The organism is Streptomyces sp. NPDC046303 (assembly GCF_055588085.1).
This window is the reverse complement of the sequence record NZ_JBVJFA010000028.1, coordinates 1-57,227: the sequence shown is the minus strand read 5'-3', so window position 1 is coordinate 57,227 and position 57,227 is coordinate 1. Positions and strand designations below refer to the sequence as shown.

Genomic DNA, 57,227 nt, shown 5'->3' with positions numbered 1-57,227 from the left:
TGTCCTTCGGGCCAGTTGTCCGCCGCACCGCACCGGGGCTCGTCCTTCCGCGCCGGCCCGGCCTGAGAGGATGGGGCGTACCCGCCGATCCGCAGCGCACACCGAGGGGCGAACACCAGTGACAAGGGCTTCCCTGGACAAGCAGCCGCACGAAGTCGCCTCGATGTTCGACGGCGTCGCGGCCCACTACGACCTCACCAACGACGTGCTCTCGCTCGGCCAGGCGCGGCTGTGGCGCAAGGAGGTCGCGAAGGCGGTCGGCGCCCGCCCCGGGCACCTCGTCCTCGACCTGGCCGCCGGCACCGCGACCTCCTCGCTGCCGTTCGCCGCGACCGGCGCCTACGTCGTCCCCTGCGACTTCTCGCTCGGCATGCTGCGGGAAGGCAAGAAGAAGCACCCGTGGCTGCCGCTGACGGCGGGCGACGCGACGCGCCTGCCGTTCAAGGACGACTCCTTCGACACCGTGACGATCAGCTTCGGCCTGCGCAACGTGCAGGACACCGACGCCGCGCTGCGCGAGCTGTACCGGGTCACCAAGCCCGGCGGCCAGGTCGTCATCTGCGAGTTCTCGCAGCCCACCTGGGCCCCCTTCCGCACGGTGTACACCGAGTACCTGATGCGCGCCCTGCCGCCGGTGGCCCGGGCCGTCTCCTCCAACCCCGACGCGTACGTGTACCTCGCCGAGTCCATCCGCGACTGGCCCGACCAGCCCGCGCTGGCCGCCCTGCTGCAGAAGGCCGGCTGGTCCAAGGTCGCCTGGCGCAACCTGAGCGGCGGCATCGTGGCGCTGCACCGGGGCTCCAAGGCGTAAGGCGCAGTGGACTACCAGGCACTGCTGGAGCAGATCGCGGCCGACGTCGCCCCGCTGGTGGGCAGCGGCACCCCCGCCGAGTACATCCCGGCGCTCGCCGCCGTGGAACCGGCGCAGTTCGGCATGGCCCTCGCCGACCTCGAGGGCAACGTCTACGGGGCCGGGGACTGGCAGGTCCCCTTCTCCGCCCAGTCCATCACCAAGGTCTTCGCCCTGGCGCTGGCCCTGGCGGAGGGCGGGGACGGCCTGTGGGAGCGGGTCGGACGGGAGCCGTCCGGCAACCCGTTCAACTCGCTCGTGCAGCTGGAGTACGAGAACGGCATTCCGCGCAATCCGTTCATCAACGCGGGAGCGCTGGTGGTGACCGACCGCCTGCAGACCCTGACGGGCGACGCGAGCAGCGAACTCCTGGACTTCCTCCGCACCGAGAGCGGGAACCCCGCCCTGGCCTTCGACGCGGAGGTGGCCGCCTCCGAGCACGAACACGGCGACCGCAATGCGGCCGTGGCGCACTTCATGGCCTCGTACGGCAACATCGACAACCCCGTACCGGCGCTGCTGGACCACTACTTCTGGCAGTGCTCGATCGAGATGAGCTGCGCCGACCTGGCCCGGGCGGGGCTCTTCCTGGCCCGGCACGGCCTGCGCGCGGACGGCTCGCGCCTCCTCACGCGCAGCGAGGCGAAGCAGATCAACGCGGTGATGCTGACGTGCGGGACGTACGACGCGGCCGGCGAATTCGCCTACCGCGTCGGGCTGCCCGGCAAGAGCGGGGTCGGCGGCGGCATCGTGGCGGTCGTCCCCGGCCAGTGCGTCCTGGCCGCCTGGAGTCCGGGCCTGGACCCCCACGGGAACTCGGTCGCGGGTGTGGCCGCCCTCGACCGTTTCACGACGCTGACGGGCCTGTCGGTCTTCTGACGCGGCACGCCCCGCCCGGCCGGCCGGCCGCCCGGCCGGGGACGCGGCGCGCCGCACGGCGGCGGGTCAGGGCCGGGCGAGCTCCAGTGTGTAGCGGCGGCCGTGGCGGGTGCCGCTCGGCAGGAGGTACCGCTCCGCCAGGGTCATGCCCAGCCGCTCCGCCACCGCGATCGAGCGGGCGTTGGCATCGTCGATCATCGCCACCACGCGGGGCACACCGGCCTCCCGGACCCGGTCCAAGGTCGCCAGCGCGGCCGCGTACGCGTACCCCCGCCCCCACGCGGCGCGTCCCAGCCGCCAGCCGATCTCGATCTCCCCGACGGGCCCCCACTCCTTCTCCCGCGGCCAGGGCTGCGCGCCCGTGAAGCCGAGCACGCTGCCCTCCTCGTCCAGCAGCGTCCACAGGCAGTAGCCGAGCTGCGCGTCGTGCATGCGCTGGCGTGCGGTGAACTCCACGTACGAGGAGAGCTCGGCCGGTCCGCCGAGGAATTCCATGACGTCCGGGTCGTCGAACACCCCGTGCCAGGCGTGCGCGTCCTCATGGGTGGGCACGCGCAGCTGTACGGCGGGGAGCGGCCGGGTCGGCGAGGTGGTCACAGGAGGCAGCCCTTCGGTTCGCGATCTCTCTCGCTGCATAGACTGCACATGTCCGGTGCCGTTGGGCACCCTTTATCGAGCCTTCGGGAGACCCCGCCGTGACCGAGCCCCTCTCCGAACACTCCGCGGACGTGATCGTCGTCGGGGCCGGGCCCGCGGGCTCGACCACCGCCTACTACCTCGCCAAGGCCGGACTGGACGTCCTGCTGCTGGAGAAGACGGCGTTCCCGCGCGAGAAGGTGTGCGGCGACGGCCTGACGCCGCGCGCCACCAAGCAGCTGGTGGCGATGGGCATCGACGTCTCCGAAGAGGCCGGCTGGCTCCGCAACAAGGGCCTGCGGATCATCGGCGGCGGGCAGCGGCTCCAGCTGGACTGGCCGGAACTCGCCTCCTACCCGGACTACGGGCTGGTCCGCAAGCGCGACGACTTCGACGAGACCCTGGCCCGCCAGGCGCAGAAGGCCGGCGCCCGGCTGTACGAGCGCTGCAACGTCGGCGAGCCGGTCCGCGACCCCCGCACCGGGCACATCACCGGGGTGCAGGCCAAGCTGGGCGAGGAGAAGACCCCGGTCACCTTCCGCGCCCCGCTGGTCGTCGCCGCCGACGGCAACTCCTCGCGCCTCTCCCTCTCGATGGGCCTGCACCGGCGCGAGGACCGCCCCATGGGCGTCGCCGTGCGCACGTACTTCACCTCGCCCCGGCACGACGACGACTACCTGGAGTCGTGGCTGGAACTGTGGGACCGGCGCGGCCCGCAGGACCGCCTGCTGCCCGGCTACGGCTGGATCTTCGGCATGGGCGACGGCACGTCCAACGTCGGCCTCGGCATCCTCAACTCCTCCTCCGCCTTCAAGGAGCTGGACTGGCGCGAGGTCCTCAAGGCCTGGTGCGCGTCCATGCCGGAGGACTGGGGCTACACCCCGGAGAACATGACGCAGCCGATCCGCGGCGCGGCCCTGCCGATGGCCTTCAACCGGCAGCCGCACTACACCAAGGGCCTGCTGCTGGTCGGTGACGCGGGCGGCCTCGTCAACCCGTTCAACGGCGAGGGCATCGCCTACGCCATGGAGTCCGGCCAGATCGCGGCCGACGTCATCGTGCAGGCCCACGCCCGGTCCACCCCGGCCCAGCGCGAACTGGCGCTGCACAACTACCCGAAGGTGCTGAAGGAGACGTACGGCGGCTACTACACGCTGGGCCGCGCGTTCGTGAAGCTGATCGGCAACCCGAAGGTCATGAAGGTCGCCACGCAGCGCGGCCTGACGCACCCGGTGCTGATGAAGTTCACGCTGAAGATGCTCGCCAACCTCACCGACCCGACGGGCGGCGACGCGATGGACCGCATCATCAACGGTCTGTCGAAGGTGGCCCCGAAGGCCTGAGGCCGGTGTCCGGCGGGCCGGGCGGGGTGTCCCCGGGGCGGTCCGCCTGCGCCTGCGCCTGCGCCTCCGCGTGCACGGTGCGCACGCACCTGGCCAGCAGGACCAGCCCGCACAGCAGCATCGCGCCCGAGGCGGTCCAGCCCAGGGCCAGGGTGAGCGGGTGGCCGGGCTTGTGCCAGGGGCGGGCGGTGGCCAGCAGCCAGCCGCCTCCGGCGAGGAGGCCGAGACCGAGCGCGGCCCGGAGGGCGGTGGGGTCGCCGGTGCCGTGGTTCTCGTACGGCTTCAGGTTCACGCCGCCATCTTCGCAGGGCCCCGGTCGAGGGCAGCACGAAGGGCCGGTACTCCACCCCCGAGCGGGGGAGTACCGGCCCTTGCGGCCTCGTGGAGCGTCTCGGGCGTCTCAGAGGACGCGGACGGCGCCCGTCGGCTTGTCGTAGCTCAGGCTGCGCTCGACGATGCCCGTGCTGGGGTTCTGCGCGCCGACGAACTTGCCGCCGCCGACGTAGAGGGCGACGTGGTACGCGCTGCCCTTGGAGCCCCAGTACAGGATGTCGCCCGGCTGCAGGGCGCTGAGCGACACCGAGGTGCCGGCCGAGGACTGCGCCTGGGACATGCGCGGCAGGGAGATGCCGGCCTGGCGGTAGGCGGCCTGGACGAGGCCGGAGCAGTCGAACGAGGACGGGCCGGTGCCGCCCATGACGTACGCCTTGCCGACCTGCGCGCGGGCGAAGTTCACGATGGCGGCGGCGGAGCCGGTCGCCGGGGCGGCCACGGAGCCGTCGCTGGGCGTCGACTTGGCCGACAGGGTGGTGCGGGAGGTGCTGCGGTTGGCACGCTCGGCCTCGGCCTTGCGGTCCGCCTCTTCCTTGGCCTTCTTGGCCGCTGCCTCTTCGTCGGCCTTCTTCTGGGCCGCTTCCTTGGCCTGCTTCGCCTCGGCGGCGGCGCCGGTACGGGCGCTCTCCTCCTGGGCGGTCAGCTCACCCTCGACGGCGGCCGCGCGGGTGTTCTCGGCGGCTGCGGCGACGGCGGAGGAGACCTCGGCGGCCAGGTCCAGGTTCAGGACCGGCATTTCGAGCGTCGTCTCGGCCACGGGCTCGGCGGGGGACGCGCTCGCGGTGCCGGCCATGGCGAGGGTGCTGAGGACGCCACCGGCAACTCCGGCGCGGACCGCGAGCTTCGAGGCGCTGCGGCGGGGCTTCCGGTGGCTGGGTATGTGAGCGGTGATGGACATGAGGACAACCGCTATCAGGGCGCGCGGGGTCCCTTCAAGAAACGTGGCTTGCGCCACAGTTGCGCGCGAAAGGCGCTAACCGGGCGCGCCGCGCTTCTTATTGACGCCGTAACGGGCAGAACGGACACCCTTTCACAAGGCTGTGATCATGGGGTTTCCGCAATTAGTCCGGTTTGATCCGCGGCCTACCATCCCTCCGCACAGATGGCCAAGCCCTCTTTCCGCGTCACGAAACGGGAGTGGCGCAGGTCACAGGAGCATCACACTGTGCGGACACTGTGGGCCTCCCGTGACCTCGCCGTGAACTCCCCGCCCGGGTTCGTGAACGGATGCACGCGCCGGAGGGGTCCCGGGACCCGCGTATGCCCCGTGTCCACCTCCGTACACGCGGGCTCCCCCGGCCGGGCGACGCCGGTTCCCTTATCACTGCGGCGGATGCAGCGCCAATTTGCCTGCACAGACCATCATTTGATAGTGCGACAGCGCTTCCACCTGCGGTAACCGGCCCGGATGTCACCTTTGGTGATCATGTGGATGCTTCGCGTACGAAGATCACCACTCATCGGAGTTCATGATCGTTCGTCAGGTGGTGGAGATCACAAACTCGGTGTTGCAACCCGTGTCGCAGATCACAGACGAGCGGGCATAAGATGCGCACCAGTCCGGCTTGTGAACTGCCTCACATGCGAGCGAGGCGGGGCACTCGGCGCCGGCAGCGGTCCAACGGTCAAGGACGACTGGAAGGAGCGAGGAGCGTGAATGCGTACGCGCCCATCCTCGTGCTCGGCGCCCTCGGCGCAGGGTTTGCGATCTTCTCCGTGGTCATGGCCACGCTGATCGGCCCAAAACGGTACAACCGGGCGAAGCTCGAGGCGTACGAGTGCGGCATCGAGCCGACTCCGGTGCCGGCCGGCGGCGGCCGTTTCCCCATCAAGTACTACCTGACGGCGATGCTCTTCATCGTCTTCGACATCGAGGTTGTCTTCCTCTACCCCTGGGCCGTCACCTTCGACTCCCTGGGGATCTTCGGGCTCGTCGAGATGCTGCTCTTCGTGCTCACCGTCTTCGTGGCCTACGCCTACGTGTGGCGCCGCGGCGGCCTGGAATGGGACTGAGGGGCTGAATTTCCCATGGGACTGGAAGAGAAGCTGCCGAGCGGCTTTCTGCTGACCACCGTCGAACAAGCGGCGGGCTGGGTGCGCAAGTCGTCCGTCTTTCCCGCGACGTTCGGCCTGGCCTGCTGCGCCATCGAGATGATGACCACCGGCGCGGGCCGCTACGACCTGGCCCGCTTCGGCATGGAGGTCTTCCGGGGATCCCCCCGCCAGGCCGACCTGATGATCGTGGCCGGCCGGGTCAGCCAGAAGATGGCGCCGGTGCTGCGCCAGGTGTACGACCAGATGCCGGCTCCCAAATGGGTCATCTCCATGGGGGTTTGCGCATCTTCGGGCGGAATGTTCAACAACTACGCGATCGTCCAGGGCGTCGACCACATCGTCCCGGTGGACATCTACCTGCCCGGCTGCCCGCCGCGCCCCGAGATGCTGATCGACGCGATCCTCAAGCTCCACCAGAAGATCCAGGGCTCGAAGCTCGGCGTGAACCGGGAAGAAGCGGCACGTGAGGCGGAGGAGGCGGCCCTCAAGGCCCTCCCCACCATCGAGATGAAGGGGCTGCTCCGGTGAGCGAGACCCGAGAGCCGGAGAACGGCAACCAGGACAACGGCACCCAGAACAACGGCAACAACGTCCCCGCCCCGCGCGCGAGCGGCCCCGAGGTCATCGGCGTCCGCAAGGGCATGTTCGGAGCCACGGCCGGCGGCGACACCAGCGGCTACGGCGGCCTGGTGCGCACCGTGGCCCTGCCCGGCGCGACCAGCCGCCCGTACGGCTCCTACTTCGACGAGGTGGCCGACGAACTCGAAGGCGCCCTGGAGGAGCAGGACCTAGTCCCCGAGAACGCCATCGAGAAGACCGTGGTCGACCGGGGCGAGCTCACCTTCCACATCGCGCGCGAGCACCTCGTCCGCGTCGCGCGCACCCTGCGCGACGACCCGGCCCTGCGCTTCGAGCTGTGCACCGGGGTCTCCGGCGTGCACTACCCCGGGGACAAGGGCCGCGAGCTGCACGCCGTCTACCACCTGCGCTCGCTCACCCACGGCCGGATCCTGCGGCTGGAGGTGTCCGTCCCGGACAGCGACCCGCACGTCCCCTCGCTCGTCGCGGTCTACCCCACCAACGACTGGCACGAGCGCGAGACGTACGACTTCTTCGGCCTGATCTTCGACGGGCACCCGGCCCTCACCCGGATCATGATGCCGGACGACTGGCAGGGCTTCCCGCAGCGCAAGGACTACCCGCTCGGCGGCATCGCCGTCGAGTACAAGGGCGCCCAGATCCCGGCTCCCGACCAGCGGAGGTCGTACAGCTGATGTCCACCAACCACCACGCCTCCGCGCGCGAGACCACCGAGGGCACCGTCTACACGGTCACCGGCGGCGACTGGGACGAGATCGTCCAGTCCGCGGCCAAGGCCGACGACGAGCGGATCGTCGTCAACATGGGCCCGCAGCACCCCTCCACCCACGGAGTGCTGCGCCTGATCCTGGAGATCGACGGCGAGACGGTCACCGAAGCCCGCTGCGGCATCGGCTACCTGCACACCGGCATCGAGAAGAACCTCGAATTCCGGAACTGGACGCAGGGCACCACCTTCGTGACGCGCATGGACTACCTGACGCCCTTCTTCAACGAGACGGCGTACTGCCTCGGCGTCGAGAAGCTGCTCGGCATCACCGACCAGATCCCGGACCGCGCCACGGTCATCCGCGTCCTGCTGATGGAGCTCAACCGGCTCTCCTCCCACCTGGTGTGCATCGCCACCGGCGGTATGGAGCTGGGCGCGACCACGATCATGATCTACGGCTTCCGCGACCGCGAGCTGATCCTCGACGTCTTCGAGCTGATCACCGGACTGCGCATGAACCACGCGTTCGTCCGCCCCGGCGGCCTGGCGCAGGACCTGCCCCCGGGCGCCGTCGACCAGCTGCGCGAGTTCGTGAAGACCATGAAGAAGAACCTGCCGGAATACGACAAGCTCGCCACCGGCAACCCCATCTTCAAGGCCCGCATGCAGGACGTCGGCTACCTCGACCTCACGGGCGCCATGGCGCTGGGCGCCACCGGCCCGATCCTGCGCTCCGCCGGCCTGCCGCACGACCTGCGCAAGTCGGACCCGTACTGCGGCTACGAGAACTACGAGTTCGACGTGCCGACCACCGACACCTGCGACTCCTACGGGCGCTTCCTGATCCGCCTGGAGGAGATGCGCCAGTCGCTGCGGATCGTCGAGCAGTGCCTGGACCGGCTGGAGCCGGGCCCGGTGATGGTCGCCGACAAGAAGATCGCCTGGCCGGCGCAGCTGGCCATGGGCCCCGACGGGCTCGGCAACTCGCTCGACCACATCAAGAACATCATGGGCACCTCCATGGAGGCCCTCATCCACCACTTCAAGCTGGTGACCGAGGGCTTCCGGGTACCGGCCGGGCAGGCGTACGCGGCCGTCGAGTCGCCCAAGGGCGAACTCGGGGTGCACGTGGTCTCCGACGGCGGCACCCGCCCGTACCGGGTCCACTTCCGCGACCCGTCCTTCACCAACCTCCAGGCCATGGCAGCGATGTGCGAGGGCGGCCAGGTCGCCGACGTCATCGTCGCCGTCGCCTCCATCGACCCCGTGATGGGAGGCGTCGACCGATGACAGCCAATCCCGCCCGTCAAGAGGTGAGCCTGGGCATGCCCCAGCTGCCCGCCCCCGACTTCCCGGCGGAGGTACGCGAGCGCCTCGAAGCCGACGCCAAGGAGGTCATCGCCCGCTACCCCGACAGCCGCAGCGCGCTGCTGCCGCTGCTGCACCTGTGCCAGTCGCAGGAGGGCTACGTCTCGCGCACCGGCATCCGCTTCTGCGCCGAGGTGCTGGGCCTGACCACCGCCGAGGTCACGGCCGTGGCCACCTTCTACACGATGTACCGGCGCAAGCCCTCCGGCGACTACCAGGTCGGCGTCTGTACGAACACCCTGTGCGCGGTCATGGGCGGCGACGCCATCTTCGACGAGCTCAAGCAGCACCTCGGAGTCGGCAACAACGAGACCACCCCCGACGGCAAGGTCACCCTCGAGCACATCGAGTGCAACGCGGCCTGCGACTTCGCCCCCGTGGTGATGGTCAACTGGGAATTCTTCGACAACCAGACCCCCGAATCCGCCAAGGCCCTGGTGGACGACCTGCTGGCCGGCCGCGACGTCGTGCCGACCCGGGGCGCGCCGCTGTGCACCTACAAGGAGACCGCCCGGATCCTGGCGGGCTTCCCCGACGAGCGCGAGGGCGCGGTCGAGGCGAGCGGCGGCGCGGGCCCCGCCTCCCTGATCGGGCTGCGCATCGCGCGCGGCGAGAGCCCCCGCACCCCGATCGTGCACCCGCGCGGCGAGGCGCGCGGCGAGAACCGCGGCGAGACCACCACCGAGGGAGGGGAGTGATGTCCGTGTCTTCCAAGGAGAGTCACGGGAGCACGTCCCAGCCGGAGACCGGGGGAGGTGCGAGCCCGGAGAAGCTCCTCGCTCCCGTCCTGTCGGCGTTCTGGGACGAGCCCGCGTCGTGGACGCTGGAGACCTACCGGCGGCACGAGGGCTACGAGGGCCTGCGCAAAGCGCTGGCGATGACGCCGGATGAAGTGATCGCCTACGTGAAGGACTCGGGTCTGCGCGGACGCGGCGGCGCGGGCTTCCCCACCGGCATGAAGTGGCAGTTCATCCCGCAGGGCGACGGAAAGCCGCACTACCTCGTCGTGAACGCGGACGAGTCGGAGCCGGGGACCTGCAAGGACATCCCCCTCCTCTTCGCCAACCCGCACTCCCTCATCGAGGGAATGATCATCGCCTGCTACGCGATCCGCTCGCAGCACGCCTTCATCTACCTGCGCGGCGAGGTCGTACCGGTCCTGCGGCGCCTGCACGAGGCGGTGCGCGAGGCGTACGAGGCCGGATACCTCGGCAAGGACATCCTGGGCAGCGGCCTCGACCTCGACATCACGGTGCACGCGGGAGCGGGCGCGTACATCTGCGGCGAGGAGACGGCGCTGCTCGACTCCCTCGAAGGCCGGCGCGGCCAGCCCCGGCTGCGTCCCCCCTTCCCCGCCGTGGAGGGGCTCTACGCGTGCCCCACTGTCGTCAACAACGTGGAGTCCATCGCCTCGGTTCCCGCGATCCTGAACAGGGGCAAGGACTGGTTCAAGTCGATGGGGACCGAGAAGTCCCCCGGCTTCACCCTGTATTCGCTCTCCGGGCACGTCGCGGGCCCCGGCCAGTACGAGGCGCCGCTCGGCATCACCCTGCGCCAGCTGCTCGACATGAGCGGCGGGATGCGGCCCGGGCACCGGCTGAAGTTCTGGACCCCGGGCGGCTCCTCCACCCCCATGTTCACGGACGAGCACCTCGACGTCCCGCTGGACTACGAGGGCGTGGGCGCGGCCGGCTCGATGCTCGGCACCAAGGCGCTCCAGTGCTTCGACGAGACGACCTGCGTGGTGCGGGCCGTGACCCGCTGGACCGAGTTCTACGCCCACGAGTCCTGCGGCAAGTGCACCCCCTGCCGCGAAGGCACCTACTGGCTGGTCCAGCTGCTGCGCGACATCGAGGCCGGCAAGGGCGTCATGTCCGACCTCGACAAGCTGAACGACATCGCCGACAACATCAACGGCAAGTCCTTCTGCGCGCTCGGCGACGGCGCCGCCAGCCCCATCTTCTCCTCGCTCAGGTACTTCCGCGCGGAGTACGAGCAGCACATCACGGGCAAGGGCTGCCCCTTCGACCCCAGGAAGTCGACCCTCTGGGCTGACACGGAGGTGAACGCATGACCGTCACCAGTAACGCTCCCGCCGGTGGCGGAGCGGCCCCTGTACCACCGGAGAACCTGGTGTCCCTCACCATCGACGGCATCGAGCTGTCGGTCCCCAAGGGAACCCTCGTCATCCGGGCCGCCGAACAGCTCGGCATCGAGATCCCCCGGTTCTGCGACCACCCCCTCCTCTCCCCGGCGGGTGCCTGCCGCCAGTGCATCGTCGAGGTCGAGGGCCAGCGCAAGCCCATGGCCTCCTGCACCATCACCTGCACCGACGGCATGGTCGTCAAGACGCAGCTGACCTCTCCGGCCGCCGACAAGGCCCAGCGCGGGGTGATGGAGCTGCTGCTCATCAACCACCCGCTGGACTGCCCGGTCTGCGACAAGGGCGGCGAGTGCCCGCTGCAGAACCAGGCGATGTCGCACGGCAACGCGGAATCCCGGTTCGAGGGGCAGAAGCGGACGTACGAGAAGCCGGTCCCCATCTCCACCCAGGTGCTCCTGGACCGCGAGCGGTGCGTGCTCTGCGCCCGCTGCACCCGCTTCTCCAACGAGATCGCGGGCGACCCGATGATCGAGCTGCTGGAACGCGGCGCGCTCCAGCAGGTCGGCACCGGCGAGGGCGACCCCTTCGAGTCGTACTTCTCCGGCAACACCATCCAGATCTGCCCCGTCGGCGCCCTCACCTCCGCCGCGTACCGGTTCCGCTCCCGCCCCTTCGACCTCGTCTCCTCCCCGAGCGTGTGCGAGCACTGCGCGGGCGGCTGCGCGACCCGGACCGACCACCGCCGCGGCAAGGTGCTGCGCCGGCTGGCCGCGGAGGACCCCGAGGTCAACGAGGAGTGGATCTGCGACAAGGGCCGCTTCGGGTTCCGCTACGCACAGCAGCGCGACCGGCTCACGACCCCGCTGGTGCGCAGCGCCGCCGGTGTCCTGGAGCCCGCGAGCTGGCCCGAGGCCCTGGAGGCCGCGGCGAACGGTCTCGCCGCCGCGCGCGGCCGGGCCGGGGTGCTCACCGGCGGACGGCTCACCGTCGAGGACGCCTACGCCTACGCCAAGTTCGCGCGGGTGGTCCTGGACACCAACGACATCGACTTCCGGGCCCGGATCCACAGCGCGGAGGAGGCCGACTTCCTGGCCGCCACCGTGGCCGGCACCGGCAAGGATCTCGACGGACGCGGGGTCACGTACGCCTCGCTGGAGGCGGCGCCCGCCGTCCTGCTCGCCGGCATCGAGTCCGAGGAGGAGGCCCCCGGGGTCTTCCTGCGGCTGCGCAAGGCCCACCGCAAGCACAAGCAGCGGACCTTCGCCCTCGCCCCCTTCGCCACCCGCGGCCTGGAGAAGGCGGGCGGCACCCTGCTGCCCGCCGCCCCCGGCACCGAGCCCGAGTGGCTCGACGCCCTCGCCACCCGGACCGGCCTGGAGGCGGGCGGCGCGGCCGCCGCCGACGCACTGCGCCAGAGCGGCGCGGTCATCGTCGTAGGAGAGCGCCTCGCCGGGGTGCCCGGCGCGCTGACCGCCGCCGTACGGGCCGCCACCGCGACCGGCGCGACGCTGGTGTGGATCCCGCGCCGGGCCGGTGAGCGGGCCGCCGTCGAGGCGGGCGCGCTGCCGTCCCTGCTGCCCGGCGGCCGTCCGGCCACCGACCCGCGGGCCCGCGACGAGGTCGCCACCGCGTGGGGGCTGGACGAACTCCCGCACCGCTACGGCCGCGACACCGGCCAGATCATCGAGGCCGCGGCCACCCGAGAACTGTCCGCGCTGCTGGTCGCGGGCGTCGAGGTCGCGGACCTGCCGGATCCGGCCCGCGCCCGGACCGCCCTCGAGGAGGCCTTCGTGGTCTCCCTCGAGCTGCGGCCCAGCGAGGTCACCGCCCGCGCGGACGTGGTCCTCCCGGTCGCCGCGGTCGTCGAGAAGGCGGGCGCGTTCATCAACTGGGAGGGCAGGGTCCGGCCCTTCGAGGCCGCCCTCAAGCCCGACCAGATGACCCGCCGGCTGGCCCCGGCTGACGCCCGCGTGCTGCACATGCTGGCCGACGCCGCCGACCGGCCGATCGCGCTGGGCGACGTACACGCCGTACGCCGGGAGCTGGAGCGGCTCGGCCCGTGGGAGGGGCCGCTCGCCTCCGAGCAGCCCACCGACCCGGTGCCGCTGCCCCGCCCGGGCACCGGCGAGGCCGTCCTGGCGGGCCACCGGCTCCTCCTCGACCTGGGCAGGCTCCAGGAGGGCGACGAGGCCCTGGCCGGTACCCGGCACGCGGCCGAGGCCCGGCTCTCGGCGGCCACGGCGGCCGAGACGGGCGTCAAGAACGGGGACGTCCTCGCGGTCACCGGCCCGGCCGGCTCCGTGGAACTGCCCCTGCGGATCACCGAGATGCCCGACCGCGTGGTCTGGCTCCCGCTGAACTCCACCGGGTCCGGGGTCCTCTCCGACACCGGAGCCCGCCCGGGCACCCTCGTCCGGATCGGCCCCGCGACCCCGGCCGGCACCGGCGACACCACTGCGGAGGTGGGCGCGTGAACGCGGTACAGCTTGCCGCCGAGGACCTGTCCCTGTTCGGCAGGGACGTCTGGTGGCTCGTCGTCATCAAGGCGGTGTTCTGCTTCGCCTTCCTGATGGTGACCGTGCTCTTCTCCATCGTGTGGGAGCGCAAGGTCGTCGCCTGGATGCAGCTGCGCATCGGCCCCAACCGGCACGGCCCCTGGGGCCTGCTCCAGTCGCTCGCCGACGGCGTCAAGCTGATGCTGAAGGAAGACGTCATCGTCAAGCGGGCCGACAAGGTGGTCTACGTCCTGGCCCCGGTCATCGCGGCGATCCCGGCCTTCATGGCCATCGCGGTGATCCCCTTCGGGCCCGCGGGCAACGAGGTCTCCATCTTCGGCCAGCGCACCACGATGCAGCTGACCGACCTGCCCATCGCGATGCTGTACATCCTCGCGGTGGCCTCGGTCGGCATCTACGGCATCGTGCTGGCGGGCTGGTCCTCCGGCTCGACCTACCCGCTCCTCGGCGGCCTGCGCTCCTGCGCGCAGATGATCTCCTACGAGATCGCGATGGGCGCGGCCTTCGCCTCGGTCTTCCTCTACTCCGGGTCCATGTCGACCTCGGCGATCGTCGAAGCCCAGGCGGACCGCTGGTACATCGTGCTGCTGCCGGTCTCCTTCATCATCTACGTCGTCACGATGGTCGGCGAGACGAACCGCGCCCCCTTCGACATGCCCGAGTCCGAGGGCGACCTGGTCGGCGGCTTCAACACCGAGTACTCGTCCATCAAGTTCGCGCTGTTCATGCTCGCCGAGTACGTCAACATGGTCACCGTCTCGGCGGTCTCGGTCACCCTCTTCCTGGGCGGCTGGCGGGCCCCGTACCCGATCAGCACCTTCTGGGAGGGCGCGAACCACGGCTGGTGGCCGATGCTCTGGTTCGTCCTCAAGGTGCAGCTGCTGCTCTTCTTCTTCATCTGGCTGCGCGGCACGCTGCCCCGCGTGCGCTACGACCAGCTGATGAAGCTCGGCTGGAAGGTCCTGATCCCGGTCTCCGTGGTCTGGCTGATGCTGGTCGCGACCGTCAGGGCGCTGCGCAACGAGCAGTACGACTTCAGCCAGATCGTCCTCTACGTGGGCGGCGCCGTCGTGGCGATCCTGCTCCTCTCCTTCGTCGCGGACCTCTTCCGCGACAAGCGCGAGAAGGCGGCCGCCGCGGAGGCAGGCAAGGGCGCCGCGGCCGAGCCCTTCGACCCGCTCGCGGGCGGGTTCCCCGTACCGCCCAAGCCCGGCCAGCACCTGGCACCCGTACCGCGCAGGCGGCCCCGCGCGGAGCGGGAGCTGATTGTCAGTGGCGGGACGAATACTGAGAGTGACCGAGAGGAGGGTGCAAAGAATGTCTGACGCTGAGCAGAGCGAGAAGTGGCAGAACCCGGTGGCGGGCTTCGGCGTGACCTTCAAGGCCATGTTCAAGAAGCGCCTCACCGAGCAGTACCCGGAGCAGCAGAAGACCACCGCCCCGCGCTTCCACGGACGGCATCAGCTCAACCGGCACCCCGACGGTCTGGAGAAGTGCATCGGGTGCGAGCTGTGCGCCTGGGCCTGTCCCGCCGACGCCATCTACGTGGAGGGCGCGGACAACACCGAGGAGGAGCGCTACTCCCCGGGCGAGCGGTACGGCGCGGTCTACCAGATCAACTACGCCCGCTGCATCCTGTGCGGGCTGTGCGTCGAGGCCTGCCCGACGCGGGCGCTGACCATGACGAACGAGTTCGAACTGGCCGACTCCAGCCGCGAATCGCTCATCTACACCAAGGAGCAGCTGCTCGCCGGGCTGACCGAGGGCATGGTCGAGGCGCCGCACGCGATGTTCCCCGGCACGGAGGACACGGACTACTACCGCGGACTGGTGACCGGGGCCGCCCCCGGCACGGTCCGGCAGGCGGCCGTGTCCAAGGGCGAAGCCGCGGAAGACACCGAGGAGGTCCAGGCATGAGCGCCCTCGCGGCCACCATGACCTCGACGGGCGAGGCGGTCCAGTTCTGGATCCTCGGCACGGTCGCCGTCATCGGCGCGCTGGCCACGATCCTGATGAAGAAGGCCGTGCACAGCGCCCTCAGCCTGGCCGGGACGATGATCGTCCTGGCGGTCTTCTACCTCGCCAACGGGGCGTACTTCCTGGGCGTCGTCCAGATCATCGTCTACACCGGCGCGATCATGATGCTCTTCCTCTTCGTGGTCATGCTCGTCGGCGTCACCGCCGCCGACTCCCTGAAGGAGACCATCAAGGGACAGCGCTGGCTGGCCGTCCTGTGCGGGCTCGGCTTCGGCATCCTGCTGATCGCCGGCATCGGCAACGCCCGGATCACCCACTTCAACGGACTCGGCCGGGTCAACTCCGCCGGGCACGTCGAGGGCCTGGCGCAGCTGATCTTCACCAAGTACGTCTTCGCCTTCGAGCTCACCGGCGCCCTGCTGATCACCGCGGCCGTCGGCGCGATGGTGCTCACCCACCGCGAGCGCACCGAGCGGGCCGCCACCCAGCGCGAGCTGTCCGAGAAGCGCGTCCGCGAGGGCGTGCAGCTCCCGCCGCTGCCCGCGCCCGGCGTCTACGCCCGGCACAACGCCGTGGACATCGCCGGCCTGCTGCCGGACGGCACCCCGTCCGAGCTGACGGTCAGCAAGACCCTGCGCGCCCGCGGCCAGGTCCGGGACGTCTCCGCGGAGGCGCTGTCCGACCTCAAGGCACTGGAGCAGGCCTCCTCGGAGCGCCTCGGCCGTGAGGAGGCCTCGAAGTGAATCCGGTCAACTACCTCTACCTGGCCGCCCTGCTGTTCACCATCGGCGCGGCCGGAGTGCTCATCCGCAGGAACGCGATCGTGCTGTTCATGTGCGTCGAGCTGATGCTCAACGCCTGCAACCTCGCCTTCGTCGCCTTCTCGCGGATGCACGGCAACCTCGACGGCCAGATCATCGCGTTCTTCACGATGGTCGTCGCCGCCGCGGAGGTCGTGGTCGGCCTGGCGATCATCGTGTCGCTGTTCCGTACCCGCCACTCGGCCTCGGTCGACGACGCCAGCCTGATGAAGCTGTAAGGGGCGTTCACAGTGGAGAATCTGATTGCGCTGCTGGTGGCAGCGCCCCTGCTCGGAGCGGCGGTGCTGCTGTGCGGCGGCCGGCGCCTCGACAAGACCGGCCATTGGATCGGCACCCTGCTCGCGGCCGTCTCCTTCGGCATCGGCGCCGTGCTGTTCGCCGACATGCTGGGACGCGGCGCGGAAGACCGGGCCCTGCACCAGCGGCTGTTCAGCTGGGTGCCGGTGGAGGGCTTCCAAGCGGACATCGCCTTCCAGCTGGACCAGCTGTCGATGACCTTCGTCCTGCTAATCTCCGGGGTGGGCACGCTCATCCACGTGTACTCGATCGGGTACATGGAGCACGACGAGCGCCGCCGCCGCTTCTTCGGCTACCTCAACCTGTTCGTCGCGGCCATGCTGCTGCTGGTCGTGGCCGACAACTACCTGCTGCTGTACTTCGGCTGGGAGGGCGTGGGCCTCGCCTCGTACCTCCTGATCGGCTTCTGGCAGCACAAGCCCAGCGCGGCCACGGCCGCGAAGAAGGCCTTCCTGGTCAACCGGGTCGGCGACATCGGCCTGTCGATCGCGATCATGCTGATGTTCACCACCTTCGGGACCTTCGCCTTCGGGCCGGTGCTCGGCGCGGTGGGCGAGACGAGCGAGGGCACGCTGACGGCGATCGGCCTGATGCTGCTGCTGGCCGCCTGCGGCAAGTCCGCCCAGGTACCGCTGCAGTCCTGGCTCGGTGACGCGATGGAGGGCCCGACCCCGGTCTCGGCCCTGATCCACGCGGCGACCATGGTGACGGCCGGCGTGTACCTCATCGTCCGCTCCGGCGCCGTCTTCAACGCCGCCCCGGACGCCCAGCTGGCGGTCACCGTCGTGGGCGCGGTCACGCTCCTCTTCGGTGCGATCGTCGGTTGCGCGAAGGACGACATCAAGAAGGCCCTCGCCGGGTCGACGATGTCCCAGATCGGATACATGATCCTGGCCGCCGGCCTCGGCCCGATCGGCTACGTCTTCGCGATCATGCACCTGGTCACCCACGGCTTCTTCAAGGCCGGCCTCTTCCTCGGCGCGGGTTCCGTGATGCACGGGATGAACGACGAGGTCGACATGCGCAAGTACGGCGGCCTGCGGAGGTACATGCCGGTCACCTTCGTCACCTTCGGGCTCGGCTACCTCGCGATCATCGGCTTCCCGGGCCTGTCCGGGTTCTTCTCCAAGGACATGATCATCGAGGCGGCCTTCGCCAAGGGCGGCACCACGGGCTGGATCCTCGGCGGCGTCGCCCTGCTGGGCGCCGGCATCACCGCCTTCTACATGACCCGCGTCATGATCCTCACCTTCTTCGGCGAGAAGCGCTGGCAGCCGGCCCCCGACCCGGACAAGACCCCCGGGGTCGAGCCCGGCGCCGAGGCGCACCCCGGCGAGCTGCCGCACCCGCACGAGTCCCCGAAGTCGATGACGATCCCGATGATCGTGCTCGCTTTCGGGTCCGTCTTCGCCGGTGGCCTGTTCGGGATCGGCGACCGCTTCCTGAAGTGGCTGGAGCCCGTCACCGGTTACACGCACGGCCACCCGCCGGTCAGCGCCATGACGGTGACCCTGTCCACGGTCGCGGTCCTCCTCGTCGGCGTCGCCATCGCCTGGGCGATGTACGGCCGCAGGCCCGTTCCGGTCGTCGCCCCGCGCGGCTCGTTCCTCACCCGGGCGGCCCGGCGGGACCTCCTCCAGGACGACTTCAACCACGTCGTGCTGGTGCGCGGCGGGGAGCACCTGACCCGCTCCCTCGTCTACGTCGACCACACCCTGGTCGACGGGGTCGTCAACGGTACGGCCGCCTCGGTCGGCGGACTGTCCGGCCGGCTGCGCAAGCTGCAGAACGGCTACGCCCGCAGCTACGCGGTCTCGATGTTCGGGGGCACGGCGATCCTCATCGCCGCGACCCTGCTGATGAGGGCGGTGTGAGATGAGTTTCCCGCTTCTGACGCTGACGGCCGCGGTCCCCGCGGCCGGCGCGATCCTGACGGCGGCCGTACCGGCCGCCCGCCGGACCGCCGCCAAATGGCTCGCCCTGTTCTTCTCGCTGGCGACCCTGGTCCTGGCCGTGCTCGTCGCGATCCGCTTCGAGCCCGGCGGCGACCGCTACCAGCTCACCGAATCCCACGCCTGGATCGCCGACTTCGGGGTCCGCTACGAACTCGGCGTGGACGGCATCGCGGTGGCGCTCATCGCGCTCACCGCGGTCCTGATGCCCTTCATCATCCTGGCCGGCTGGCACGACGCCGACCCGTTGGAGACCAAGAGCCGGCGCTGGCGGCCGACGCAGGGCTTCTTCGCGCTGATCCTGCTGGTCGAGGCGATGGTGATCATCTCCTTCGAGGCCACCGACGTCTTCGTCTTCTACATCTTCTTCGAAGCCATGCTCATCCCGATGTACTTCCTCATCGGCGGCTTCGGGGACCGGGCCACTTCCTCCGAGGAGACCGCGGCCGCGCAGCGTTCGTACGCGGCGGTCAAGTTCCTCCTCTACAACCTCGCCGGCGGCCTGATCATGCTGGCCGCGGTCATCGGGCTGTACGTGGTCGCCGGGAACTTCTCGCTCCAGGAGATCGCCGCCGCCCGCGCCGCGGGCACGCTCGAGATGGCGACCAACACCGAGCGGCTGCTGTTCCTCGGCTTCTTCTTCGCCTTCGCGGTGAAGGCCCCGCTGTGGCCGCTGCACACCTGGCTGCCGAACGCGATGGGCGAGTCCACCGCCCCGGTCGCCGTACTGATCACCGCGGTCGTCGACAAGGTCGGCACCTTCGCGATGCTCCGCTTCTGCCTCGGCCTCTTCCCCGAGGCAAGCAAGTGGGCCACGCCGGTGATCCTGGTCCTGGCCCTGATCAGCATCGTCTACGGCGCGCTGGTCGCGGTCGGCCAGCGCGACATCAAGCGGCTGATCGCCTACGCCTCCATCTCGCACTTCGGGTTCATCGTCCTGGGCATCTTCGCGATGACCTCCCAGGGCCAGTCCGGTGCGACGCTGTACATGGTCAACCACGGCATCTCGACGGCGGCGCTGATGCTGGTGGCCGGCTTCCTGATCTCGCGGCGCGGCTCGCGGCTCATCGCCGACTACGGCGGTGTGCAGAAGGTGGCCCCGGTCCTCGCCGGAACCTTCCTGATCGGCGGCCTCGCCACCCTCTCGCTGCCCGGGCTCGCGCCCTTCGTCAGCGAGTTCCTGGTCCTGGTCGGCACCTTCGCCCGCTACCCGGTCGTCGGCATCATCGCGACCATCGGCATCGTGCTGGCCGCGCTCTACACGCTGGTGCTCTACCAGCGCACGATGACCGGCCCCGTGAAGGAGGAGGTCCGCACCATGCCGGACCTGCGCCTGCGGGAGGTGCTGGTGGTCGCCCCGCTGATCGCGCTGCTGATCGGGCTGGGCGTGTACCCGAAGGTGCTGACCGACATCGTCAACCCGGCGGTGAAGCACACCATGTCGGACGTGAAGCAGACCGACCCCGCACCTGAAGTGGAGGCGGCGAAGTGAGCACACTGACTTCCGCCCACAGCCTGTGGCCGCTGGCGGCCGAGGCACCGGTCGACCGGATCCCGACGCCGGTCATCGAGTACGCACAGCTCGCGCCCACGCTGATCGTGGTGGGCGCGGCGGTCCTCGGGATCCTCGTCGAGGCCTTCGTGCCCCGCAGGTCCCGCTACTACGTGCAGGTGTTCCTCGCCGTCGCCGCGCTGGCCTCGGCCTTCGCGGCGGTCGTCGGCCTCGCGGCCGCCGGGTACGGGAGCACCAAGGCGCACATCGCGGCGATGGGCGCCATCGCCGTCGACGGTCCGGCGCTGTTCCTGCAGGGGACCATCCTGCTGGCCTCGGTCGTCGCGGTCTTCACCTTCGCCGAGCGGCGCCTGGACCCGGCCGCCCACGGCAACCGGGTGGACTCCTTCGCCGCCCAGGCCGCGTCCGTCCCGGGCAGCGACAGCGAGAAGGCCGCCGTCAAGGCGGGCTTCACCACCACCGAGGTCTTCCCGCTGGCCCTGTTCGCGATCGCCGGAATGCTGATCTTCCCGGCGGCCAACGACCTGCTGACGCTGTTCATCGCGCTGGAGGTCTTCTCCCTCCCGCTGTACCTGCTCTGCGCCGTCGCCCGCCGCCAGCGGCTGATGTCGCAGGAGGCCGCGGTCAAGTACTTCCTGCTGGGCGCCTTCTCCTCGGCCTTCCTCCTCTTCGGCATCGCGCTGCTCTACGGGTACGCGGGCTCGGTCTCGTACGCGGCCATCGCCGACGTGGTGGACGGCACGCTCACCAAGATCGACCCGGCGCTCGCCGACACCATGGGCAACGACGCGCTGCTGCTGATCGGCGGCGCCCTGATCCTGATGGGCCTGCTCTTCAAGGTCGGCGCGGTCCCCTTCCACATGTGGACTCCGGACGTCTACCAGGGCGCTCCGACCCCGGTCACCGGCTTCATGGCGGCGGCGACGAAGGTGGCCGCCTTCGGCGCCCTGCTCCGTCTGCTGTACGTGGTCCTGCCCGGTCTGCGGTGGGACTGGCGGCCGGTGATGTGGGGCGTCGCGATCGTCACGATGCTGGCGGGCGCGGTGATCGCCGTGACCCAGACCGACGTCAAGCGGCTGCTCGCCTACTCCTCGATCGCGCACGCCGGCTTCATCCTGGCCGGTGTGATCGCGACCTCGGCGGAGGGCGTGAAGTCCGTGCTCTTCTACCTGGGCGCGTACTCGTTCGTGACGATCGGCGCCTTCGCGGTGGTCACGCTGGTGCGCGATGCGGGCGGGGAGGCGACGCACCTGTCCAAGTGGGCCGGTCTGGGCCGCCGTTCGCCGCTCACCGCGGCGGTCTTCGCGGTGTTCCTGCTGGCCTTCGCCGGTATTCCGCTGACGTCCGGCTTCGCGGGCAAGTTCGCCGTGTTCAAGGCGGCGGCGGAGGGCGGGGCCGGGGCGCTGGTCGTGGTCGGTGTCCTCTCGTCCGCGATCGCCGCGTTCTTCTACATCCGGGTGATCGTCCTGATGTTCTTCAGCGAGCCGAAGGCCGACGGCCCGACGGTGGCCGTCCCCTCGCCGCTGACGATGACGACGATCGCGGTGGGTGTGGCGGTGACCCTGGTCCTGGGCGTGGCCCCGCAGTACTTCCTGGACCTGGCCGGGCAGGCGAGCACGTTCGTCCGCTGACCGCTCCGGCCTTGACGCAGGGCCCGGCTCCCTCGGGAGCCGGGCCCTGCGGGCTACTCGGGGCGCTTCCGCTTCGGCGTGATGGCGGTGAGGTCCAGGTCGATGGGGAAGGGGACGGAGACTGTCAGGCGGTCGTGGAAGATGCCGGTGGCGACGTAGACGCCGGTAGCCGGTTCGAGTTCGTAGACGTAGACGACTGTGCGGCCGTCGTGGTCCTCGACGCGCCAGAAGTGCGGGATCTTGGCGCGGGCGTACTTGAGTGGCTTGCTGCTGCGGTCGCGTGCCTCGGAATCCGGTGAGACGACTTCGATGGCGAGACGGACGGCAGCGACGGGGAACCGGGTTCGGCGTCGGTCGTCCACGACGCCGGACTCGACCACGATCACGTCCGGCTCCGGCCGATTCCGCTCGTCGATGTCGATCGTGAGTTCGCGGAAGACCTCCACATCGGCAGGTGCGGCCGACTGCAGCTGCCATTTGAGGAAGTCGATGGCACGCTCGTGGAAGATGCTCTGCGGACTCACGAAGATCAGGCTCCCGTCGATCAGCTCCGTGTGCGGAGGCAGATTCGGAAGCGTGTCCAGGTCGTCGGCGGTCCAGCCGCCCGGAGGCGGGATCGGCCAGCGGTGTTCCGGGTTCATCAGAGCTCCCATGGGCCGCAGTCTCGCGAGTGCGTCCAGCGTATCGCCGGGCTTCCCGCGAAAGGCCGCCCTTACGGGTGAGTCATATGCCCGGGGCACTTGAGGGCGGGGTTCCAGTTGTGGAAGCGGCCGGCCGGGTTGTGCTCGTACGCCCACAGGTGGAGGTCGTAGTGCTTGGGCATGCCCGCCCAGTGGCCGGGCATGGGCCCGTCGAAGGGCAGCCCGAACATGCTCGGGCGGTCGTCGGCGGTCTTCAGGTCCTGATCGCGGTCGCTCGACATCCACTCCACGGCCTGCAGCTTGCGCCGGCCGTTCTTGTCCGTCTCGGCGCTGTAGAGGAGCGCGGTCGGTTTGCTCGGGTCGGTCGAACCCCAGTAGGCGTCCTTGACGTAGTGGTAGCCCATGGCGCCCACCCCGAACGGGTTGTTCATGCACTGGCCGTGCAGGACGTACCCGTTCTTGACCGCTTCCCGCTCGTCCACGTACTTGGCCGTCGCCCGGATCGCCGTCGCCATGTCCCGCATGGCCTTGTGGTTGCGGGGGTCGGGTGCGGGCCCCTCCACCCCGTGGGCGGGCGCCACCGCGGCCAGGCCGAGCGACGCGGCGGCCGCGCAGGCGAGCAGGGTCTTCCGGCTGCGTACGGGCATGGTGGCGGCTCCTCGCGGTGGGGGTACGGGGTACGGGTTCACCGTTCCGTTCGTCCGTCCACCATCCCGGCCCGCCCCGCCCCGCGCACGTGGCGCGCCTCCGAACGGGGGGCGCGGGCGGGGCGGGGGCCGGGCCGTACCGCCGCTTAGCGGGAGCCCACGATCCGGCCGGTGACCTCGCCCAGGCCCACCCGGGTGCCGCCGGCGCCGGGCGCCCACGCCGTGAGGGTGACGGTGTCCCCGTCCTCCAGGAAGGTGCGCTTGCCGTCGGCCAGTTCGATCGCGTCGCGCCCGTTCCAGGTCAGCTCCAGCAGCGAGCCGCGCTGGCCCGTCTCGGGGCCGCTGACGGTGCCGGAGCCGTACACGTCACCGGTGCGCAGGGAGGCGCCGTTGACGGTCATGTGGGCGAGCTGCTGGGCGGCGGTCCAGTACATCGACGCGAACGGCGGCTGCGCGACCTCCTGCCCGTTGATGGAGACGGTGATGCGCAGGTCGAAGCCGCCGGGGCGGTCGGCGGAGGAGTCGTCCAGGTAGGGCAGGAGGGGGAAGTCCCGCGCGGGCGGGGCGACCCGGGCCGCGTCCAGGGCCTCCAGCGGGGTCACCCAGGCGGAGACGGAGGTGGCGAAGGACTTGCCGAGGAAGGGGCCGAGCGGCACGTACTCCCAGGCCTGGATGTCGCGCGCCGACCAGTCGTTGAGGAGGAACAGCCCGAAGACGTGGTCCTCGAACTCGCCCAGCGCCACCGGGCGGCCCAGCTCGGAGGGGGTGCCGACGACGAAGCCGACCTCGGCCTCGATGTCGAGCTTGACGGATGGGCCGAAGACGGGCGCCGGGTCGGTGGGCGCCTTGCGCTGCCCGCAGGGCCGTACGACGTCCGTCCCGGACACCACGATCGTCCCCGACCGGCCGTGGTAACCGATGGGCAGGTGCTTCCAGTTGGGGGTCAGCGCGTCCCCGTCGGGCCGGAAGATCCGCCCGACGTTGGTGGCGTGGTGCTCGCTCGCGTAGAAGTCGACGTAATCGGCGACCTCGTACGGGAGGTGCAGCGTGACCTCGTCGAGTGCCAGCAGGTGCGGCTCCACGGTGGGGCGGTGGCCGGGGTCGGTGACCCAGGCGGTCAGCGCGCGGCGCACGTCGCGCCAGGCGGTGCGCCCGGCGGCCAGCAGCGGGTTGAGCGAGGACTGCCCGAGCAGCCCGGCGTACGGGGAACCGAGCGCGGCCGCGGCCGCCCCCGCGTCGAGCACGTGTCCGCCGATCCGCACACCGATCCGGCGGCGGTCTTCCCCGGCGGTCGAGAAGACGCCGTAGGGGAGGTTGTGCGGCCCGAACGGGTCGCCCTCGGGAACATCGAGGGGGCTCTGCTGGGGCATGGGGTACTGCCTCGCTTTCGACGCGGTCCGGGGGTGTCCCGGTGGCTGGTTGACACGTTACGTGGCTGGTGGGGCGTGCGGGAGGCCGGATTCGGGCGCTATTTGTAGGACTTGTCCAAAGGGGTCCGTATCCTTGGCGCCGTGACTTCCGCCCTCCCCTATGCCTTGATCGCCACTGACCTGGACGGGACTCTGCTCTGCGCCGGGGACACCGTCTCCGCCCGCTCGTACGCGGCGCTCGCGACGGCGCGCGCCGCGGGCGCGCAACACATCATCGTCACCGGCCGCCCGGTCCCGCAGGTCCGGCACGTCCTGGACGGCCTCGGCTACGGGGGGCTCGCGGTGTGCGGGCAGGGCGCGCAGGTGTACGACGCGGCGCGCGGGCGCCTGTTGCACTCCGTGTCCATGGACCGGGGGCTGGCCGAGGTGGCGCTCGGCAAGATCGAGGCCGAGATCGGCGAGGTCTACGCGGCGGTCAACCAGGAGGGCGTCGACGCGGAGATGCTGATAGGGCCGGGCTACCGGATGTGGCATCCGCACCTGCCGACGGTCCGGGTGCCGAGGCGGTCGGACCTGTGGTCGGCCCCGATCAACAAGGTGCTGCTCCAGCACCCCCGGCTGGACGACGACGAGCTGACACGGGTGGCGCGGGCGGTGGTGGGGGACCTGGTGAACGTCACCATGGCGGGGGAACACACGGTCGAGCTCCAGCCACCGGGCATCGACAAGGCCAGTGGGCTGGCGCGGGCCGCCGGTGTCCTGGGCGTGGCCGCGGCGTCGACCATTGCCTTCGGTGACATGCCGAACGATGTCCCGATGTTCGCGTGGGCCGCGTACGGGGTGGCCATGGCCAACGCGCACCGCGAGCTGGTCGCGGTCGCGGACGAGGTCACCCTGTCGAACGAGTCCGACGGCATCGCGGTGGTCCTGGAGCGGTTGTTCGGCTGACGGCCGGTCACCGGGGGCCAGCCCCCGGACCTCCGCGCCTCAAACGCCGGCGGGGCTGGATCTGGCTGGTGTCACCTTGCATCCAGCCCCGCCGGCGTTTGAGGCGCGGGGTCTGGGGCGGAGCCCCAGGGCCGCCCGCCAGGGCGGTTAACCCGCGGCCCGGGGGAGGCGGCGTTCCCACGTGCGGTGGAAGACGACCTCCTCGCCCTCCCGGCACACCACCTCGTTCGACGTGAGGAAACCGCCCTCGTCGCAGGTGATCTCCGACCGGGTCTCGACCCGCGCGTCCCAGCCCCGTTCCGGCCGGTGGAGCCGGATCCGCCAGTCCGAGCGGGTACGGGCCGACAGCGGGTCCGCGTCCTGGATCTCGTACACCTCCAGGGCGTCCTCGCTGAACTCCAGGCCGTCCGGGTACACCCGCGTGCCCCCGTACCGGGGGTCCACTTCCAGTCGCCAGCTCCCGCGCGCCACGTCCCGTACGACCACCCGCTCCGGCCGCGGTTCGTCCAGCGTGGCCGGAACCACCACTCCGAGCGGCTCCGCCTGCTCCGGCGCCTCGAAGAGGATCCCCTCGTCCGCGCCGGGCGGCGACCCGGCCCGCACCGGCAGCGTCAGCGCGCTGCCCGCCGGGTCCAGGGTCCAGCCCGCCTCCGAGCCGGCCCGCGGCCAGATCCAGGGCCAGTACGCGGACGAGACGGCGAGCCGGATCCGGTGCCCCGGCGCGAAGGCGTGGCCGATGCCGTTCAGCTCGAAGGTGACGTCCTCGTAGGAGCCCACCGGCCACGGCACGGCGAGGTTGCGGCCCCGACGGGCGGAGAGGTTCAGCACGCCGCGGGTGACCAGCGTCGAGGAGCCGTCGGGGGCGATGTCGCACAGCCGGGCCACCGCCTGGCCGTAGGGGACGTCCAGCCGCAGCCGCAGCGTCACCGACGGCCGCCCCAGGATCTCCACCGGCTCCCCGCCGGTCACCGGGAACTCGAAGCACGCCGACTTCGCGTCCTCCTCCCGCTGGTCCGGCGGCAGGTCGGCGTCGTTGCCGAAGGGGAAGAAGCGGCCCGCGTCCAGCCCGGTGTGCTGCGGGGAGGCGACGGCCACCGGCGGGCCCTGGAACCCGTACGAGACCGGGATCACCGACGGCGAGGGCCAGGCCTTCTCCCCGACCCAGCGGCCGGGGAGTTCCCCGTACGAGGTCGCCGGCGGGTGGGAGTCGCTGATCCAGGCGCGGAGCAGCGGCTCGTCCAGTACGCCGTTCTCCTCGCCGCGCAGCCAGTGGTCCCACCAGCGCAGGGTCTCCTGGAGGAAGCCGATGGACGGACCGGGCGGCAGCCCGCGGTCCGGGTACTGGTGGGACCACGGGCCGATCAGGCCGCGCACCCGGGCGGACGGCAGCGCCGAGACCAGCCGCAGCACGGTGTCCCGGTAGGGGTCGTGCCAGCCGCCCACCGCGAGGACCGCGGCGCCGATCGCGGAGTAGTCCTCGCAGACGCTGCCGTGGCGCCAGTAGGCGTCGCGGGTCTGGTGCGAGAGCCAGGTGTGGATCAGCGGTTCGACCGACTCCAGCCGGTCCAGCCACTGCTGCCGCCAGCCGTCGCCGACGAACTCGGGGTCCGGCGGGCGGGAGGCGAAGGCGAGCATGGTGGCCGCCCACGCGTGCATGTCCACGGCCAGGACGGAGCCGCCCATGTAGTGGACGTCGTTGTCGTACCGGTCGTCCGTGGAGCACACGGTGACGATCGCCTTCAGCGGCTCGGGGGCCAGGGCGGCGATCTGGAGGGAGTTGCAGCCGCCCCAGGAGATGCCGAACATTCCCACCGACCCCGTGCACCACGGCTGCGCCGCCAGCCACTCGATCACCGCGACCCCGTCGGCCAGTTCGCGGGCGTCGTACTCGTCGCCCGGCCGGCCGCCGCTGCACCCGTGGCCGCGTACGTCGACGCGGACCGACGCGTAGCCGTGCCCGGCGTACCAGGGGTGGCGCTGCCAGTCGCGGGGCGCGGTCCAGTCGGTGAGCCGGTACGGCAGGTACTCCAGCAGCGCCGGCACGGGCTCCTCGGTCACCGGGCGCCAGATCCGGGCGTAGAGCTCCACCCCGTCGGGCATCGGGATCCGGACGTCCTCGCGGGTGGTCCCGTACGGGAAATCGGTGCGGATGATCATCAGGTCTCGGGTCCCCACGGGTTTCAGTGGACGGGGCGCATCGTGCGGCGCAGCCAGGGTGCGAGCACGACTCGCCGAGCCATGGCGGTCACCGTTCTGGACAAAACGCATTCTCCGGTTGATTCGGCTCCTCAAGAACATACCGGTGCACTTCGGGCGGTGCGCGGGTGGAGACCGGACAGGCGCTCACGGTGATCGAAAACGGACCCGATACGCTGGGTTGAGTGATGGCAGCGACACATCGACAATCCAGGTGATCGTCAACGTGATCGTCAGCAGACAGGAGTACCCCTCGTGACCGTCGTCGGGCCGTTCGGACTGAGCGTGCGGGACCAGGCTCTTGAGACCGATGTCCAGGCCGGACTGGCCGCCGTCGAGGCGGGTCTGCTGGAAGCCACCAAGAGCGAAGTCCCCTTCATCACCGAGGCCGCACAGCATCTGGTGCGGGCCGGTGGCAAGCGTTTCCGCCCGTTGCTGGTGATGCTCGCGTCCCGGTTCGGCGATCCCTACGCGCCCGGCATCGTGCCGTCCGCCGTGGTCGTGGAGCTCACGCACCTGGCGACGCTCTACCACGACGACGTCATGGACGAGGCGGACGTACGCCGCGGGGTGGACAGCGCCAACACCCGCTGGGGCAACTCGGTGGCCGTCCTGACGGGTGACTTCCTGTTCGCCCGCGCCTCGCACATCCTGGCCGACCTCGGGCCGGAGGCCGTACGCATCCAGGCCGAGGCCTTCGAGCGGCTGGTGACCGGCCAGATCCTGGAGACGGCCGGCCCGCGCAACGGCCGCGACCCGGTCGAGCACTACCTCGACGTCATCGCCGGCAAGACCGGCTCGCTGATCGCCGTCTCCGGCCGCTTCGGCGCGCTGATGTCCGGCGCCGACGAGTCGGTCGTCGACATCCTGACCCAGTACGGCGAGCGGCTCGGCACCGCCTTCCAGCTCGCCGACGACGTCCTGGACATCGCCTCCGACGCGCACGAGTCGGGCAAGACCCCCGGTACCGACCTGCGCGAGGGCATCCCCACCCTGCCCGTGCTGCGGCTGCGCGAGACCGCCGCCCGCGACGGCGCTCCGGAGGACCTGGAACTCGTACGGCTCCTGGACGGGGACCTGACGGACGACGCCCGCCACGCCGAGGTGCTCACCCGGCTCCGGGCGCACCCCGCGCTGGAGCAGGCCCGCCGCGACACCATCCGGTACGCGGAGGACGCGCGGGCCACGCTCGCGCCGCTGCCGGAGTGCTTCGCGAAGTCGGCCCTGGAAGAGCTCTGCGACGCCGTGGTGCACCGGGCGGGTTAGGACTCGTCTTCGCAACGGAACGGGCCTTGCTCCCGCGGACCCCTACGGGTCGCGGGAGCAGGGCCCGTTCCGTGTCATCCCACGGTCGTACGCGCAGTTGCGTCCGGGGACTGACGCCCCGCGGCCCCCGATTTGGTCAGATGGAGTCATCAAACCCCACCAGATCGGGTGAGCGCGGCGACACGGGGGTCGCCGCCGTCGACACAGAGGGCAGGGCACTGACATGTCAGCGAACACGAAGACTTCTCGCAAGGTCGCCCGGTACGCCGTACCGGTCGCGGTGGCAGGTGTGGCCGCGGCGACCGTCGCGATGGTCCCGGCCTTCGCCAACGCCGGGGGACCAGACCTGCCGAAGGTGACGGCGCAGCAGCTCATCGAGAAGATCGCCGCCTCGGACGTGCAGGAGCTGTCCGGCACCGCCAAGATCACCACCGACCTGGGGCTGCCGAAGATCGCCGGCGGTCTGCTGGGCGGCAGCGGCGTCGCGAGCGGTTCCGCCGCTCCGGAGGACAAGGTCGCGCAGCTGGCGAGCGGTACGCACACCTTCCGCGTCGCCGCCGACGGGCCGGACCGCCAGAAGCTGACCTTCCTGGACGGCAAGGACGAGTACAGCCTGATCCACAACGGCGACGACGTGTGGGGCTACGCCTCCCAGTCGAACGAGGTCTTCCATGAGAAGAACCCGGGGAACGCGGCCGAGCACAAGAAGACGTCCGACCGGCTCGCCGCCTCGCCGCAGCAGCTGGCCGAGGAGGTCCTGAAGGCCGCCGGCACGACCACGGACGTCGGCGTGGGCGACACGGCGCAGGTGGCCGGCCGGGACGCCTACCAGCTGGTGCTCAAGCCCAAGCAGGCCGGTTCCACGGTGGGCTCGATCCAGATCGCGGTCGACGCCAAGAACGGCGTGCCGCTGCGGGTGCAGCTGCTGTCCTCCCAGGGCGGCAAGCCGATCGTGGACGCGGGCTTCACCAAGGTGGACTTCGCGAAGCCGCCGGCCGACACCTTCACGTTCACCCCGCCCAAGGGCGCCAAGGTGACCGAGGGGAGGGACGGGGCCGGCAAGGGCGGCCACGGGAAGGGCGGGGAGGACGGCTGGAAGGCGCTGGAGTCCTTCCCGGGCCTGGGCGCCCTCGCCGGCGGTGCGGACGGCAAGGGCGAGGTGAAGGTCCTCGGCGAGGGCTGGGCCACGGTCGCGCAGATCGACACCGGGGCCGGCAAGAGCCTCAAGGAGCTGGAGGGCGACAAGAACGCCCCCAAGGAGGCGAAGCAGTTCCTGGACTCCCTCGGGGACAAGGTCTCCGGGAAGTTCGGCGAGGGCCGCTTCTTCTCCACCCGCGTCGTCAACGCCCTGATCACGGACGACGGCAAGGTCTACGTCGGCGCGGTCACCAAGGACCAGCTGGTGAAGACGGCGGACTCCGCCAAGTAGTCCGCCGCGTAGTCCGGCGGGTCGTCGGAGCGTCCGAAGGGTGGGCGGGGACTGTGTCCCTGCCCACCCTTCCGGCATTACCGCCCTCCGTACAGCAGGTCCGCTGTACGGTGTTGGGCATGTCGAGACACGTCACCATCCGCCTGGACGAAGAGTTCCACGAGCGCCTGAAGGCGCGCGCGGCGGCGCTGGGGACGACGGTCACCGCGCTGATCACCGAGGTCACGGAACGCGAACTCGACGAGGACCGGAAGAACTTCCTGTCCGGAATAGAGGAGTTCGCCGACCACTGGGGCTACTTCCAGGAGCGGTTCGGGAATTGAAGATCACCATGGAGTGGGCCTGGACCGCTCTGGCCCACCATCTCCCCTCCGATCCCGCCGTATGGGACCCCTCCGGGGTGGCCGCCGCGGTCGCCCGGCACCAGAACGACCTCGTCCTGGTGCCCGAACAGCCCGCCCCGGACACCGCGTGGCGGGCCGCCGCGTTTCTGCACACCCTCGCCGTGTGCCCGGCGCTGGAATCCCCGATGAACGAGTTCTACGCCGCCGCCGCGACCCGCTCGTACCTGCGCGTGGCCGGGGCCAAGCAGTTGCCCTCGCCCGAGGTCCTGGGCGATCTGGTCGAGGCGGCGAAGATGGGCCTCGCGGACATCGGGGCGGTCGCCGAGGAGCTGCGGGCCCGCATACAGGACCCGCAGCCCGCCTCGCGCGCTCCGGACCGGCGCTAGAAGGTGATCTTCCAGCTGTTGATGTAGCCGACGTCCTGTGCGGCCACGTCCTTGACCTGGAGCTTCCAGATCCCGTTGGCCACCTCGGCGGAGGCGTTGACGGTGTAGGACTGGACGAGGTTGTCGGCGCTGCCGCCGCTGCGGTTGTGCAGGTTGTAGACGCTGCCGTCGGGGGCGATCAGATCGACCACGAGGTCACCGCGGTAGGTGTGGACGATGTTGACGTCCACCTTGGTGGTGGCCGGGGCGTTCCCCGCGACACCGGACACCGTGATCGGAGAGTTCACCGCGGCACCGGGGGAGTCCGGGATGTTCACGTCCGCCGTGTTCTCGAACGACGGGCCCGGCGGGACGGGGGTGGCCGCGCCGAGGTTCCAGATCGCGTAGGCCACGGCGTCCGAATTGCGGTCCAGGGCGGTGTCGTTGATGTTCGCCGTGTTGTCGCACGAGGAGTGGTAGCAGCGGTCGAAGGCCTGACCGGCGGTGCCGCCCCACTTCTGCGCCTGCGCCGTCGACTTCGTGTTGCTGGCGCCGGTGAACAGACCGCCGACCGGGATGCCCACGTTCTTGAACGAGGCGTGGTCCGAGCGTCCGTCGCCCTCGGTCTCGATCTCGGTCGGGACGCCGATGCCCGTGAAGTAGTTCTTGAACGTCTGCTCGATGGTCGGGTCGTCGTCGTAGACGAAGTAGCCCGGGTTCGGCGAACCGATCATGTCGAAGTTCAGGTACCCGGAGAACTTCGCGCGCTCGGTCGCCGGCAGGTTGTTGACGTAGTACTTCGAACCGATCAGGCCCAGTTCCTCCGCGCCCCACCAGCCGAAGCGCAGGTGCTTCGTGGGCTGGAGGCCGGCCCGGGAGACGGCCAGGGCCGTCTCGAGCACGGCCGCGCTGCCGGAGCCGTTGTCGTTGATGCCCGCTCCCGAGGACACCGAGTCCAGGTGCGCGCCCGCCATCAGGACCGAGTTCGGGTCGCCGCCCGGCCAGTCGGCGATCAGGTTGTAGCCGGTGGCGCCGCTGGTGGTGAAGGTCTGCAGCGTGGTCGTGAAGCCGGCCGCGTCGAGCTTGGCCTTCACGTAGTCGATCGACGCCTTGTAGCCGGTGCGGCCGTGGGCGCGGTTGCCGCCGTTGTTGGCGGCGATGGTCGACAGCTGCGAGAGGTGGGCCTTGACGTTGGCCAGCGGGATGTCGGGCGGCGTCGGCGCCGCGGCGACCGCCGTGGGGGCGGCCAGTGCGGCGGGAGTGGTGGCGGCGAACAGGCCGGCGACCGCGAACGCGGTCACGGCGGCAAGGCGCCGGGAGACGGACAGGCTCATGTGGGGGCTCCGGGATTCCGCGGGGATGTGACGGAACTATGGGGATAGAGCAGGTGAGCGATAGTGCGTCTGTGCGAGCCCGATGGTCAGTGAGAGTGTGACAGTCCGTCAAGACCACAATTCGGTCAGGGTGGTTCGGAAAACGGACGATCCCCGCTACGGAAGTTCCGCAACGGGGATCGTGGGGGTCGTGTGCCCGCTGGTGCGGGCTCCGTACGGGCCCGGCGCGGGCCCTTCGGCGGTCGTTACGCGGGCTCGCGGGCCGGCGCGGCGACGGGCGGCACCACCGCGGCCAGCGCGGCCCGCGAACGGCGGGCCCTGCCCAGTGCGTCCCAGGTCAGCAGCGCGAGCGCGGCCCACACCAGGGAGAATCCGGCCCAGCGCTCGGGCGGCATCGCCTCGTGGAAGTAGAGGACGCCGAGCCCGAACTGGAACACCGGGGCCAGGTACTGGAGCAGTCCGAGGGTCGACAGCGGCACCCGGATCGCCGCCGCCCCGAAGAACACCAGCGGGATCGCGGTGACGAGCCCGGTCGAGGCCAGCAGGAGCGAATGTCCGGTGCCCTGCGAGGAGAAGGTGGACTGGCCCTGCGCGCCGAGCCACAGCAGGTAGCCGAGGGCCGGCAGGAACAGCACGGCGGTCTCGGCGGTCAGCGACTCCAGCCCGCCCATGTTGAGCTTCTTCTTGATCAGCCCGTACGTCGCGAAGGAGCAGGCCAGCACCAGCGAGATCCACGGCGGCCGCCCATAGCCGATGGCGAGCACCAGCACCGCGGCGAAGCTGATGCCGACCGCCACCCACTGGGTGCGGCGCAGCCGCTCACCGAGGACCACCACGCCGATCGCGATGCTGACCAGCGGATTGATGAAGTAGCCGAGGCTGGCCTCGACGACGTGCCCGTTGTTGACGGACCAGATGTACAGGCCCCAGTTCACGCTGATCACCGAGGCGGCGAGCGTGGTCAGCCCGAGCTTGCGGGGCTCGCCCAGCAGCTCCCGTATCCAGCCCCAGCGGCGCAGCGCGAGCAGCGCCAGCCCGACCACGGCCAGCGACCACACCATGCGGTGGGCCAGGATCTCGACGGCTCCCGAGGGCTGGAGCAGCGGCCAGAAGAGGGGGACGAGCCCCCACATTCCATACGCGCCGAATCCGTAGAGCAAACCCGCGCGCTGGTCGGTCTCTGCCTTCACGGGGCCTCCTGTACGACTTTCAGCCAACCTCACGACGGTATCGCCGCCGGGCCCAGATGTCATGCCCGTCAACACGAGATACTCATGACATCTGGTGAAACCCCCGGTGGCTCGTGCGGCGCGGCCCGGCGGGCGGTCCGGCAGCGGCCCGGCGGGCGGCCCGGCAGCGGCCCGGCGGCGGCCCGTCAGCGGTCGGGCGGTGGCCCGGCTGCGGTCAGGCCAGGGCGGTGGCGATCGCCTCGGAGAGCGGGGTGGCCGGCCGCCCGATCAGCCGGGCCAGGTCCCCGCTGGTCCCGGCCAGCCGGCCGCGCCCGATCGCCGCGTCCACGTCGACGATGATCGCGGCGAAGCCCTCGGGGACCCCGGCGCCGGTCAGGATCTCCAGGTGCTCCTGCGCCGGCACCTCGGCGTACGCGATCTCCTTGCCGGTCTGCGCCGACACCTCGGCCGCGTACTCCGTCATGCTCCAGGCGGTGTCGCCGGAGAGCTCGTAGATCCGGTTCAGGTGGCCCTCACCCGTGAGCACCTCGGCCGCGGCGGCCGCGTAGTCGGCCCGCGCCGCCGAGGCGACCCGGCCCTCGCCCGCGCTGCCGACGACGGCGCCGTGCTCCAGGACGGCGGGCAGCTCGCGCGTGTAGTTCTCGTGGTACCAGCCGTTGCGCAGGAAGGTGTACGGGATGCCGGAGTCGAGGAGGGCCTGCTCGGTCGCCCTGTGCTCGGCGGCCAGATCGAAGTCGGCCTCGGGCCCGCCGAGGACGCCGGTGTAGGCGAGCTGCGCCACGCCCGCCGCCTGCGCGGCCTTCAGTACGGCGGTGTGCTGGGCGACGCGGCGGCCGATCTCGTTGCCGGAGATCAGCAGCACGCGGTCCCCGGCCCGGAAGGCGCCGGCCAGGGCGGCCGGGTCGTCGTAGTCGGCGGCGCGCACCTCCACCCCGCGCGCGGCCAGGCCGGCGGCCTTCTCCCGGTCGCGGACGACGACGGCGACGCGCTCGGCGGGGACCCGTTCCAGCAGCTCGTCCACGACGAGACGGCCGAGGGCTCCGGTGGCTGCGGTGACGACGATGCTCATGATGCTCTCCTCGTGGGGCGGCGATACTGCCACCCTACGGTAAGCGCTAACTTTTAGAAAGTGTTCGGGAGGTGCTCATGCTCACGTGTCCCGGACGCACGGAAGCCCGGACCTCCTGAGAGATCCGGGCTCCGCCGGCGTGTGCGAGGTCAGCTCAGCCGACGACCGTCCAGGTGTCGTTGCCGGCCAGCAGGGTGGCGAGGTCGCCCTTGCCCTTGCGGTCGACGGCCGTGTCGAGCTGGTCGGCCATCAGGGTGTCGTACACGGGCCGCTCGACGCTCCGGAACACCCCGATGGGCGTCTGGTGGAGCGTGTCGGGGTCGGCCAGCCGGGAGAGCGCGAAGGCGGTGGTCGGGCTGGCGCCGTGCGCGTCGTGGACCAGGATCCGCGACTCGTTCTCCGGGGTGACGGTGACGACCTGGAGGTCGCCGGTGGCCGGATCGCGCACCACGCCCTTGTGGCCGTCGGTCCCGAAGCGGATCGGCTGCCCGTGCTCCAGCCGGATCACGGCCTCCTGGGCCTGGTCCTTGTCCTTCAGGACCTCGAAGGCCCCGTCGTTGAAGATGTTGCAGTTCTGGTAGATCTCCACCAGCGCCGTGCCCTGGTGGCCGGCGGCCGCGCGCAGCACCTCGGTGAGGTGCTTGCGGTCGGAGTCCACCGTCCGGGCGACGAAGGAGGCCTCCGCGCCGATGGCCAGGGACACCGGGTTGAAGGGCGCGTCCAGCGAGCCCATCGGGGTCGACTTGGTGATCTTGCCGACCTCGGAGGTGGGGGAGTACTGCCCCTTCGTCAGGCCGTAGATCCGGTTGTTGAACAGCAGGATCTTGAGGTTGACGTTGCGCCGCAGGGCGTGGATGAGGTGGTTGCCGCCGATGGACAGCGCGTCGCCGTCGCCCGTGACGACCCAGACCGACAGGTCGCGGCGCGAGGTGGCCAGGCCCGTGGCGATGGCCGGGGCGCGGCCGTGGATCGAGTGCATCCCGTAGGTGTTCATGTAGTACGGGAAGCGGGAGGAGCAGCCGATCCCGGAGACGAAGACGATGTTCTCCTTCGCGAGGCCGAGCTCGGGCATGAAGCCCTGGACGGCCGCGAGGACGGCGTAGTCACCGCAGCCGGGGCACCAGCGGACCTCCTGGTCCGACTTGAAGTCCTTGGCCGACTGCGCGGCCTCGGCCTTCGGCACCAGGGACAGCAGGGTCGGGGCGTCGGTCACCTCAGTCATTGATGGCCTCCTCGAGAACCTTCGCGAGCTGCTCCGCCTTGAACGGCATTCCGTTGACCTGGTTGTACGACTGGGCGTCCACCAGGTATTTCGCCCGGACCAGGGTGGCGAGCTGCCCGAGGTTCATCTCCGGCACCACTACCTTCTCGTAACGCCCCAGGACCTCTCCGAGATTCCTCGGGAAGGGGTTGAGGTGGCGCAGGTGGGCCTGGGCGATGGGGTGCCCGGCGGAGCGCAGCCGGCGGACCGCGGCCGTGATCGGGCCGTAGGTGGAGCCCCAGCCCAGGACGAGGGTGCGGGCCTGGTCGGGGTCGTCGACCTCCACGTCGGGAACCCGAATGCCGTCGATCTTGGCCTGGCGGGTGCGGACCATGAAGTCGTGGTTGGCGGGGTCGTACGAGATGTTGCCGGTGCCGTCCTGCTTCTCGATGCCGCCGATGCGGTGCTCGAGACCGGGGGTGCCGGGGACCGCCCACGGACGGGCCAGGGTCTCGGGGTCGCGCTTGTAGGGCCAGAACACCTCGGTGCCGTCGGCCAGCTCGTGGTTGGGGCCGGCCGCGAACTGGGTCGTGAGGTCGGGCAGGTCGGCGATGTCGGGGATCCGCCAGGGCTCGGAGCCGTTGGCGAGGTAGCCGTCGGAGAGCAGGAAGACCGGGGTCCGGTAGGTGAGTGCGATCCGCGCCGCGTCCAGGGCGGCGTCGAAGCAGTCCGCCGGGGTGCGCGGGGCGACGATCGGCACCGGGGCCTCGCCGTTGCGCCCGTACATCGCCTGGAGCAGGTCGGCCTGCTCCGTCTTGGTCGGCAGGCCGGTGGAGGGGCCGCCGCGCTGGATGTCCACGATCAGCAGCGGCAGCTCGAGGGAGACGGCCAGACCGATCGTCTCGGACTTCAGGGCCACGCCGGGGCCGGACGTGGTGGTCACGCCCAGGGCCCCGCCGAACGCGGCACCCAGGGCGGCACCGATGCCCGCGATCTCGTCCTCGGCCTGGAAGGTCCGTACGCCGAAGTTCTTGTGCTTGCTCAGCTCGTGCAGGATGTCCGAGGCCGGGGTGATCGGATAGGAGCCCAGGTAGAGCGGCAGGTCCGCCTGCCGGCTCGCGGCGATCAGGCCGTAGGACAGGGCCAGGTTCCCCGAGATGTTGCGGTACGTACCGGTCGGGAAGGCCCGGGTGGCCGGGGCCACCTCGTAGGAGACCGCGAAGTCCTCGGTCGTCTCCCCGAAGTTCCAGCCCGCGCGGAACGCGGCCACGTTCGCCTCGGCGATCTCCGGCTTCTTCGCGAACTTCTGCCGCAGGAAGTTCTCCGTGCCCTCCGTCGGGCGGTGGTACATCCAGGACAGCAGCCCCAGCGCGAACATGTTCTTGCTGCGCTCGGCCTCCTTGCGGGAGAGCCCGAAGTCCTTCAGCGCCTCGACCGTGAGGGTGGTCAGCGGGACGGGGTGCAGGTTGTAGGCGGCCAGCGAGCCGTCCTCGAGGGGGGAGGTCTCGTAGCCGACCTTGGCCATGGGGCGCTTGGTGAACTCATCCGTGTTGACGATGATCTCCGCGCCGCGCGGCACGTCGCCGATGTTCGCCTTCAGGGCGGCCGGATTCATCGCGACCAGCACGTTCGGGGCGTCGCCCGGCGTGAGGATGTCGTGGTCGGCGAAGTGCAGCTGGAAGGACGACACGCCCGGCAGGGTTCCGGCGGGGGCGCGGATCTCGGCGGGGAAGTTCGGGAGCGTCGAGAGGTCGTTGCCGAACGACGCCGTCTCCGAGGTGAACCGGTCACCGGTGAGTTGCATACCGTCACCCGAGTCACCCGCGAACCGGATGATCACACGATCCAGGCGGCGTACTTCCTTGCCGCCCGGGCTTGCCGGGATGCGCTGCCCTCCGACGTGCGCACCCCCAGCCCCGTCGGCCTGCTCGGCCGGGCTACTGACCTGGCTGGTCACTGAACTGGACCTCCTTCGAGGCGTGGGCACCCCCAGAACCAACCCTACGTCGGTCAGCTCTCCAGGGCGGCCACATTCTGGACCGTTGGACCGCCATTCGAGACAGTCCGACCGGTATGCCGTATCTGACAGAGTGTCAGTCGATCAAGATTTCAGATAGGTGAGAACGGCCAGTACACGCCGGTGATCCCCGTCACTCGGCGACAGGCCCAACTTCATGAAGATGTTGCTGACGTGCTTCTCCACCGCTCCGTCGCTCACGACCAACTGCTTCGCCACGGCGGAATTCGTGCGTCCTTCGGCCATCAGGCCCAGTACCTCGCGCTCGCGCGGCGTCAGCCCCGCCAGCACGTCCTGCTTCCGGCTGCGCCCGAGCAGCTGGGCGACGACCTCGGGGTCCAGAGCGGTACCGCCCCGGGCCACCCGCACCACCGCGTCCAGGAACTCGCGCACCTCGGCCACCCGGTCCTTGAGCAGGTAGCCCACCCCGGTGCTGGACCCGGCCAGCAGCTCGGTGGCGTACTGCTCCTCCACGTACTGCGACAGCACGAGCACCCCGACCCCGGGGTACTCGCGGCGCAGCCGTACGGCGGCCCGCACGCCCTCGTCGGTGTGCGTCGGCGGCATCCGTACGTCGGCCACGACCACGTCCGGCAGCTCGTCCTGCGCCGCCAGGTCCGACACGGTCTTGATCAGGGCTTCCGCGTCCCCGACACCCGCCACGACGTCATGCCCCCGGTCGGTCAGCAGCCGGGTCAGGCCCTCCCGCAGCAGCACCGAATCCTCTGCGATGACCACCCGCACCCTGTCGTCCACGATTCAGCAGCTCCCGCGTCCACTCGTCCCGCACTCCCTGGCTCAGCCAAGCATCCCAGCCTCGAGGCCGGATCAAGGCTGGGCCGGGACAACGCGTGGGCGTACGGGGGGAGTTTTCGCCCGCGACGCGTACGGGGGCGCTGCACGCGGGGGCGCTGCACGCGGGGGGCCGGGCCGACGGGCCCGGACCCCGGTCGCGCTGCGTGGCGCGTGGCGCGTGGCGCGTGGTGCCTGGCTCGTGGCGCGGCGCGTGGCGCGTGGCGCCTGGCTCGTGGTGCGGCGCGTGGCGCGTGGTGCCTGGCTCGTGATGCGTGCGCCGTCAGTTCCGCCACGGGAGCTCGGCGGTCACCGTGGTCCCCACCCCCGCGGGGGAGTCGACGACCAGGATCCCGTCCACGGCGTCCAGCCGCTCGGCCAGTCCCGCCAGCCCGGTGCCCTGGGCGCCGTCCGCCCCGCCCCGGCCGTCGTCGGCGACCTGGATGAGCAGCCGCTCCCCGGACTTCCACACCTCCACGCTCGCGACCCGGGCCCGCGCGTGCTTGCTGACGTTCTGCAGCAGCTCCGAGACCGTGAAGTACGCGATCCCCTCGATCGCCGCCGCCGGCCGGGCCGGGAGGTCCACGGCCACCCGCACCGGAACGGCGCACCGCGACGCCACCGCGGACAGCGCCGCGTCCAGGCCCCGGTCGGTCAGCACCGCCGGGTGGATCCCGCGGGCCAGGTCGCGCAGCTCCTGGAGGGCGATCTTCACCTCTCCGTGGGCCTCGTCCACCATCCGGGCGGCCGCCCGCGGGTCCTCGGCCGCCTTTTCCCTCGCCAGCCCCAGGTCCATTGCCAGCGCCGCCAGCCGGGCCTGCGCCCCGTCGTGCAGATCGCGCTCGATGCGCCGCAGATCGGCGGCCGCGGTGTCCACGACCACCCCGCGGTCGGACTCCAGCTCGGTCACGCGGGTCGCCAGCCGGGACGCCCCCAGCAGCCCGCCCACCATCACCCGGTCGACGGTGGTCAGCGCCCGCAGCACCCACGGCGTGGCCAGGGTGAAGGCCAGCCCGACCAGGCAGGTCAGGGCGATCTCGGCGGGGGAGTCGAGGTAGAAGGCGTAGTCGCCGTTCTGGAAGAGCTGGAGCCCGGGCTGGTCGGTGTACGCCGGGAACACCCAGAACCACAGCGGATACAGCAGGTACGCCCACCCCGCCGCCCAGAACACCAGCGCCACGCAGAAGGAGAAGACCGCCCACGGGAAGTGGATCACCGAGTACAGCGCGTGCCGCCAGGCGCTCCCGCTCTTGAGCAGCGCCCCCATCGCGGCGAAAGCCCCGGGCTTCCGGGCCCGGATCGGCGCCGGATCGGCGATGTCGGTCCCCAGCAGGACGCGGACCCTGCTCCGCTCCAGATGGCCGAACCCGCGGCACAGGGCGAGCACCCCGGCCAGGACCGGAACCCCGAGGAAGGTGACGAGCAGCCCGGCGCCGGCGCTCAGCCCGGCGATGGCGAGGGAGAAGTACAGGATGCTCAGCGGCAGCCCCACCAGCAGGTACCCGAACTCCCGCCAGGTCCGCCGCGCGACCGGAGCCCCGACCACGGCCCGGAACCCCGCGCCCACACCCGCACCCGCACCCACACCGTCGTCCATCTGCGAACCCACCCTTCAGCTCTCCGCGCTACCCCTCCACCCTCCCGCCCCCCACCCCGCCAAACCATCCGGCCCATCGGCGTCCCCACCGGGGGGTTAACCCCACCCCCCACCGAACCCCCGCCCGGTCCGGACCGACGCCGAGACCCGAGATCCGGGCGGATCCGCGGCGGACGGGCCTGTACCGGAGCCGCGGCGGGTGGGGGGGGCACCGGAGCCCGGGAGGCGGCGGGCAGCGGGGCTGCGCCGGGCGGCGCGTACGGGGCCCTGCGTACGGCGCGTACCGGAGCCTCGGCATGCACGGGCTGCGGTGGGTGGCGTGTACCGGGGCTGCGGCGGGTGCCCCCCCCGGAGCCGCAGCGGTGGCGGATACCGGGGCTGCGGGGCGACGGCCGCACCGGAGCCCGGCGGGCGGTGCGAACCGGGGCTGCGGTGGGTGGCGGGTACCGGAGCCGAGGCAGACGGCCCACACCGGAGCCGAGGCGGACGGCGTACTTGAGCCTCGACACGTGGCGGGCACCGGAGCCCAGGCGTACGGCGTACCGGAGCCCGGTGGGCGGCGCTTACCGGAGCTGCGGCGGACGGCCGACACACTGGGGCCCCGGCGGGTGTCCCGCAGCGAAGCCCCGGCGTACGGCCCGCGCCGGAGCCCAGGCGTACGGCGTACCGAAGTCCGGCGGGCGGCGCGTACCGGGGTCGAGGCAGTGGCGCGTACCGGACGAACCCCGGCGGGAGCCCGGCAGCGGCGGGCAGCGGAGCCTCGGCAGGCGGACGAACCGAAGCCGGCGTACGGCGCGCACCCCGGGCTTCGGCGTGCGGTGCGTACTCGAGCCCCAGGCGGCGGGCCGCGCCGGAGGCGCGAACGGGACCTCCGTCCATCCCGGACGGAAGTCCCGATCCACACCACAGACCCCGGCTAGCCGCGCCCGCGCCACGGCAGCTCCGCCGTCACCACCGTTCCCTTCCCCTCCGGCGAGTCCACGACGAACACCCCGTCCACCGCCCCCAACCGCTCCGCGAGGCCCCCCAGCCCCGACCCCCGGGAGGGATCCGCGCCGCCGCGCCCGTCGTCCGACACCCGGATCAGCAGCCGGTCCCCCGCCCGCCACAACTCCACGGCCGCGCCCCGCGCAGCGGGCCCCGCGTGCTTGCTCACGTTCTGCAGCAGCTCCGACACCACGAAGTACGCGATCCCCTCGATCGCCTCCGCCGGCCGCGTCGGCAGATCCACCGCCACCTTCACCGGCACCACGCACCGCGCCGCCACCGACGACAGCGCCGCGTCCAGCCCCCGGTCGGTCAGCACCGCCGGATGGATCCCGCGTGCGAGGTCCCGCAGCTCCTGGAGCGCCAGCTTCACCTCCCCGTGGGCCTCGTCGACCATCGCCGCCGCGCCCTCCGGGTCCTCCAGCAGCTTCTCCTTCGCCAGGCCCAGCCCCATGGCCAGGGCCACCAGCCGCGCCTGCGCCCCGTCGTGCAGGTCCCGCTCGATGCGCCGCAGGTCGGCCGCCGCCGTGTCGACCACGACCCCCCGGTCCGACTCCAGCTCCGCGATCCGCCGTTCCAGGTCGTCGGAGGGCGACAACAGCCCCCGCACCATCGCCCGGTCCGCGTTCGCGAGCAGCCGCACCACGTACGGCAGCACCGGCCACAGCACGAACAGCCCGGTCAGCGCTACCGTGAAGGTGAGCACTCCCCAAGGCAGCCTGATCAGCTGGTACAGCACCGTCCGCCAGGCGACCGGGTCCTTGATGCTCGTCCACAACCAGGGGAAGAACCCGCCGGCCCGCCGAGGGCCGGGAATCGGCGTCGGCTCGTCCACCCGTACGCCCAAGAGCGCCCGGGCCCGCGCCCGGTCCAGCCGTCCCAACTGCCGAGACATCGACAGACCACATGCGAGCAGGGGAAGTCCGATCGCGGTCACGGACAGACCGCCCGTGCCCACGACCATGACAACCGTGTAAAAGAATCCGACCATCGCCATCGGCAGGTTGCTCACCAGATGGGCGATCTCCTTCCACGTCACGGCGCTGAAGACGGCGCGGACGGGCGGCGGCCGGTCGTTGTCGGGGAGGTCATGGCTCGTGGTCATGCGGCACAGCCTGCCAAGGGCCGTACTCCGACGCCATGGGGTGGCCGGGGTGCTGTGAACGGGGGATAACCCCACCCCGTGTGAGGCAGGCCCTAGACTCCCGCCTGTACCAGATCGTCGACAGTGACCGAGGAGCGAGGAACGGACGTGCCCGAACCAACGGTATCGACCGTAACCGTGCTCGCGGCGGACTACTTCCGGAGTTATTCGGTCGTCGGTCTGCTGGCCCTCCTCGGCGTGCTCTTCGTGGCCGTGGCCTTCGGTGCCGGCCGCCTGCTGCGGCCCGTCGTCCCGACCCCCGAGAAGCTGCTGACGTACGAATGCGGAGTGGACCCGGTCGGCGAGGGCTGGGCCCACACCCAGGTCCGCTACTACGTCTACGCGTTCCTCTACGTCATCTTCGCCGTCGACTCGATCTTCCTGTTCCCGTGGGCGACGGTGTTCGCCGCCGCCGGTTACGGCGCCACGACGCTGGTGGAGATGTTCATCTTCCTGGGCTTCCTGGCCGTCGGCCTGCTCTATGCGTACAAGAAGGGCGTCCTCGAATGGACGTGACACCTCAGCCGGAGCTGCTCCCGGAGCCCAAGCGCCTCGGAGTCCTCTCCCGCCTCGCCCCGGAACCGATGAAGGTGGTCCTGAACTGGGGCCGCCGGTACAGCCTGTGGGTCTTCAACTTCGGCCTGGCCTGCTGCGCCATCGAGTTCATCGCCGCGTCGATGGCCCGCCACGACTTCATCCGGCTCGGCGTGATCCCCTTCGCGCCCGGGCCCCGGCAGGCCGACCTGATGATCGTCTCGGGCACGGTCACGGACAAGATGGCACCCGCCGTGAAGCGGCTCTACGAGCAGATGCCGGAGCCGAAGTACGTCATCTCCTTCGGCGCCTGCTCCAACTGCGGCGGCCCGTACTGGGACTCGTACTCGGTGACGAAGGGCGTCGACCAGATCATCCCCGTCGACGTCTACGTACCCGGCTGCCCGCCCCGGCCGGAGGCGCTGCTCCAGGGCATCCTCAAGCTCCAGGAGAAGATCGCTCGGGAGTCGCTCGCGGACCGCTACGCGTCCGGACCGTCCGTGGGACAGCTCACCAGCGGCCTGGTCACGCCCCCGCCGGCCCCCGGGAGCGGCGCGTGAACCTCTACGACTCCCTTCCCGACGCGGCGGCGACGGTCTTCGGCGAGGAGGCCGTGGGCTCGTACGCGTACGACGTCCTGACGGTCGACGTGCCCGTCGGCTCCTGGATCTCCGCCCTGGAGATCGCCCGGGACAAGCTGGGCTGCACGTACTTCGACTGGCTGAGCGCGGTCGACGAGCCGGGCACCGGCTTCCGGATCTGCGCGCACGTGGTCGCGCTGGAGAACCGCCGCGTACGCCGCCTCCTGCTGCGCACGACCGTCCCGCACTCCGCCGCCTCCCTGCCGTCGGCCGTCGCCGTCTACGCGGGAGCCGCGTGGCACGAGCGCGAGACGTACGAGATGTTCGGGATCGTCTTCACCGACCACCCGCACCTCGTCCACCTGCTCCTTCCGGAGAACTTCGAAGGGCACCCGCTGCGCAAGGACTTCGTCCTGGCCGCGCGCGTCGCCAAGGCGTGGCCCGGTGCCAAGGAGCCGGGCGAGGCCCACGATCCGGACGCGCCCAAGCGCCGCCAGATGCTTCCGCCGGGTGTCCCCGACCCCAACGACTGGGGCCCGATGAAGGGCCAGCTCCCGCCGGCCCCGGCCCGCCCGGCCCGCACCCCGCGCGCCGCGGGGGCGGGCGGGGGCGCGGCGGGCGCCGCCGCGCGCACCCCGCGCGAGGGCGCCCCGGCCCGCCGAACGCGCTCGGTCACCGAAGGCTCGGCCACCCAGGCCGTGCCGGCAGCCCCGGACACCGCGGCCCCCGGCCCCGAGTCGGAAGCCCCGGCCCGCCCGCCGCGCCGCACCCGTTCGGCGTCGGAAGGCTCGGCCAGCCAGGCCGCCCCGGCCGGCCCGGAGACCGCGCCCCCTGGTCCCGAGTCCGAGGCCCCGGTCCGCCCGCCGCGCCGCACCCGTTCGGCGTCGGAAGGCTCGGCCAGCCAGGCCGCCCCGGCCGCCCCGGCAGCCCCGGCCGCCCCGGCCGCGCCGGACACCCCGGCCGCCCCGGCCGCACCGGACACCCCGGCCGAGGCTGAGGCGCCCGCACCCGGCCCCACCCGCCCGGCGGGGACCAGCTCGGACGCCCCCTGGCACAACCCGAAGCCGGCCTTCGACGAACCGCAGGCCCCCGTGGCCCCGGCGGCCCCGGCCACGCCGGACCCCGTCGAAGCGTCGCCCCCGGAAGCCGACCCCACCCCCGAGACCCCCAAGACGCCCAAAACCCCCGAGACCCCCGAGACCCCTGAAACCCCCGACACCCACGGAGGCGACGCGTGAACGACGTCCTCGACGTCGCCCTGCGACTCCTCGTCGTCTTCGCCGTCTTCCTCGTGCTCCCGCTCGTCGTCGGGCAGACCGAGCACAAGGTGATGGCGCACATGCAGGGCCGCCTCGGCCCGATGTACGCCGGCGGTTTCCACGGCTGGGCCCAGCTCGTCGCCGACGGCGTGAAGTTCGCGCAGAAGGAAGACATCGTCCCGGCCAACGCCGACCGCCGGATCTTCCAGCTCGCCCCCGCCGTCGCCCTGCTCCCGTACCTCCTGGTCCTCCTCGCGATCCCGATCGGCCCGGGCGAGGGCGCGGTCGGCCAGGTCATCGACGCCGGCGTGTTCTTCGTGCTCGCCGTCATGGGCGTCGGAGTCCTCGGCTCGCTCATGGCCGGCTGGGCGTCCGCGAACAAGTTCTCCCTGCTCGGCGGCCTGCGCACCGCCGCCCAGCTGCTCGCCTACGAGCTCCCGATGCTGCTCGCCGCCGCCTCCGTGGCGATGGCGGCGGGGACGGTCTCCCTCCCCGGCATCGTCGAGGGCTTCGAGTGGTGGTGGCTGCCCTGGCAGATCGTCGGCGCGCTCGTCTTCTTCACCGCCGGCCTCGCCGAACTGCAGCGGCCCCCCTTCGACATGCCCGTCGCCGACTCCGAGATCATCTTCGGCGCGTACACCGAGTACACGGGCCTGCGCTTCGCCCTGTTCCTGCTCGCCGAGTACGCCGGCATCGTCGTCCTCTGCGCGCTCACCACCGTCCTCTTCCTCGGCGGCTGGCAGGGGCCCTTCGGTGCCGACGGCCTCGGCTGGGTCTGGACCATCCTCAAGACCGCGATCCTCGCCTTCCTCGTGATCTGGCTCCGGGTGACCTACCCCCGGCTGCGCGAGGACCAGCTCCAGAAGCTCGCCTGGACCACACTCATCCCGCTCGCGCTCGCCCAGATCGCGCTCACCGGCATCGTGAAGGTGGCGATCCAGTAATGCCCATCCCCGGATCCGGCCTCGCCAAGGGCTTGGCCGTCACCCTGCGCACGATGACGAAGCGCTCGCACACGGCGCAGTACCCCGACGTCCAGCCGCAGCTCCCGCCGCGCAGCCGCGGGGTCATCGGACTGTTCGAGGAGAACTGCACGGTCTGCATGCTGTGCGCCCGTGAGTGCCCCGACTGGTGCATCTACATCGACTCCCACAAGGAGACGGTCCCGGCCTCCACCCCGGGTGGCCGCGAGCGCAGCCGCAACGTCCTCGACCGCTTCGCCATCGACTTCTCCCTCTGCATGTACTGCGGCATCTGCATCGAGGTGTGCCCCTTCGACGCCCTGTTCTGGTCCCCGGAGTTCGAGTACGCGGAGACCGACATCCAGGACCTGACCCACGAGCGCGACAAGCTCCGCGAGTGGATGTGGACCGTCCCGGCTCCGCCCGCCCTGGAGGCAGCCGCCGAGGAGCCCAAGGAGATCGCCGCCGCCCGCAAGGCCGTGGAGAAGGCCGAGGCCGCCGCCGCGGCAGCCGCAGCCGCTGCCGCCGAAGCCGCCACCCCCGGCACGGAGCCCGGCACCACCCCCGGTACCGACCCGGCGGGAGGCACCGCCTGATGCTGCTCACCGCCCACCTTGCCGCAGCCGCCCAAGGCCCGGCCCCCGGCCCCGGCTTCCTCTCCCCGACCGGCGTCGAGATCGCCTTCGTCCTCGTCGGCCTCGCCACCCTCGGCGCGGCCCTCGTCACGGTCACCACCAAGCAGCTCGTGCACGCCGCCCTGTGGCTGGTCGTGGCGCTCGGCGGCATCGCCGTCGAGTACCTGCTGCTGACCGCCGAGTTCATCGCCTGGGTCCAGGTCCTGATCTACCTCGGTTCCGTGGTCGTCCTCCTCCTCTTCGGGCTGATGCTCACCAAGGCCCCCATCGGCCGCTCCCCGGACGCCGACTCCGGCAACCGCTGGATCGCCCTCTGCGTCGCCGTCGTCGCCGCCGTGTCACTCGTCTGGGTCGTCGTCGACGCCTTCCGCACGACCTGGATCGACCTCGACGGCCCGGTCCAGGGCTCCACGAAGGTCTCCGGCGAGATCCTCTTCCAGCACTGGGTGCTGCCCTTCGAAGCGCTCTCCGTCCTCCTCCTCGCGGCCCTGATCGGCGCCATCGTGCTGTCCCGCAGGAACAGTCCCGCCGAAGACGCCGTCGCCGCCGCCGTCGCCGGAGCCGGCGGCGACGGCGAGAAGAAGGGGCAGCACTGATGCACCTCGCCTACCCCGCCGTCCTCGCGGCGCTGCTCTTCTGCACGGGCCTGTACGGAGTGCTCGCCCGCCGCAACGCCATCCTGGTCCTGATGTCCGTCGAGCTGATGCTCAACGCCGTCAACCTCAACCTGGTGGCCTTCGACGTCTGGCTGCGCGACACCCTGCACGCCGGCCAGGCCCTCACCCTCTTCACCATCGCCATCGCCGCAGCCGAAATCGGCATCGGCCTCGCGATCGTGCTGATGGTGTACCGCAACCGGGGCACCTCGGACGTCGACCGGCTCCGCGACACCGCCGAGGGCCACGAGCCCGCCCTGAGTGGCCCGCACAGCCCGCACAGCCCGGACAGCCCGAACACCGCGAACACCCCGAGCGAGGTCACCGCGTGAGCACCACGACCCTCGCCGTCCTGGTCCCCCTCCTGCCCTTCCTGGGCGCGGTCGCGGGACTGCTCTTCGGCCGCACCGCCCCCGGCTTCGTCCGGCCGCTCGCGATCCTGCCGACGCTCGGCGCCGCCGTACTGGCCGTGCTCGTCGCCTTCCGCCACGGCGGCGGCACGGCGATCGACACCGCGACCGAACTGACCCCGACGGGCTCGGTGCCGATCGAGCTCTCGCTCCACCTGGACGGCTTCGCCGTGCTGGTCGCCGTCTTGGTCGGAGTCGTCGCCACGTGCGTACAGCTCTACTCGACGGCGTACCTCCGCGAGGACCCGCGCTACCCCTCGTATGCCGCTCTGGTCTCACTGTTCACCTCCGCCATGCTGCTCGTCGTCTACTCCGGCGACCTGATGGTGCTCCTGGTCGGCTGGGAGGTCATGGGCATCTGCTCGTACTTCCTCGTCGGCCACTACTGGGAGACCGAGGCGGCCCGCTCCGCCTCCCTGAAGGCCTTCCTCGTCACCAAGCTCGGTGACGTCCCCTTCCTGATCGGCCTGTTCGCGCTCGCCACCGACGCCGGCTCCTTCCGGATCACCAAGATCCTGGGCACCGTCGCCGCGGGCGGGCTCGACCACCCGACGCTGATCGCGCTGCTGCTCCTCGCCGGCGTCGCGGGCAAGTCCGCGCAGTTCCCGCTGCACACCTGGCTTCCGGACGCCATGGCGGGCCCCACCCCGGTCTCCGCGCTGATCCACGCCGCGACGATGGTCGCCGCCGGTGTCTACTTCATCGCCCGCCTTCTCCCCGTCTTCGCGGCCTCCCGCGCCGCGCTGGTGGTCATGGCCGTCATGGCGGCCGTCACGATGGTCGGCTCCGCCCTCGCCGCCCTGGCCCAGGACGACATCAAGCGGGTGCTCGCCTACTCCACGGTCGGCCAGCTCGGCTACATGACCGGGGCCCTGGCCGTCGGCGACCGCGGCGCCGCCGTCTTCCACCTCCTGTCCCACGGCGCCTTCAAGGCGCTCCTGTTCCTCGGCGCGGGCGTGATCATCCACGCCGCCGGTACGAACTCCCTGGCCGCCATGTCCCGCATGGACGGCCTGGCCAAGCGCATCCCCGACGCCTTCTGGACGATGTCGATCGCCCTGCTCGCGCTCGCCGCGATCCCCCCCTTCGCCGGCTTCTTCTCCAAGGAAGCCGTCCTCGTCGCCGCCGAGCACACCGCCACGGGCCACTCGGAGTCCGCCCCCGGCGCCGCCGGCTGGGTGGTCCTGACCGCCGGCCTGCTGACCGCCCTGCTCACCGCCGCCTACGCCACCCGGCTGTGGCTGATGGCCTTCCGCGGCCGGGGCGCCGCCGCCCCCGACCACGGCAAGGAGCCCGTCGCCATGACCGGCGTGCTGTGGCTGCTGGCGATCCCCTCCATCGGCTTCGGCCTCGCCGCGGGTCCCCTCGCCGACTGGTTCGACGGCAAGGAACTCACCCCGACCCTGACCACCTCGGTCCTCGGCACCGGCGCCGCCGTCATCGGAGCGCTGCTCACCTACGCCCTGTGGCAGCGTGCCACCGCCAAGGCCGCCGCAGCCGGATACGGAGCAGGCCTGTCCGCCTCCGTCGCCGCCGCGGAATCCGCCGCCGAGACCCCCGAGGTCGCCGAGGTCACCCACGACCACCCCGCCGTCCCGGTCGGCTCAGCCCCCGACCCCGGCAAGGCGTTCCTCGGCCCGCTGCACCGCCACGCCGCCGACGGCTTCCACCTCGATGCCGTCTACGACCGGCTCTTCGTCCGCCCCGTCCGCGCGGCCGCCGGCCTGGTCCGCTTCCTCGACCGCGAGGTCGTGGACACGTACGTCAGCGGCGCGGGCAGCGGCACCCGGCTGCTCGGCAGCCTCGTACGCCGCGCCCAGACCGGCAACCTGCAGAGCTACCTGAGCGCCCTGCTCGCCGGCGCCGTGGTCCTGGCGATCGCCACCGCCGTCCTCGCCAACGTCAACGCCGGATCGTGAGCCGTGAGTCAGCCGTGATTGATATCAGCCCGTCCGTGATGCAGTTCCTTCTGGCGTTCATCGTGGCCGCACCGCTCCTCGGCGCGGCCGCGGCGCTCCTGCCGCCCCCGCCCGGACTCAAGGGCCGCAGCCCCCAACAGGCCGTGCTCCGCCACGGCGTGACCGTGACCGGCGTGATCCTCGCCGCGGCGATCGCCCTCACCCTGGGCTTCGACCACGACGCCCCGTCCCGCTTCCAGGCGACGACGGACATCAGCTGGATCCAGGCGCTGAACGTCCGGATCCACCTCGGCATCGACGGCATCTCGCTCCCCCTCCTCCTGATGACCGCGCTGCTGTTCTTCCTGTGCGCGCTCTACAGCTACTTCAAGCTCCCCGAGGGCCCCTCCCCGAAGGCCTTCGTCGCACTGCTCCTCGTCCTCGAGTCCGGCACCCTCGCGACCTTCGCCGTCCTCGACCTGCTGCTCTTCTTCCTCGCCTTCGAGATGGTCCTCATCCCGATGTACTTCCTCATCGCCCGCTGGGGCGGTGCTCAGCGGCAGGCCGCCGCCTGGAAGTTCATCCTCTACACCCTCCTCGGCTCCGTCGTCATGCTGCTCGGTCTGCTGCTCATCGGACTGAAGAGCGGCACATTCGACATGGTGGCACTCGCCACTGACAACGGCCGCGAACTGACCCGCACCACCCAGCTCCTGGCCGTCCTCGCCATCGGCATCGGCCTCGCCGTGAAGACCCCGATGTGGCCGCTGCACAGCTGGCTGCCCGACGCCCACACCGCCGCCCCCACCGTCGGATCCGTCCTGCTGGCCGGAGTCCTGCTCAAGATGGGCACATATGGGTTCGTCCGCATCCTGCTGCCCATCACCCCCGACGGCATGGCCGTCTTCGCCCCCTACCTGGGCGCGCTCGCCGCCATCGGCATCGTCTACGGATCCCTCGCCTGCCTCGCCCTCGCCCGCAAGGGGAACAAGGGCGACCTCAAGCGCCTCATCGCGTACTCATCCGTGGGCCACATGGGCTTCGTGCTCCTCGGCATCGCCTCCATGACCCCCACCGGCGTCAACGGCGCGCTCTTCGCCAACATCGCCCACGGCCTGATCACGGGCCTCCTCTTCTTCCTGGTCGGCGCCCTCAAGGACCGCTACGGCACCGCCGACCTCGACACCCTCGCCGGGGCCACCGGCGCCGCCCTCTACGGCCGCGCCCCCCGCCTCGGCGCCCTCGTCGCCTTCGCGGCCGTCGCCTCCCTCGGCCTGCCCGGACTGGCGGGCTTCTGGGGCGAGATGCTGGCCCTCTTCGGCGCCTTCGACCCCGCCGAGGGGCTGTCGCGCCCCGCCTTCCTCACCTACACGGCCCTCGGCGCGTTCGGCACCCTGCTCACCGCCGCCTACCTGCTGATCGTCGTACGGCGCGTCTGCATGGGCGACCCCAAGGCAGGCCCGGAGCTCGCCGTCGCGGACATCCAGCGCTACGAGTTCGCCGCCTGGACCCCGCTCGCCGCCCTCACCGTCCTCGCCGGCCTGTGGCCCGCGGTCCTCCTCGGCCTCACCGACCCGGCCGTCCAGAAGCTCCTCGCAGGAGGCAACGCATGACGGCCCTCACGGTCCTCGCCGCCGACACCCCCAGCCTCGTCCAGTCCGTCGACTGGCTCGCCATCGCGCCCGTGGTCGTCCCCGCCGCCGTCGCCCTGGTCGTCCTGATCGCCGACCTCTTCGTGTCCGAGCGCGCGAAGCCCGCCCTCGGCTGGATCTCCGTCGCCGGCCTCGCCGCCGCGACCGCCACCCTGCTGCCGCTGCGCGCCGGAGACCGGAGCACCTTCTGCCTCACCGGCGACCCGGCCGCCTGCAGCTACACCGCCGACCACTTCTCGCTCGTCGTGCAGTTCCTGGTGCTGGCCGGCGCGCTGGTCACCGCCCTGCTCTCGGTCACCGCCGTCCGCGACACGCGCATGCCCGCGGGCGAGTACTGGTTCCTGCTGCTGTCCTCCGCCGCCGGCGCGGCCCTGCTGCCCGCCTCCCGCGACCTCGCCACCCTGATCGTCGCCCTCGAGGTGGCCTCGCTGCCCGCCTTCGCCCTCGTCGGCATGCGCCGGGGCGACCGGCTCTCCTCCGAGGCCGCCCTCAAGTTCTTCCTCTCCTCCGTCACCGCCACCGCCGTGTCGCTGATGGGCGTCAGCTTCGTCTACGCCGCCACCGGCTCCCTGCACCTCACCCAGGTCGCCGACCGCCTCGAGAACGTCCCCGGCCGGCTCGACACCCTCGCCATGGCCGGTGTCGCGCTCACCCTCGTCGGGTTCGCCTTCAAGACCGCGGCCGTCCCCTTCCACTTCTGGGTCCCCGACACCTACGTCGGCGCCCCCCTGCCCATCGCCGGCTACCTCTCGGTGATCGGCAAGGCCGTCGGCTTCACCGGCCTCATCCTCGTCACGGTGATCGCCTTCCCGGCGTACTCCGACATCTGGGGCCCGGCGCTCGCCGTCCTGGCCGCGCTCACCATGACCCTCGGCAACGCCGCCGCCCTGCGCCAGTCCGCCGACCGCCCGAACAGTGCCGTACGGCTGCTCGCCTGGTCCTCGGTCGGCCAGGCCGGCTACCTGCTCGTCCCGATCGCCGCGGCCGCGTACTCCGAGCGCGACCAGATCGGCTCCACACTCGCCTACGCCCTCATGTACGCCGCCGTGAACCTGGGCGCCTTCGCCGTGGCCGCCCTGGTCGCCCGTACGAAGCCGCTCCACCGGATCAGCGACTACCGGGGCCTGTACGCGCAGCGCCCGGCGGCCGCCCTCTCGCTGGCCTTCTTCCTGCTCTGCCTGGCCGGCCTGCCGCCGGGCATCATCGGCCTGTTCGCCAAGGTCACCGTCTTCCGGTCCGCGGTCGACGCGGGCCTGGGCTGGCTGGCCGTGGTCATGGCCGTCAACGTCGTCGTCGCCCTCTATTACTACCTGCGGTGGACCGCGCTCCTCTTCCGCACGCCGGAGGCGGCCGGTCCCGGCGTCGAGGACACCTCGGCCCGTGCGAAGGCCCCCTGGCCGGTCACGGCGGCCATCGCCGTCACCGCGGTCACGGCGGTCGTCCTCTCGGGCGCCCCGCAGCTGGTCCTGCGCGTCGCGTCGGGCAGCCTCTTCCCGCAGTGAGCCCGGGGTCCGTACGCGAGCCGGTACGCGCGACCGTGCGGGCGGCCCCGTACGCGTAACCCGTACGGCCCAACGCCCGCAGCAGCCCCGCCGCCCCCGCCCCGGGGGCGGCCGCCCCCGTGTGCCCTGGGAACCAGACGCGCCCACCTCGCGTTGACCAGGAAGGGAGGGTCCACTGGACCGTAGACCCTCGCTTCGGGTCCCCCTGCCGCACCACTAGGAGGGCGTACCGTGCACCGCCGGCACAACGGGCTGAAGACCGCCGTACTCCTCGGCGGTCTGTCCGCACTCATCATCCTCATCGGAAGCTTCTTCGGCCGGGGCGGCCTGATCGTCGCCGTAGTGATCGCCCTGGGGACGAACGCGTACGCGTACTGGAACAGCGACAAGCTGGCTCTACGCGCGATGCGCGCGCGCCCCGTCAGCGAGTTCGAGGCGCCCCAGCTCTACCGCATGGTGCGCGAGCTCTCCACGTCCGCGCGCCAGCCCATGCCCCGGCTCTACATCTCACCCACCGAGGCCCCCAATGCCTTCGCCACCGGCCGCAACCCGCGCAACGCCGCGGTCTGCTGCACCGAGGGCATCCTGCGCATCCTCGACGAGCGCGAACTGCGCGGCGTCATCGGCCATGAGCTCAGCCACGTCTACAACCGCGACATCCTGATCTCGTCGGTCGCCGGCGCCCTCGCCTCCGTGATCATGTTCCTGGTGAACTTCGCCTGGCTGATACCGGTCGGTCGATCGAGCGACGACGAGGGGCCGGGCCTCTTCGGCATGCTGCTGATCATGATCCTGGGACCGCTGGCCGCCTCCGTGATCCAGCTCGCCATCAGCCGCTCCCGCGAGTACGAGGCCGACGCCTCCGGAGCCCAGCTCACCGGGGACCCGCTCGCCCTGGCCAGCGCCCTGCGCAAGCTGGACGCGGGCACCAAACAGCTCCCACTGCCCCCGGAGCCGCGGCTCGAGACCGCCAGCCACATGATGATCGCGAACCCGTTCCGCCCGGGCCAGGGGCTTTCTAAGATGTTCTCCACACACCCTCCGATGGCCGAGCGCATCGCCCGGCTCGAACAGATGGCAGGCCGCAGGCAGTGAAGACAATCCTGAACGTCATATGGCTCATCCTCAGCGGCATCTGGCTGTTCCTCGGCTACTGCCTCGCGGGCGTGCTGCTCTGCATCACGATCATCGGCATCCCCTTCGGCATCGCCGCGTTCCGCATCGCGGTGTACGCCCTCTGGCCGTTCGGCTACACCGCCGTCGAGCGCCGCGACGCGGGCGCGGGATCCGCCATCGGCAACGTCCTGTGGCTGCTCCTGGCCGGCTGGTGGCTCGCCCTCGGCCACATCTTCACCGGCCTCGCGCTCTGCGTCACGATCATCGGCATCCCGTTCGGCATCGCCAACTTCAAGATGGTCCCGCTCTCCCTGCTCCCGCTCGGCCGCGAAATCGTCCCGACGGACGCCCCCTTCGCCTCCCGCTGACCCCTCCCCGGCCGAGTTGTCCACAGGCCGAGCGGGCTGTCAGTGGGGTGCGTCACCATGAACGCATGAACGAGACCGAGCAGTTGCTGGAGCAAGTCGCAGACCGCGTGCGCACCTCCGCGCACGGGCAGGGAAAGGCCCGGACGGTGCCGCTGGGCAGCGGGGAGATCGCCCGGGCCGAGGGCATACTCGGCTTCGCGCTGCCCCCGCTGCTCGCCGGGCTCTACACCCGCATCGGCGACGGCGGATTCGGCCCGGGGGAAGGACTGCTGCCGCTGCGTCAGGCCGTCGGCAGGTACGAGGCGCAGCGCAGATCCGGATGGCGCTGGCCGCAGGGCGTGCTGCCGGCAGCCGACTTCGGCTGCGGCACGTACGCTTGCGTGGACTGCCGCTCCGAGACCGCCCAAGTCCTGCTGTTCGACCCGAATCCCGGGGAACCGGAGCTCGCCTGGTCCATCGACACCCCGAGCCTGGCGGGCTGGCTCCGCGGCTGGCTGGACGGCACCGCATGGTTCTGCGAGGAGTCCGCCCTGGGAGAGGAGCTCGACCTGGAGCTCCTCCCCTGGACCGAGTTCAGATCCCGGATCTGATCCGCCCGCGCGCCGCGTAGGCCAGGGCGCCGAGCGCCAGCACTCCCGCCCCCGCGACCGTCGACGCGAGGGGCAGCGAGCAGGCCAGCACCACACAGCCGGACAGTCCGACCACTGCCACGGCCCGCCCCTTGACACGTGAATCGAGAGTCCACGCGGAGGCGTTCGCGATCGCGTAGTAGGCCAGCACTCCGAACGAGGAGAAACCGATCGCGCCCCGCAGATCGGTGGTGGCCGCGAGCACCGCCACCACCGCACCCACGGCCAGCTCCGCATGGTGCGGCAGCCGGCGCCGGGGATGCACGGCGGCCAGCGCACGGGGGAGGTGGCCGTCCCGGGCCATCGCCAGCACGGTCCGCGACACCCCGAGGACGAGGGCCAGCAGCGAGCCCAGGGCGGCCAGGGCCGCGCCCACCCGGACGACCGGGGTCAGTCCGGGCCATCCGGCCGCCCGGACCGCGTCGGCGAGCGGGGCCGCCGCCCCCGCCAGACCGTCGACGCCGAGCACCGACAGAGCCGCCACCGTCACCAGGGCGTACACCAGCAGTGCGATCCCGAGTGCCAGCGGCACCGCCCGTGGGATCGTCCGCTCCGGGTCGCGGACCTCCCCGCCCAAGGTGGTGATCCGGGCGTAGCCCGCGAAGGCGAAGAACAGCAGACCCGCCCCCTGCAGCAGCCCGACGGCACCCCAGTCCGCGGTGCCGAGCCGCCCCGCGTCGGCGGCATCCGAAGACAGGCACACCACGACCACCCCGGCCAGCACCGCCAGCACCGCCGCCACGATCAGCCGGGCGATCCGGGCGGACTTCTCCACACCCCGGTAGTTCACGGCGGTCAGCGCCACCACCGCCGCGACGGCCACCGCGTGCTGCTGCCCGGGCCAGACGTACGCGCCCACGGTCAGGGCCATCGCCGCGCAGGAGGCCGTCTTGCCGACGACGAACCCCCAGCCGGCCAGGTACCCCCAGAAGGGCCCGAGCCGCTCGCGCCCGTAGACGTACGTGCCGCCGGAAGCCGGGTAGCGGGCGGCGAGCCGCGCCGAGGAGTGCGCGTTGCAGTAGGCCACCAGGGCCGCCAGCGCGAGAGCGCCGAGCAGCGCCCCGCCCGCCGCCCGGGCCGCCGGGGCGAGGGCGGCGAAGATACCGGCGCCGACCATCGCGCCGAGTCCGACCACGACGGCGTCGGACACCCCCAGGGTCCGCTTCAACTCGTTGTCCACGCCGCGGAGGCTATACGGGCCAGATGACGCCTTCGCGGCCCGCTGCCGGCACCCGCTGGCGCTGCCACCCCTCCAGTGCGGTCAGACAGGCGTGGTCGAGGTGGCGCAGCCCGCTCAGATCGAGCCGTACGGGCTTCCCGTGCGGCAGCGCGTCCAGGGCGTCGAGCAGCTTGGGCAGCCGCAGGAAACTCGCGTTGCCCACGACCCGGACGCACAGTTCCCCCTCCTCCCAGACCTCCTCGATGTGCACGTGGGAGGTTTCCCAGGCCGCCTTGGCGATGGCGAGCCCCAGGCCGATCAGTACGCCCTCGAAGAGGTTGGTGACCAGGATCGCGGAGGCCGTGACGAGCAGCACCACCGCCTCACCCCGGTGCGTCCGCCACAGCGCGGCCACCGCCCGGGCGGGCAGCAGCTTCCATCCGGCGTGCAGCAGCACCCCGGCCAGCGCGGCGAGCGGCACGGTCTCCAGCGCCCGGGGGAAGGCCATGCAGAAGAGCAGCAGCCAGGCGCCGTGCATCACCCTGGCCGCCCGGGTGCGGGCGCCGGCCTCGACATTGGCGGCGCTGCGCACGATGACCGCCGTCATCGGCAGTGCCCCGAGCAGTCCGCAGACGGTGTTCCCCACGCCCTGGGCCACGAGTTCCCGGTCGTAGTCGGTCCTGGGTCCGTCGTGCATGCGGTCCACGGCGGCGGCGCTGAACAGGGTCTCGGCGGAGGCGATCAGTGCCAGCGCGATCACGGTGCCGACCGCGCCGACGGACGCCAGCACGCCGACGTCACCCCAGGCGGGCGGGGCCACGGCGTCCAGTACCCCGGTGACCCGCACCTTGTCCACGGGCAGCCGCAGCAGCGCGGCCGCGGCGGTGGCGGCCGCCACCCCCACCAGCGCCCCGGGCACCACGCGCAGCCGGGACGGCATGCGGCGCCACAGCGAGATGACGGCGACGGTCCCGGCGCCGAGCGCCACGGCGGCCCAGTCGGCGTGCGCCGCCAGGGCGTGCACCCCGCCCAGTTTGGCCAGGGTCCGTCCCGGAGCCTGGACCCCGCCCAGGGCATAGAGCTGCCCCGAGATCAGCACCAGCCCGATGCCGGCCAGCATCCCCTGTACGACGGCGACGGAGATCGCCCGGAACCACCGCCCGAGCCGCAGCACCCCCATGCCCAGCTGCACCACCCCGGCCGCCGGCACCAGGACGCCCAGCGCGGACACTCCGTAGGCCTGTACCGCTTCGTAGACCAGCACGGTGAGCCCGGCGGCGGGGCCGCTCACCTGGAGCGAGCTGCCCCGGAACCACCCGGTGACCAGCCCGCCGACCACCCCGGTGACGATCCCCAGCTCGGCCGGCACTCCGGAGGCGACGGCCACCCCCACACAGAGGGGCAGCGCGACCAGCGCGACGACCACGGACGCCCCGAAGTCTTCGCGAAACGTGCCGGCCCCAGGCATGCGAGAACCCCCCTGCCACTCGGTGATGGAATGCCACCCAGCCTGGTGGGCGCACCCGGGCCGCCCAAGTGACCACGGAAGCCCGCGGTGGCGCACGCGCCGCTCACGCCCCGCACACACTCCGCGCAACCGCCGCGGGGGGGGGGGGGGGGGGGGGGGGGGGGGGGGGGGGGGGGGGGGGGGGGGGGGGGGGGGGGGGGGGGGGGGGGGGAGGGGGGGGGGGGGGGAGGGGGGGGGGGGGGGGGTGGGGGGGGGGGGTGGGGGGGGTCGGGGTGGC

The 57,227-nt window shown here is 71.5% G+C and carries 52 protein-coding genes; 35 read left to right on the top strand and 17 right to left on the bottom strand.

Annotated elements, in window-relative coordinates; genetic code table 11:
* Nucleotides 1–118: 118 nt before the first annotated feature.
* Together ACZ6I1_RS26195 and ACZ6I1_RS26190 are read left to right on the top strand one after the other, a co-directional pair.
* Nucleotides 119–811 carry a demethylmenaquinone methyltransferase gene (locus ACZ6I1_RS26195; RefSeq protein WP_469291079.1) on the top strand — a complete coding sequence of 231 codons (693 nt, stop codon included), beginning with the start codon at nt 119–121 and terminating at the stop codon, nt 809–811.
* A 6-nt stretch (nt 812–817) separates the two neighbouring features.
* Nucleotides 818–1,729, top strand: coding sequence for a glutaminase (locus tag ACZ6I1_RS26190; protein ID WP_469291078.1), 912 nt, complete (start codon nt 818–820; stop codon nt 1,727–1,729).
* 66 nt (nt 1,730–1,795) lie between these two features.
* Here ACZ6I1_RS26190 and ACZ6I1_RS26185 read toward each other — a convergent pair whose 3' ends face one another.
* The gene (locus ACZ6I1_RS26185; RefSeq protein ID WP_469291076.1) at nt 1,796–2,326 is read right to left on the bottom strand and encodes a GNAT family N-acetyltransferase; all 531 of its coding nucleotides are present in this window, start codon (nt 2,324–2,326) and stop codon (nt 1,796–1,798) included.
* A 98-nt stretch (nt 2,327–2,424) separates the two neighbouring features.
* On the opposite strand from ACZ6I1_RS26185, the gene ACZ6I1_RS26180 reads away from it, so the two are divergent.
* Complete coding sequence (locus ACZ6I1_RS26180) at nt 2,425–3,708, top strand: geranylgeranyl reductase family protein (RefSeq protein ID WP_469291074.1); 1,284 nt, start codon at nt 2,425–2,427, stop codon at nt 3,706–3,708.
* On the opposite strand, the gene ACZ6I1_RS26175 is transcribed toward ACZ6I1_RS26180, so the two are convergent.
* Both ACZ6I1_RS26175 and ACZ6I1_RS26170 read right to left on the bottom strand, forming a co-directional pair.
* Nucleotides 3,674–4,000 carry a hypothetical protein gene (locus ACZ6I1_RS26175; protein WP_469291072.1) on the bottom strand — a complete coding sequence of 109 codons (327 nt, stop codon included), beginning with the start codon at nt 3,998–4,000 and terminating at the stop codon, nt 3,674–3,676. The genes ACZ6I1_RS26180 and ACZ6I1_RS26175 overlap by 35 nt on opposite strands.
* A 108-nt stretch (nt 4,001–4,108) precedes the next feature.
* Nucleotides 4,109–4,939: a C40 family peptidase gene (locus ACZ6I1_RS26170; RefSeq protein WP_469291070.1), complete on the bottom strand. Its 831-nt coding sequence runs from the start codon at nt 4,937–4,939 to the stop codon at nt 4,109–4,111.
* Between the two features lie 755 nt (nt 4,940–5,694).
* On the opposite strand from ACZ6I1_RS26170, the gene ACZ6I1_RS26165 reads away from it, so the two are divergent.
* From ACZ6I1_RS26165 to nuoN, 14 genes are read left to right on the top strand one after another with little or no spacing between them, the layout of a single operon-like run.
* A complete protein-coding gene (locus ACZ6I1_RS26165; RefSeq protein ID WP_008738438.1) occupies nt 5,695–6,054 on the top strand; it encodes an NADH-quinone oxidoreductase subunit A in 360 nt (119 codons plus the stop codon).
* Nucleotides 6,055–6,069: 15 nt separating this feature from the next.
* Nucleotides 6,070–6,624: a NuoB/complex I 20 kDa subunit family protein gene (locus ACZ6I1_RS26160; RefSeq protein ID WP_215143098.1), complete on the top strand. Its 555-nt coding sequence runs from the start codon at nt 6,070–6,072 to the stop codon at nt 6,622–6,624.
* Nucleotides 6,621–7,370, top strand: coding sequence for an NADH-quinone oxidoreductase subunit C (locus ACZ6I1_RS26155; RefSeq protein WP_469291068.1), 750 nt, complete (start codon nt 6,621–6,623; stop codon nt 7,368–7,370). Before ACZ6I1_RS26160 ends, ACZ6I1_RS26155 begins: the two co-directional genes overlap by 4 nt.
* Nucleotides 7,370–8,695 (top strand): NADH-quinone oxidoreductase subunit D, encoded by a 1,326-nt coding sequence (locus ACZ6I1_RS26150; RefSeq protein ID WP_469291066.1) that lies wholly within the window; start codon nt 7,370–7,372, stop codon nt 8,693–8,695. The genes ACZ6I1_RS26155 and ACZ6I1_RS26150 overlap by 1 nt, the downstream gene beginning before the upstream one ends.
* Entirely contained in the window at nt 8,692–9,471 is a 780-nt protein-coding gene (gene nuoE, locus ACZ6I1_RS26145; protein WP_469291064.1) for an NADH-quinone oxidoreductase subunit NuoE, read from the top strand. Before ACZ6I1_RS26150 ends, nuoE begins: the two co-directional genes overlap by 4 nt.
* The gene (gene nuoF / locus ACZ6I1_RS26140) at nt 9,471–10,847 is read left to right on the top strand and encodes an NADH-quinone oxidoreductase subunit NuoF (RefSeq protein ID WP_469291063.1); all 1,377 of its coding nucleotides are present in this window, start codon (nt 9,471–9,473) and stop codon (nt 10,845–10,847) included. Before nuoE ends, nuoF begins: the two co-directional genes overlap by 1 nt.
* On the top strand, nt 10,844–13,351 hold the full coding sequence (locus ACZ6I1_RS26135; protein ID WP_469291061.1) for an NADH-quinone oxidoreductase subunit G: 2,508 nt from the start codon (nt 10,844–10,846) through the stop codon (nt 13,349–13,351). The genes nuoF and ACZ6I1_RS26135 overlap by 4 nt, the downstream gene beginning before the upstream one ends.
* Complete coding sequence (gene nuoH / locus ACZ6I1_RS26130; RefSeq protein WP_469291059.1) at nt 13,348–14,718, top strand: NADH-quinone oxidoreductase subunit NuoH; 1,371 nt, start codon at nt 13,348–13,350, stop codon at nt 14,716–14,718. Before ACZ6I1_RS26135 ends, nuoH begins: the two co-directional genes overlap by 4 nt.
* Nucleotides 14,711–15,310, top strand: coding sequence for an NADH-quinone oxidoreductase subunit NuoI (gene nuoI, locus ACZ6I1_RS26125; RefSeq protein ID WP_469291057.1), 600 nt, complete (start codon nt 14,711–14,713; stop codon nt 15,308–15,310). The genes nuoH and nuoI overlap by 8 nt, the downstream gene beginning before the upstream one ends.
* Nucleotides 15,307–16,113 (top strand): NADH-quinone oxidoreductase subunit J, encoded by an 807-nt coding sequence (locus ACZ6I1_RS26120; protein WP_469291054.1) that lies wholly within the window; start codon nt 15,307–15,309, stop codon nt 16,111–16,113. Before nuoI ends, ACZ6I1_RS26120 begins: the two co-directional genes overlap by 4 nt.
* A complete protein-coding gene (nuoK, locus tag ACZ6I1_RS26115) occupies nt 16,110–16,409 on the top strand; it encodes an NADH-quinone oxidoreductase subunit NuoK (protein WP_045946785.1) in 300 nt (99 codons plus the stop codon). The genes ACZ6I1_RS26120 and nuoK (ACZ6I1_RS26115) overlap by 4 nt, the downstream gene beginning before the upstream one ends.
* A 12-nt stretch (nt 16,410–16,421) precedes the next feature.
* Nucleotides 16,422–18,362, top strand: coding sequence for an NADH-quinone oxidoreductase subunit L (nuoL, locus tag ACZ6I1_RS26110; protein ID WP_469291053.1), 1,941 nt, complete (start codon nt 16,422–16,424; stop codon nt 18,360–18,362).
* Between the two features lies 1 nt (nt 18,363).
* Entirely contained in the window at nt 18,364–19,932 is a 1,569-nt protein-coding gene (locus ACZ6I1_RS26105) for an NADH-quinone oxidoreductase subunit M (RefSeq protein ID WP_469291051.1), read from the top strand.
* Between the two features lie 5 nt (nt 19,933–19,937).
* Nucleotides 19,938–21,584, top strand: coding sequence for an NADH-quinone oxidoreductase subunit NuoN (gene nuoN, locus ACZ6I1_RS26100; protein ID WP_469291143.1), 1,647 nt, complete (start codon nt 19,938–19,940; stop codon nt 21,582–21,584).
* 53 nt (nt 21,585–21,637) lie between these two features.
* Here nuoN and ACZ6I1_RS26095 read toward each other — a convergent pair whose 3' ends face one another.
* The 3 genes from ACZ6I1_RS26095 to fahA form a co-directional block, all read right to left on the bottom strand.
* On the bottom strand, nt 21,638–22,237 hold the full coding sequence (locus ACZ6I1_RS26095) for a Uma2 family endonuclease (protein WP_469291050.1): 600 nt from the start codon (nt 22,235–22,237) through the stop codon (nt 21,638–21,640).
* Nucleotides 22,238–22,296: 59 nt separating this feature from the next.
* Nucleotides 22,297–22,872, bottom strand: coding sequence for a hypothetical protein (locus ACZ6I1_RS26090; protein WP_469291048.1), 576 nt, complete (start codon nt 22,870–22,872; stop codon nt 22,297–22,299).
* A 146-nt stretch (nt 22,873–23,018) separates the two neighbouring features.
* Nucleotides 23,019–24,242, bottom strand: a complete 1,224-nt coding sequence (gene fahA, locus ACZ6I1_RS26085; RefSeq protein ID WP_469291047.1) for a fumarylacetoacetase — start codon at nt 24,240–24,242, stop codon at nt 23,019–23,021.
* 141 nt (nt 24,243–24,383) lie between these two features.
* On the opposite strand from fahA, the gene ACZ6I1_RS26080 reads away from it, so the two are divergent.
* A complete protein-coding gene (locus tag ACZ6I1_RS26080; protein ID WP_469291046.1) occupies nt 24,384–25,190 on the top strand; it encodes an HAD family hydrolase in 807 nt (268 codons plus the stop codon).
* Nucleotides 25,191–25,337: 147 nt separating this feature from the next.
* On the opposite strand, the gene ACZ6I1_RS26075 is transcribed toward ACZ6I1_RS26080, so the two are convergent.
* Nucleotides 25,338–27,347: a CocE/NonD family hydrolase gene (locus tag ACZ6I1_RS26075; protein WP_469291141.1), complete on the bottom strand. Its 2,010-nt coding sequence runs from the start codon at nt 27,345–27,347 to the stop codon at nt 25,338–25,340.
* Nucleotides 27,348–27,641: 294 nt separating this feature from the next.
* Between ACZ6I1_RS26075 and ACZ6I1_RS26070 the strand changes: the two genes are divergently transcribed.
* From ACZ6I1_RS26070 to ACZ6I1_RS26055, 4 genes are all read left to right on the top strand, one after another.
* Entirely contained in the window at nt 27,642–28,652 is a 1,011-nt protein-coding gene (locus tag ACZ6I1_RS26070; RefSeq protein ID WP_469291043.1) for a polyprenyl synthetase family protein, read from the top strand.
* Between the two features lie 223 nt (nt 28,653–28,875).
* Nucleotides 28,876–30,081 carry a LolA family protein gene (locus ACZ6I1_RS26065; protein WP_469291041.1) on the top strand — a complete coding sequence of 402 codons (1,206 nt, stop codon included), beginning with the start codon at nt 28,876–28,878 and terminating at the stop codon, nt 30,079–30,081.
* A gap of 119 nt (nt 30,082–30,200) precedes the next feature.
* Nucleotides 30,201–30,404, top strand: coding sequence for a ribbon-helix-helix domain-containing protein (locus ACZ6I1_RS26060; protein ID WP_225884906.1), 204 nt, complete (start codon nt 30,201–30,203; stop codon nt 30,402–30,404).
* Nucleotides 30,401–30,811, top strand: coding sequence for a hypothetical protein (locus tag ACZ6I1_RS26055; protein ID WP_469291039.1), 411 nt, complete (start codon nt 30,401–30,403; stop codon nt 30,809–30,811). The genes ACZ6I1_RS26060 and ACZ6I1_RS26055 overlap by 4 nt, the downstream gene beginning before the upstream one ends.
* Here ACZ6I1_RS26055 and ACZ6I1_RS26050 read toward each other — a convergent pair.
* The 8 genes from ACZ6I1_RS26050 to ACZ6I1_RS26015 form a co-directional block, all read right to left on the bottom strand.
* Nucleotides 30,808–32,124 (bottom strand): M28 family metallopeptidase, encoded by a 1,317-nt coding sequence (locus ACZ6I1_RS26050; RefSeq protein WP_469291037.1) that lies wholly within the window; start codon nt 32,122–32,124, stop codon nt 30,808–30,810. The two genes, ACZ6I1_RS26055 and ACZ6I1_RS26050, sit on opposite strands and share 4 nt — an antisense overlap.
* Nucleotides 32,125–32,369: 245 nt before the next feature.
* Nucleotides 32,370–33,257, bottom strand: a complete 888-nt coding sequence (gene rarD / locus ACZ6I1_RS26045) for an EamA family transporter RarD (RefSeq protein WP_469291139.1) — start codon at nt 33,255–33,257, stop codon at nt 32,370–32,372.
* Nucleotides 33,258–33,528: 271 nt separating this feature from the next.
* Entirely contained in the window at nt 33,529–34,383 is an 855-nt protein-coding gene (locus tag ACZ6I1_RS26040) for an SDR family oxidoreductase (protein ID WP_469291035.1), read from the bottom strand.
* Nucleotides 34,384–34,537: 154 nt separating this feature from the next.
* Complete coding sequence (locus ACZ6I1_RS26035) at nt 34,538–35,605, bottom strand: 2-oxoacid:ferredoxin oxidoreductase subunit beta (protein WP_469291033.1); 1,068 nt, start codon at nt 35,603–35,605, stop codon at nt 34,538–34,540.
* Nucleotides 35,598–37,541 carry a 2-oxoacid:acceptor oxidoreductase subunit alpha gene (locus tag ACZ6I1_RS26030; protein ID WP_469291031.1) on the bottom strand — a complete coding sequence of 648 codons (1,944 nt, stop codon included), beginning with the start codon at nt 37,539–37,541 and terminating at the stop codon, nt 35,598–35,600. The genes ACZ6I1_RS26035 and ACZ6I1_RS26030 overlap by 8 nt, the downstream gene beginning before the upstream one ends.
* 144 nt (nt 37,542–37,685) lie before the next feature.
* On the bottom strand, nt 37,686–38,345 hold the full coding sequence (locus ACZ6I1_RS26025; RefSeq protein WP_362583414.1) for a response regulator transcription factor: 660 nt from the start codon (nt 38,343–38,345) through the stop codon (nt 37,686–37,688).
* Nucleotides 38,346–38,676: 331 nt separating this feature from the next.
* Nucleotides 38,677–39,990 (bottom strand): sensor histidine kinase, encoded by a 1,314-nt coding sequence (locus ACZ6I1_RS26020; protein WP_469291030.1) that lies wholly within the window; start codon nt 39,988–39,990, stop codon nt 38,677–38,679.
* 916 nt (nt 39,991–40,906) lie between these two features.
* Nucleotides 40,907–42,082, bottom strand: a complete 1,176-nt coding sequence (locus tag ACZ6I1_RS26015; protein ID WP_469291028.1) for a sensor histidine kinase — start codon at nt 42,080–42,082, stop codon at nt 40,907–40,909.
* 147 nt (nt 42,083–42,229) lie between these two features.
* Between ACZ6I1_RS26015 and ACZ6I1_RS26010 the strand changes: the two genes are divergently transcribed.
* From ACZ6I1_RS26010 to ACZ6I1_RS25950, 13 genes are all read left to right on the top strand, one after another.
* Nucleotides 42,230–42,637 (top strand): NADH-quinone oxidoreductase subunit A, encoded by a 408-nt coding sequence (locus ACZ6I1_RS26010; RefSeq protein ID WP_069921479.1) that lies wholly within the window; start codon nt 42,230–42,232, stop codon nt 42,635–42,637.
* Complete coding sequence (locus ACZ6I1_RS26005) at nt 42,628–43,215, top strand: NADH-quinone oxidoreductase subunit B (RefSeq protein WP_443300467.1); 588 nt, start codon at nt 42,628–42,630, stop codon at nt 43,213–43,215. The genes ACZ6I1_RS26010 and ACZ6I1_RS26005 overlap by 10 nt, the downstream gene beginning before the upstream one ends.
* The gene (locus ACZ6I1_RS26000) at nt 43,212–44,474 is read left to right on the top strand and encodes an NADH-quinone oxidoreductase subunit C (RefSeq protein WP_469291025.1); all 1,263 of its coding nucleotides are present in this window, start codon (nt 43,212–43,214) and stop codon (nt 44,472–44,474) included. The genes ACZ6I1_RS26005 and ACZ6I1_RS26000 overlap by 4 nt, the downstream gene beginning before the upstream one ends.
* A complete protein-coding gene (locus tag ACZ6I1_RS25995; protein ID WP_469291023.1) occupies nt 44,471–45,439 on the top strand; it encodes a complex I subunit 1/NuoH family protein in 969 nt (322 codons plus the stop codon). Before ACZ6I1_RS26000 ends, ACZ6I1_RS25995 begins: the two co-directional genes overlap by 4 nt.
* Complete coding sequence (locus ACZ6I1_RS25990) at nt 45,439–46,053, top strand: NuoI/complex I 23 kDa subunit family protein (RefSeq protein ID WP_469291022.1); 615 nt, start codon at nt 45,439–45,441, stop codon at nt 46,051–46,053. Before ACZ6I1_RS25995 ends, ACZ6I1_RS25990 begins: the two co-directional genes overlap by 1 nt.
* Nucleotides 46,053–46,688, top strand: coding sequence for an NADH-quinone oxidoreductase subunit J family protein (locus ACZ6I1_RS25985; RefSeq protein ID WP_469291020.1), 636 nt, complete (start codon nt 46,053–46,055; stop codon nt 46,686–46,688). Before ACZ6I1_RS25990 ends, ACZ6I1_RS25985 begins: the two co-directional genes overlap by 1 nt.
* On the top strand, nt 46,688–47,080 hold the full coding sequence (nuoK, locus tag ACZ6I1_RS25980) for an NADH-quinone oxidoreductase subunit NuoK (protein WP_469291018.1): 393 nt from the start codon (nt 46,688–46,690) through the stop codon (nt 47,078–47,080). Before ACZ6I1_RS25985 ends, nuoK (ACZ6I1_RS25980) begins: the two co-directional genes overlap by 1 nt.
* A complete protein-coding gene (locus ACZ6I1_RS25975; protein ID WP_469291016.1) occupies nt 47,077–49,077 on the top strand; it encodes an NADH-quinone oxidoreductase subunit 5 family protein in 2,001 nt (666 codons plus the stop codon). The genes nuoK (ACZ6I1_RS25980) and ACZ6I1_RS25975 overlap by 4 nt, the downstream gene beginning before the upstream one ends.
* Nucleotides 49,078–49,115: 38 nt before the next feature.
* Nucleotides 49,116–50,669 carry a complex I subunit 4 family protein gene (locus tag ACZ6I1_RS25970; RefSeq protein ID WP_469291014.1) on the top strand — a complete coding sequence of 518 codons (1,554 nt, stop codon included), beginning with the start codon at nt 49,116–49,118 and terminating at the stop codon, nt 50,667–50,669.
* Nucleotides 50,666–52,210 (top strand): NADH-quinone oxidoreductase subunit N, encoded by a 1,545-nt coding sequence (locus tag ACZ6I1_RS25965; RefSeq protein WP_469291012.1) that lies wholly within the window; start codon nt 50,666–50,668, stop codon nt 52,208–52,210. Before ACZ6I1_RS25970 ends, ACZ6I1_RS25965 begins: the two co-directional genes overlap by 4 nt.
* A 231-nt stretch (nt 52,211–52,441) precedes the next feature.
* Entirely contained in the window at nt 52,442–53,305 is an 864-nt protein-coding gene (htpX, locus tag ACZ6I1_RS25960) for a zinc metalloprotease HtpX (protein ID WP_469291010.1), read from the top strand.
* Nucleotides 53,302–53,694: a YccF domain-containing protein gene (locus tag ACZ6I1_RS25955; RefSeq protein ID WP_469291008.1), complete on the top strand. Its 393-nt coding sequence runs from the start codon at nt 53,302–53,304 to the stop codon at nt 53,692–53,694. The genes htpX and ACZ6I1_RS25955 overlap by 4 nt, the downstream gene beginning before the upstream one ends.
* Before the next feature lie 65 nt (nt 53,695–53,759).
* Nucleotides 53,760–54,284 carry an SMI1/KNR4 family protein gene (locus ACZ6I1_RS25950; protein WP_469291006.1) on the top strand — a complete coding sequence of 175 codons (525 nt, stop codon included), beginning with the start codon at nt 53,760–53,762 and terminating at the stop codon, nt 54,282–54,284.
* Here ACZ6I1_RS25950 and ACZ6I1_RS25945 read toward each other — a convergent pair.
* A complete protein-coding gene (locus ACZ6I1_RS25945; protein ID WP_469291005.1) occupies nt 54,268–55,503 on the bottom strand; it encodes an APC family permease in 1,236 nt (411 codons plus the stop codon). The two genes, ACZ6I1_RS25950 and ACZ6I1_RS25945, sit on opposite strands and share 17 nt — an antisense overlap.
* 10 nt (nt 55,504–55,513) lie before the next feature.
* Complete coding sequence (locus ACZ6I1_RS25940) at nt 55,514–56,950, bottom strand: SulP family inorganic anion transporter (RefSeq protein WP_469291003.1); 1,437 nt, start codon at nt 56,948–56,950, stop codon at nt 55,514–55,516.
* Nucleotides 56,951–57,227: the final 277 nt, after the last annotated feature.

Excerpts from the sequence above, each read along its gene's own strand:
- ACZ6I1_RS26170 (WP_469291070.1), bottom strand. The coding sequence starts at position 4,939 with ATGTCCATCACCGCTCACATACCCAGCCACCGGAAGCCCCGCCGCAGC.
- ACZ6I1_RS26160 (WP_215143098.1), top strand. The coding sequence starts at position 6,070 with ATGGGACTGGAAGAGAAGCTGCCGAGCGGCTTTCTGCTGACCACCGTC.
- ACZ6I1_RS26150 (WP_469291066.1), top strand. The coding sequence starts at position 7,370 with ATGTCCACCAACCACCACGCCTCCGCGCGCGAGACCACCGAGGGCACC.
- nuoE (WP_469291064.1), top strand. The coding sequence starts at position 8,692 with ATGACAGCCAATCCCGCCCGTCAAGAGGTGAGCCTGGGCATGCCCCAG.
- nuoF (WP_469291063.1), top strand. The coding sequence starts at position 9,471 with ATGTCCGTGTCTTCCAAGGAGAGTCACGGGAGCACGTCCCAGCCGGAG.
- ACZ6I1_RS26135 (WP_469291061.1), top strand. The coding sequence starts at position 10,844 with ATGACCGTCACCAGTAACGCTCCCGCCGGTGGCGGAGCGGCCCCTGTA.
- nuoI (WP_469291057.1), top strand. The coding sequence starts at position 14,711 with ATGTCTGACGCTGAGCAGAGCGAGAAGTGGCAGAACCCGGTGGCGGGC.
- ACZ6I1_RS26120 (WP_469291054.1), top strand. The coding sequence starts at position 15,307 with ATGAGCGCCCTCGCGGCCACCATGACCTCGACGGGCGAGGCGGTCCAG.
- ACZ6I1_RS26105 (WP_469291051.1), top strand. The coding sequence starts at position 18,364 with ATGAGTTTCCCGCTTCTGACGCTGACGGCCGCGGTCCCCGCGGCCGGC.
- ACZ6I1_RS26095 (WP_469291050.1), bottom strand. The coding sequence starts at position 22,237 with ATGGGAGCTCTGATGAACCCGGAACACCGCTGGCCGATCCCGCCTCCG.
- ACZ6I1_RS26090 (WP_469291048.1), bottom strand. The coding sequence starts at position 22,872 with ATGCCCGTACGCAGCCGGAAGACCCTGCTCGCCTGCGCGGCCGCCGCG.
- fahA (WP_469291047.1), bottom strand. The coding sequence starts at position 24,242 with ATGCCCCAGCAGAGCCCCCTCGATGTTCCCGAGGGCGACCCGTTCGGG.
- ACZ6I1_RS26075 (WP_469291141.1), bottom strand. The coding sequence starts at position 27,347 with ATGATCATCCGCACCGATTTCCCGTACGGGACCACCCGCGAGGACGTC.
- ACZ6I1_RS26065 (WP_469291041.1), top strand. The coding sequence starts at position 28,876 with ATGTCAGCGAACACGAAGACTTCTCGCAAGGTCGCCCGGTACGCCGTA.
- ACZ6I1_RS26060 (WP_225884906.1), top strand. The coding sequence starts at position 30,201 with ATGTCGAGACACGTCACCATCCGCCTGGACGAAGAGTTCCACGAGCGC.
- ACZ6I1_RS26050 (WP_469291037.1), bottom strand. The coding sequence starts at position 32,124 with ATGAGCCTGTCCGTCTCCCGGCGCCTTGCCGCCGTGACCGCGTTCGCG.
- rarD (WP_469291139.1), bottom strand. The coding sequence starts at position 33,257 with ATGTGGGGGCTCGTCCCCCTCTTCTGGCCGCTGCTCCAGCCCTCGGGA.
- ACZ6I1_RS26040 (WP_469291035.1), bottom strand. The coding sequence starts at position 34,383 with ATGAGCATCGTCGTCACCGCAGCCACCGGAGCCCTCGGCCGTCTCGTC.
- ACZ6I1_RS26035 (WP_469291033.1), bottom strand. The coding sequence starts at position 35,605 with ATGACTGAGGTGACCGACGCCCCGACCCTGCTGTCCCTGGTGCCGAAG.
- ACZ6I1_RS26020 (WP_469291030.1), bottom strand. The coding sequence starts at position 39,990 with ATGGACGACGGTGTGGGTGCGGGTGCGGGTGTGGGCGCGGGGTTCCGG.
- ACZ6I1_RS26015 (WP_469291028.1), bottom strand. The coding sequence starts at position 42,082 with ATGACCACGAGCCATGACCTCCCCGACAACGACCGGCCGCCGCCCGTC.
- ACZ6I1_RS26005 (WP_443300467.1), top strand. The coding sequence starts at position 42,628 with ATGGACGTGACACCTCAGCCGGAGCTGCTCCCGGAGCCCAAGCGCCTC.
- ACZ6I1_RS25990 (WP_469291022.1), top strand. The coding sequence starts at position 45,439 with ATGCCCATCCCCGGATCCGGCCTCGCCAAGGGCTTGGCCGTCACCCTG.
- ACZ6I1_RS25985 (WP_469291020.1), top strand. The coding sequence starts at position 46,053 with ATGCTGCTCACCGCCCACCTTGCCGCAGCCGCCCAAGGCCCGGCCCCC.
- nuoK (WP_469291018.1), top strand. The coding sequence starts at position 46,688 with ATGCACCTCGCCTACCCCGCCGTCCTCGCGGCGCTGCTCTTCTGCACG.
- ACZ6I1_RS25970 (WP_469291014.1), top strand. The coding sequence starts at position 49,116 with ATGCAGTTCCTTCTGGCGTTCATCGTGGCCGCACCGCTCCTCGGCGCG.
- ACZ6I1_RS25965 (WP_469291012.1), top strand. The coding sequence starts at position 50,666 with ATGACGGCCCTCACGGTCCTCGCCGCCGACACCCCCAGCCTCGTCCAG.
- ACZ6I1_RS25950 (WP_469291006.1), top strand. The coding sequence starts at position 53,760 with ATGAACGAGACCGAGCAGTTGCTGGAGCAAGTCGCAGACCGCGTGCGC.
- ACZ6I1_RS25940 (WP_469291003.1), bottom strand. The coding sequence starts at position 56,950 with ATGCCTGGGGCCGGCACGTTTCGCGAAGACTTCGGGGCGTCCGTGGTC.